General features: G+C 35.1%; 40 protein-coding genes, 5 tRNA genes and 1 other RNA gene (1 of these 46 running past the window's edge). 24 read left to right on the top strand and 22 right to left on the bottom strand.

The annotated features are described in order from the left end of the window. The 3 genes from QZU83_RS03265 to QZU83_RS03255 form a co-directional block, all read left to right on the top strand. Positions 1-1752, top strand: partial view of a hypothetical protein gene (locus QZU83_RS03265; RefSeq protein ID WP_295609625.1) — the 3' portion only. 456 nt of this gene lie to the left of the window's left edge; 1752 of the gene's 2208 nt are visible here — the last part of the coding sequence; its start codon lies beyond the left edge, outside the window; it ends in the stop codon at positions 1750-1752. 10 nt (positions 1753-1762) lie between these two features. After that, complete coding sequence (locus QZU83_RS03260; protein ID WP_295609624.1) at positions 1763-6952, top strand: right-handed parallel beta-helix repeat-containing protein; 5190 nt, start codon at positions 1763-1765, stop codon at positions 6950-6952. Between the two features lie 158 nt (positions 6953-7110). After that, positions 7111-8289 carry an argininosuccinate synthase gene (locus QZU83_RS03255; protein ID WP_295609623.1) on the top strand — a complete coding sequence of 393 codons (1179 nt, stop codon included), beginning with the start codon at positions 7111-7113 and terminating at the stop codon, positions 8287-8289. Between the two features lie 16 nt (positions 8290-8305). Here the strand turns inward: QZU83_RS03255 and QZU83_RS03250 are convergent, their stop codons facing one another. Beyond that, positions 8306-9949, bottom strand: coding sequence for a helicase C-terminal domain-containing protein (locus QZU83_RS03250; RefSeq protein WP_295609622.1), 1644 nt, complete (start codon positions 9947-9949; stop codon positions 8306-8308). A gap of 84 nt (positions 9950-10033) precedes the next feature. Here QZU83_RS03250 and QZU83_RS03245 point away from each other — a divergent pair, with 84 nt between their 5' ends. Continuing rightward, the gene (locus tag QZU83_RS03245) at positions 10034-10762 is read left to right on the top strand and encodes an NAD-dependent protein deacylase (RefSeq protein WP_295609621.1); all 729 of its coding nucleotides are present in this window, start codon (positions 10034-10036) and stop codon (positions 10760-10762) included. Here QZU83_RS03245 and sfsA read toward each other — a convergent pair. The 3 genes from sfsA to QZU83_RS03230 are packed head-to-tail and all read right to left on the bottom strand — an operon-like array spanning position 10709 to position 13209. Then, positions 10709-11452 carry a DNA/RNA nuclease SfsA gene (gene sfsA / locus QZU83_RS03240; protein ID WP_295609620.1) on the bottom strand — a complete coding sequence of 248 codons (744 nt, stop codon included), beginning with the start codon at positions 11450-11452 and terminating at the stop codon, positions 10709-10711. The two genes, QZU83_RS03245 and sfsA, sit on opposite strands and share 54 nt — an antisense overlap. After that, complete coding sequence (locus QZU83_RS03235; protein WP_295609618.1) at positions 11439-12980, bottom strand: NAD(P)H-hydrate dehydratase; 1542 nt, start codon at positions 12978-12980, stop codon at positions 11439-11441. The genes sfsA and QZU83_RS03235 overlap by 14 nt, the downstream gene beginning before the upstream one ends. A 58-nt stretch (positions 12981-13038) precedes the next feature. Further along, a complete protein-coding gene (locus tag QZU83_RS03230; protein WP_295609617.1) occupies positions 13039-13209 on the bottom strand; it encodes a hypothetical protein in 171 nt (56 codons plus the stop codon). A gap of 256 nt (positions 13210-13465) precedes the next feature. Here QZU83_RS03230 and QZU83_RS03225 point away from each other — a divergent pair, with 256 nt between their 5' ends. Further along, complete coding sequence (locus QZU83_RS03225; protein WP_295609616.1) at positions 13466-14182, top strand: DUF4013 domain-containing protein; 717 nt, start codon at positions 13466-13468, stop codon at positions 14180-14182. A 125-nt stretch (positions 14183-14307) separates the two neighbouring features. Beyond that, positions 14308-15441, top strand: a complete 1134-nt coding sequence (locus tag QZU83_RS03220) for an NAD-binding protein (protein WP_295609614.1) — start codon at positions 14308-14310, stop codon at positions 15439-15441. Between the two features lie 33 nt (positions 15442-15474). Here the strand turns inward: QZU83_RS03220 and QZU83_RS03215 are convergent, their stop codons facing one another. The 3 genes from QZU83_RS03215 to QZU83_RS03205 all read right to left on the bottom strand — a co-directional run bounded on the left by QZU83_RS03215 (position 15475) and on the right by QZU83_RS03205 (position 19673). Continuing rightward, positions 15475-17403, bottom strand: a complete 1929-nt coding sequence (locus QZU83_RS03215) for a hypothetical protein (RefSeq protein ID WP_295609613.1) — start codon at positions 17401-17403, stop codon at positions 15475-15477. Positions 17404-17461: 58 nt separating this feature from the next. Beyond that, positions 17462-18349, bottom strand: a complete 888-nt coding sequence (gene fhcD / locus QZU83_RS03210; protein WP_295609611.1) for a formylmethanofuran--tetrahydromethanopterin N-formyltransferase — start codon at positions 18347-18349, stop codon at positions 17462-17464. A gap of 262 nt (positions 18350-18611) precedes the next feature. Beyond that, positions 18612-19673 (bottom strand): UPF0104 family protein, encoded by a 1062-nt coding sequence (locus tag QZU83_RS03205; protein ID WP_295609610.1) that lies wholly within the window; start codon positions 19671-19673, stop codon positions 18612-18614. 81 nt (positions 19674-19754) lie between these two features. On the opposite strand from QZU83_RS03205, the gene QZU83_RS03200 reads away from it, so the two are divergent. Next, the gene (locus tag QZU83_RS03200) at positions 19755-21188 is read left to right on the top strand and encodes a TrkH family potassium uptake protein (protein WP_295609609.1); all 1434 of its coding nucleotides are present in this window, start codon (positions 19755-19757) and stop codon (positions 21186-21188) included. Positions 21189-21243: 55 nt separating this feature from the next. After that, positions 21244-21894, top strand: coding sequence for a TrkA family potassium uptake protein (locus QZU83_RS03195; protein ID WP_295609607.1), 651 nt, complete (start codon positions 21244-21246; stop codon positions 21892-21894). Positions 21895-21896: 2 nt separating this feature from the next. Here the strand turns inward: QZU83_RS03195 and QZU83_RS03190 are convergent, their stop codons facing one another. The 7 genes from QZU83_RS03190 to QZU83_RS03160 form a co-directional block, all read right to left on the bottom strand. Then, the gene (locus QZU83_RS03190; RefSeq protein ID WP_295609606.1) at positions 21897-22502 is read right to left on the bottom strand and encodes an MBL fold metallo-hydrolase; all 606 of its coding nucleotides are present in this window, start codon (positions 22500-22502) and stop codon (positions 21897-21899) included. A gap of 58 nt (positions 22503-22560) precedes the next feature. Further along, positions 22561-22708, bottom strand: a tRNA-Trp gene (locus QZU83_RS03185). 52 nt (positions 22709-22760) lie between these two features. Continuing rightward, positions 22761-23171: a Holliday junction resolvase Hjc gene (gene hjc, locus QZU83_RS03180; RefSeq protein ID WP_295609604.1), complete on the bottom strand. Its 411-nt coding sequence runs from the start codon at positions 23169-23171 to the stop codon at positions 22761-22763. 116 nt (positions 23172-23287) lie between these two features. Then, positions 23288-23363: transfer RNA gene (locus tag QZU83_RS03175), tRNA-His, on the bottom strand. 31 nt (positions 23364-23394) lie between these two features. Then, positions 23395-23477: transfer RNA gene (locus tag QZU83_RS03170), tRNA-Leu, on the bottom strand. A gap of 58 nt (positions 23478-23535) precedes the next feature. Further along, a tRNA-Glu gene (locus QZU83_RS03165) sits at positions 23536-23610 on the bottom strand. Positions 23611-23690: 80 nt separating this feature from the next. Continuing rightward, positions 23691-23763 (bottom strand) — tRNA-Asn (locus tag QZU83_RS03160). Between the two features lie 196 nt (positions 23764-23959). Here QZU83_RS03160 and QZU83_RS03155 point away from each other — a divergent pair. From QZU83_RS03155 to QZU83_RS03120, 8 genes are all read left to right on the top strand, one after another. After that, a complete protein-coding gene (locus tag QZU83_RS03155) occupies positions 23960-24940 on the top strand; it encodes a radical SAM protein (RefSeq protein WP_295609603.1) in 981 nt (326 codons plus the stop codon). A gap of 111 nt (positions 24941-25051) precedes the next feature. After that, the gene (gene gatB, locus QZU83_RS03150; protein WP_295609600.1) at positions 25052-26398 is read left to right on the top strand and encodes an Asp-tRNA(Asn)/Glu-tRNA(Gln) amidotransferase subunit GatB; all 1347 of its coding nucleotides are present in this window, start codon (positions 25052-25054) and stop codon (positions 26396-26398) included. A gap of 8 nt (positions 26399-26406) precedes the next feature. After that, positions 26407-27213: a CBS domain-containing protein gene (locus QZU83_RS03145; protein ID WP_295609599.1), complete on the top strand. Its 807-nt coding sequence runs from the start codon at positions 26407-26409 to the stop codon at positions 27211-27213. Continuing rightward, entirely contained in the window at positions 27213-27503 is a 291-nt protein-coding gene (gene hisE / locus QZU83_RS03140) for a phosphoribosyl-ATP diphosphatase (protein ID WP_295609598.1), read from the top strand. The genes QZU83_RS03145 and hisE overlap by 1 nt, the downstream gene beginning before the upstream one ends. Before the next feature lie 26 nt (positions 27504-27529). Next, a complete protein-coding gene (locus tag QZU83_RS03135) occupies positions 27530-28294 on the top strand; it encodes an ABC transporter permease (RefSeq protein WP_295609596.1) in 765 nt (254 codons plus the stop codon). Positions 28295-28307: 13 nt separating this feature from the next. Then, a complete protein-coding gene (locus QZU83_RS03130; RefSeq protein WP_295609595.1) occupies positions 28308-29315 on the top strand; it encodes an ABC transporter ATP-binding protein in 1008 nt (335 codons plus the stop codon). Positions 29316-29347: 32 nt separating this feature from the next. Then, entirely contained in the window at positions 29348-29866 is a 519-nt protein-coding gene (locus tag QZU83_RS03125) for a hypothetical protein (RefSeq protein WP_295609593.1), read from the top strand. 10 nt (positions 29867-29876) lie between these two features. Beyond that, the gene (locus tag QZU83_RS03120) at positions 29877-31484 is read left to right on the top strand and encodes a CDP-glycerol glycerophosphotransferase family protein (RefSeq protein WP_295609591.1); all 1608 of its coding nucleotides are present in this window, start codon (positions 29877-29879) and stop codon (positions 31482-31484) included. Positions 31485-31499: 15 nt separating this feature from the next. On the opposite strand, the gene larB is transcribed toward QZU83_RS03120, so the two are convergent. Beyond that, on the bottom strand, positions 31500-32261 hold the full coding sequence (larB, locus tag QZU83_RS03115; RefSeq protein ID WP_295609590.1) for a nickel pincer cofactor biosynthesis protein LarB: 762 nt from the start codon (positions 32259-32261) through the stop codon (positions 31500-31502). A gap of 53 nt (positions 32262-32314) precedes the next feature. Here larB and hypF point away from each other — a divergent pair, with 53 nt between their 5' ends. Next, a complete protein-coding gene (gene hypF / locus QZU83_RS03110) occupies positions 32315-34555 on the top strand; it encodes a carbamoyltransferase HypF (RefSeq protein ID WP_295609588.1) in 2241 nt (746 codons plus the stop codon). A gap of 54 nt (positions 34556-34609) precedes the next feature. Here the strand turns inward: hypF and QZU83_RS03105 are convergent, their stop codons facing one another. Further along, positions 34610-35185 (bottom strand): ArsR family transcriptional regulator, encoded by a 576-nt coding sequence (locus QZU83_RS03105; protein WP_295609587.1) that lies wholly within the window; start codon positions 35183-35185, stop codon positions 34610-34612. Between the two features lie 466 nt (positions 35186-35651). Here QZU83_RS03105 and grpE point away from each other — a divergent pair, with 466 nt between their 5' ends. The 3 genes from grpE (at position 35652) to dnaJ (ending at position 39405) form a co-directional block, all read left to right on the top strand. After that, complete coding sequence (grpE, locus tag QZU83_RS03100) at positions 35652-36203, top strand: nucleotide exchange factor GrpE (protein ID WP_295609585.1); 552 nt, start codon at positions 35652-35654, stop codon at positions 36201-36203. A 46-nt stretch (positions 36204-36249) separates the two neighbouring features. Then, positions 36250-38127 (top strand): molecular chaperone DnaK, encoded by a 1878-nt coding sequence (gene dnaK / locus QZU83_RS03095; protein ID WP_295609583.1) that lies wholly within the window; start codon positions 36250-36252, stop codon positions 38125-38127. A gap of 135 nt (positions 38128-38262) precedes the next feature. Beyond that, a complete protein-coding gene (gene dnaJ / locus QZU83_RS03090; RefSeq protein WP_295609581.1) occupies positions 38263-39405 on the top strand; it encodes a molecular chaperone DnaJ in 1143 nt (380 codons plus the stop codon). A gap of 260 nt (positions 39406-39665) precedes the next feature. Here the strand turns inward: dnaJ and QZU83_RS03085 are convergent, their stop codons facing one another. The 3 genes from QZU83_RS03085 to QZU83_RS03075 all read right to left on the bottom strand — a co-directional run bounded on the left by QZU83_RS03085 (position 39666) and on the right by QZU83_RS03075 (position 52779). Next, positions 39666-43016, bottom strand: coding sequence for a hypothetical protein (locus QZU83_RS03085; protein ID WP_295609579.1), 3351 nt, complete (start codon positions 43014-43016; stop codon positions 39666-39668). Between the two features lie 188 nt (positions 43017-43204). After that, on the bottom strand, positions 43205-47749 hold the full coding sequence (locus QZU83_RS03080; protein WP_295609577.1) for a right-handed parallel beta-helix repeat-containing protein: 4545 nt from the start codon (positions 47747-47749) through the stop codon (positions 43205-43207). A gap of 176 nt (positions 47750-47925) precedes the next feature. Next, positions 47926-52779 carry a cobaltochelatase subunit CobN gene (locus tag QZU83_RS03075; protein WP_295609575.1) on the bottom strand — a complete coding sequence of 1618 codons (4854 nt, stop codon included), beginning with the start codon at positions 52777-52779 and terminating at the stop codon, positions 47926-47928. A gap of 228 nt (positions 52780-53007) precedes the next feature. Between QZU83_RS03075 and QZU83_RS03070 the strand changes: the two genes are divergently transcribed. Continuing rightward, a complete protein-coding gene (locus QZU83_RS03070; RefSeq protein WP_295609574.1) occupies positions 53008-53859 on the top strand; it encodes a DUF1002 domain-containing protein in 852 nt (283 codons plus the stop codon). A gap of 73 nt (positions 53860-53932) precedes the next feature. Next, complete coding sequence (gene dusB / locus QZU83_RS03065; protein ID WP_295609572.1) at positions 53933-54928, top strand: tRNA dihydrouridine synthase DusB; 996 nt, start codon at positions 53933-53935, stop codon at positions 54926-54928. Here the strand turns inward: dusB and QZU83_RS03060 are convergent. Beyond that, positions 54925-55254: a hypothetical protein gene (locus tag QZU83_RS03060; RefSeq protein WP_295609570.1), complete on the bottom strand. Its 330-nt coding sequence runs from the start codon at positions 55252-55254 to the stop codon at positions 54925-54927. The genes dusB and QZU83_RS03060 overlap by 4 nt on opposite strands. 172 nt (positions 55255-55426) lie before the next feature. Continuing rightward, on the bottom strand, positions 55427-56068 hold the full coding sequence (locus QZU83_RS03055) for a site-2 protease family protein (RefSeq protein ID WP_295609568.1): 642 nt from the start codon (positions 56066-56068) through the stop codon (positions 55427-55429). A 309-nt stretch (positions 56069-56377) separates the two neighbouring features. Here QZU83_RS03055 and QZU83_RS03050 point away from each other — a divergent pair, with 309 nt between their 5' ends. Both QZU83_RS03050 and QZU83_RS03045 read left to right on the top strand, forming a co-directional pair. Beyond that, positions 56378-56965, top strand: a complete 588-nt coding sequence (locus tag QZU83_RS03050) for a hypothetical protein (RefSeq protein ID WP_295609566.1) — start codon at positions 56378-56380, stop codon at positions 56963-56965. Positions 56966-57211: 246 nt separating this feature from the next. Beyond that, entirely contained in the window at positions 57212-57463 is a 252-nt protein-coding gene (locus QZU83_RS03045) for a hypothetical protein (RefSeq protein WP_295609565.1), read from the top strand. Positions 57464-57490: 27 nt separating this feature from the next. On the opposite strand, the gene rnpB is transcribed toward QZU83_RS03045, so the two are convergent. Next, an RNA gene (gene rnpB, locus QZU83_RS03040) (RNase P RNA component) lies at positions 57491-57671 on the bottom strand; the annotation flags it as partial.

Below are 57671 nucleotides of genomic sequence, written 5' to 3'. Positions count from 1 at the left end.
AACACTGCAGTTTATGGAGGTTCTCTTGACTGGACTGGAGTCAATGGTTTTTTAATCAATTGTACTTTTACCAATAACACTGCTATAAACGGCGGTGCACTGTACTGGTATGGACTTGAAGGCACTATAGCAAATTGTATCTTTATCAACAACACTGCAGAGATAGGCGGTGCGGCATACATTACAGGAAGAAACGTCAAACTGGACTGTTCCAAATTTGAAAATAATGCTGCTGACGACATGGGAGGAGCGATATATGCAGATGGACTTAACTTTATATTGTCAGAAAGCAATTTTATAAATAATGTTGCAGAAAACGGAGGTGCAGTTTACACAATAGCTTACCCAAGTTTAATTAGTTCATGCAATTTTACAGACAATCGTGCCGATGACACTGCAGGTGCAATTTATTCTTCATCAGACAACAATACAATAAAAAAGTCCATATTCACAAACAACTCCGCAAAAGTGGGCGGAGCAGTTTATAGTGATGTGAATGATAATTTGTTTGTATATGACTCAAAATTCAATAATAATTCAGCTAAAGAGCATGGTGGAGCTATAATGATTGATGAATATGCAAACATTGTCAATTCAACATTTGACAATAACAGTGGAGGAATCGGTGGTGCAGTATACTCCGACAGTGAAACTGACTTCAGCAATTCAACATTTGCCAACAATAAGGCAGACAAGGGCGGAGCAATAGCAATGTATGACGGTGAAATCGTCAACTCAACATTTACAAATAACTTTGCTAACGAATCCGGAGGAGCAATATCCGTTGCAGGTGAACTTAATGTAAATAAAACTGATTTTACAAAAAACACTGCAGGTGACGGATCCAATAATATTTACTTAAATGGCGGCGAACTGGCAACAGCAAACGTGACAAGCGACACCAAACTTATTTCAAAAAACCTGGACATCTCAGTAGATATTGCAGACATCACCTATGGTGAAAACCTGAAAGTCAAGATTTTGATGCCGGACAATATTACAAACGGAAATGTTAGAGTTAAGGTAAACGGCAAGACATATAACGTCAACCTGACAAGCAATCAGACAATCGTGACCGTTTCCAATTTGAACAGCGGAAACTATACTGTTTTGGTGAGTTATGAATGCAGTGACTACAATACCCCAATGTCAAAAAATGAGGCAGTCGTGTTGAAAAAGAATGTGACTATCAGTGCGGGTAAAAAAAGCTTTGTAATCAATTATGCTGGAAAGTACAGCATAACTGTTAAAGACAAAAATGGAAAAGCCATTGCCGGCGAAAAAGTGAAAGTTTACATTAGCAATAAAAAAATCAAAACAACAACTACCAATAAAAATGGTGTTGCAACAGTAAAAATCACTGCAAGTAACTTGAAATCACTTAAGGCAGGTAAAAAGACATTGAAAGTTACCATGTCAAATAATTACAATCCAAATTCCAAATCAGTTAAGGTAACCATCAATAAAGAAAAGACAAAAGTTGTTGCTAAAAAGAAAACATTTAAAAAGTCACTCAAAACCAAAAAGTATACAATAACATTGAAGAACAGCAAAAATAAAGTCATTAAAAAGGCTAAGGTTCGCTTAAAAGTAAAAGGAAAAACTTACAGTGCAAAGACCAATTCAAAAGGAAAAGCAACCTTTAAGATTACCAAACTTAATAAAAAAGGTAAATTTACAGGCAAAATTACTTTTAAAGCTACCAAATATTACAAAGGCACAAGTAAAAAGGTTAAAATAACTATTAAATGAGGTCATTAATATGAAAGGAAAATTAGCAGTTATTTGTTTGTTATTATTTATTTTATGCTCAATTTCAACAGTATATGCTGAAAATACTAATGACACTCAAATAATGCAGGAAAATAATGCGCTTGATAATTTGGAAGCAAGCGAAGATGCAATACTGATGGACACCTCAGACGATCTTCAAAAAATTATAAATTCCGCATCCGATGGTTCAACAGTGACTTTAAACAAAAGTTACACCATATCAAATCGCATAAACATTGATAAGTCAGTAACCATTAATGGTGGTGGAAACACAATAGACTGCAGTAAAGCTTCAGTCAGGTCATCAAGCGGACACATCACCCTAAAGAATTTGAAGTTTGCAAATGGAAATGCAGACAATGGTGCAGCAATATACATTACAGGTTCGGCTAAATACACCATTATAAACTGTACTTTCACAAACAACAAGGTAAACAATTTTGGAGGAGCAATATACAATAATGTCGTTGATACATTGACTATCACAAACTGTAAGTTCACAGGTAATGAAGCAAACTCATATGGAGGGGCAATATATTCCAAAGGAAATATGGTCATTGACAAATCTGTTTTTGAAAATAATCATGGAAAAGACAATGGAGGAGCCATTTCATGTGAAAAATCAGCAGAAATTTCAAATTCAGTATTCACATCAAATAAAGTAGTAGACTTTAGGATGGACTCATATGGTGGAGCAGTTTATGCGAAAAAAGATTCATTTTTTGATAATTGTACTTTTAGAGAAAATAGTGCAACCAAAGGAGGTGCAATTTATTCTTCTTCTGATTTCATAATTGAAAATTCACATTTCATTAAAAATACTGCAAATCAAGGAGGAGCAATCAAAGCAGGTAATGATAATCACATCTATATTGAAAACACAACATTCAAACAGAACTCTGCAAAATCAAATGGCGGAGGAGCAATATACTCAAACAAATGGATACATATAGGCAATTCCATTTTTGAACTAAACACTGCAAACAATAAGGGAGGCGCCATTGAAACCGATTACATCCAGTTCAGCGGAACAAACAGATTCATAAACAACTCCGCAAACGATCACGGTGGTGCAGTCTACACTGATAAAATTGGTGACACCAATAATAATCTTATATTTAACGGAAACCATGCAGACAAAGATTTTGGTGGTGCAATCTACATCAACAAGAAATCAGGTAACGTGAAATTCTCATCATCCATATTTACAAACAACCATGCAAATGCAGGTGACGGAGGAGCCATATACTCAGACAGCAGTTCAACAAATCTCGAGTTTTACAACTGTACTTTTGCATCAAACTATGCAGCAGGCGGAAAAGAGAAACGTTACGGAGGAGCTGTACGTTCCTGCGGCAATGTCAAAGTGAATAACTGTACATTCAAGGACAACTGGGCTGAAAACTATGGCGGAGCAATTTATACAAGTACAATAAATGAGATTAAAAATTCAGTATTCCTTTCAAATCAGGTTAAAAATGGTGGAACCCGTTACGGAGGAGCAATATATGTCAACAATGCATGCACCATGACAATTTCCGGAAATTATTTCGAAAAGAACGGTGGAGGATCACGTGGAGGAGTTCTCTATACCGATTCCAAAAATGCCCATTTGAAATTGACAAACAATGCATTCATTGAAAATTCAGCTAGCGACCAAGGTGTTTCAGTATTCCATAGCGGTTACTATGATGACATTTCAAATAACTGGTGGGGCATGAATGGAGCTAAAATCGGAAACCAGCTAAAAGAATACCACACCGTTGGAAGCAACTCAGATAAAAACGACGGAAAACCACTTGTAGTTTCTCTGGTTGCCGATAAAAACATTTACAGCAGCATCAAGACCACAATAAAGGTTTCATTTACTGGTGCTGCCCCATATTATGTTTTAGACACATTAAAATATTCATCAAACAAAAACGGAACATTCATAACCAAAAAAATCAATTCAGACTCATTGGAATTGATTTATGTTCCAAATGAGAACGGAATCCATAAAATCGATTTCACAATCAACTCACAAAAGCTATCATGTGACTTGAATGTTACCTACATCAGCGTTTACGGTTATGACATTCAAAAAATCTATGGTGATAATCAGCTATACTCCGCAGTATTCAAAGACAAAAACGGCAAATATTTACCTAAAGGAACCAAAGTGACTTTTAACGTTAACAATGCCAACCATGTCCGTGAAATTATAGACAATGATGGTGTTGCGATATTGAATGCTAATTTGGAGCCTGGCCAATACACAGTTAAAGCAATAAACAATGTTACTGGCCAATCATACACAAATAAGATTACAGTATCTAAAAGAAATGCAATATACAACATCTATGACCCATACATTATACAGCTCAATGCTTCAGCCAACAAAACTGTAACATTCAAGGTTGGAGGAAAAACATTTACAGGCCTTACCACCAAAGAAGGTTTAGCACACTTCATATTGAATGTGACAGCAGGCAACTACACTGTTGAAACAACATTTGCAGGAAAAACCTTTAAGGATTTCATTACTGTAACCAATAAGTATGCAATCCTAGATTTGGGCCTTAAAGGCACATCCTACGGTGCATTGTTGCCAGTGTATGCAAATGAAACATTTACTAAGGCAAGCGATGCTGCAATGTATTCCGTTCTTGGCAAGGATACCTACAGATATATTATGGGAACTGGTGAAGCATTTATTCTGTATAATGTCACAGTTTCCAATTCACAGGAACTTACTGAAGTTTTAAGAAAAATGGCAAGTTCAGACTACAAGGTGGACGTTACCACCATAAATCTCAAAAAGAACACATATAAGGTAACTGAGAACTTCTGGAGAGACAGCGAATGGTATTACCTTGTTCATTTGACCCACGGTTCATTAATCATTCACGGTAACGGTGCAACAATTGAGGATAACTATAAACACAATTTCATGAGTTTGGATTCAAATACAAGAGTCATGGTAGATAATCTTGAATTCAAAAAATTCTACAGAGTATTTGCAAATGCAGGGGAAGTGTATAGTGAAAAATGTACATACACAGAAAATAATGCTAAATTCTGGGCCACTAAAACTCGGGGTTCAGTAATCCACAACATGAATAAGGCAACATTCAATAATTGCATATTCAATGGAAACGACAACGGTGGAAACCGCGAATACAATGATGGAGGAGTTTTATATGCGGATACAAATTCCTTGACAGACTTCATCAAATGCAGCTTCAAAACAAAAGACGATAATGTTCGTGCAGTTGCAAAGAGTATGGTTGTCATTTATGACGATGACTGGAATGCATTTGAACATGTTGAGAAAAACGGTTACTTTGATTATAATGCTTCCCTATGCAAAATGACACTAAATAGTTTAACCAAAAATATGACTAAAACTTTCCATATCTCCGATATGAATGGATTTAATAATTTCAGGGAATGGCTGGACGGTTCGAACGATGCAACATTGTTCAACGTGACATTAGATAAAGGAGAATACATTATATCTGCTGATGAACTTAAAAAATATAGAGACAAATATGACTGGCGCAGTGCAATATCAGATCCTTCAGTAATAATGATTGTATGGGACCGCAGCTATTTGGACATCAAATCCAAACCTGTAATCATTAACGGTAATGGAGCTACAATAAAACTGACCGGAAACGATGCATCTGATGATTATCATTTCGCATACGTTCCAAACTACGGTTCCCTAACCTTGATAAATATGACCCTGTCCGGATTCAATACTGCCATCCTGAATTACGGTACATTCACAGCTATCAACTGTACCTTTAAAGACAACATAATACATCATAAAATAAAAATTGGAGACTATGGAGGTGCAATAAGAAACTTTGGTAATGTGTACTGCTATGATTCACTATTCAAGGACAATGGGGCCAATAAGGGTGGAGCTTACTACAGTATTGGAAAATCTGCAAAGGGAGTATTCTACAATTGCCAGTTCACAGGAAATGTAATCAAATCAAATTTAGTTTGGAAAAACAATGACAAAAATGATTTTGATATTGAAATGTTATCCGTAGCTAGGCTGGTCAACTGTAAAGGATTGTCTCCATCTACAATAAAGACTGAAGATGAAGGAATATACCTGCTTAGGGAAAGCCTCAACAATACAGTTTACAATGTGGTTGTGGATAATTTGGCGTCCCTGATGAGAGCTTCTAAAGTAGTTAATGGAAATACCAAATATGACATCATGAACATTACCTTGGTTAAAGGAGATTACGGTACCGTACCTAACTCCCAAAGCTTATTCAAGGTAGATTACGGACTACTGATTATTAATGGAGCAGGCGCTAGAGTATTTGTTCAAAATCAAAAAGATGACGACACCACACAATTCCTAACAACAACTACCCGCGCAAATGTCCAAATCAATAATCTGACCGTGGAAGGATTCAACATTGCCATTGAAAATAAGGGCAAACTAACAATTACAAACTCCATATTCAACAATAATAAAGTTGACTATAAATACAAGTCAGATTATGGAGGTGCAATAGTAAATAACGGTTTACTGAGCGTATTTAACTCCACATTCACAAACAATTACGCCAAATATGGTGGAGCAATATATACCACCGGATCCGCTAAAGTCATCATGTCCATATTTAAGGACAATACCGGTTATTCTTCAGTCCCTAATTTGAAAACAAAAATAGACATTTACAATAATGACGGTTCCCTTGAAGACGTCGTCATATTTGGAAATAAACACAACAACTATGAAAACCATCCAATGGCTTCATGGGTAAGGGATGTGACGGAAAGTGGTTTTACCTTACTTATCCTGTCAGCCAGTTTAGGAACCGGATGGTATTTTGCAGCTGCAGAGTATGTGGCAGCCCCAATAATTTCAATGGGCATCAACGCTGTTGTCGGAGGGGTTTTAGGTGGAGCTTATGGTTTAATATATTCAAGTGACCATCAGGATTACAGTACCTTCTGGAGCCATGTATTGAAAGGTATCGGAAGCGGAATACAATTCACACCATTAGGCGGTGCAATGAATGGTATCAGCGGAATTAATGCAGGAAATTACATAAAGATTGCATTAAATCAACTTTATACTAAAACAGCAGCAAAAGGAGTTAATTCCCTTAAATCCGTTGCGGATCATTACCAAAATGAAGACAAACTTGTATACTTTACTTAAATGGACTTCTCGCCTTTGACTGGCGAGACTTTCATTACTTTTTTTATTTAAATAAACATTTTTGCAGTAGCAATGCGCTTTTAAAAATTTTAAATACTATTAACCATATAAATATATCTTGATAATTCATTTTTATTGGAATTAATTATGGTGATTTTATGACTGATAAAGTACTTTTAGCATTCAGTGGAGGACTTGACACCTCCGTTTGTGTTAAATTATTAGAAGAAAAATACAATGTAGAAGTTATTACCGCATGCGTAGATGTTGGACAGGGCGAAGAAGAAATGGAAAAAGCAAAAGAAAGTGCAGCTAAAATTGGAGGATTAAAACACTACAATATAGATGCTAAAGAAGAATTCGCCAACGAATACATCGCACGTGGAATCAAAGCAAATGCCGAATATGAAGGATACCCATTAAGTACTGCTTTTGCAAGACCATTAATTGCTCAAAAACTTGTAGAATTAGCTGAAAAAGAAGGAGCAACTGCAATTGCTCATGGTTGTACTGGAAAAGGAAACGACCAATTCAGATTTGAAGCAATTATCCTTGCAATGTCCGATTTGGATATCATTGCACCAATCAGAGAAATGAACTTAACAAGAACCGAAGAAAAGGCATATGCCGAATCAAAAGGAATCGAGTTAACTTATGATAAAATTTACAGTATCGATGAAAACCTCTGGGGAAGAGCAATTGAAGGGGATGTCTTAGAAGACCCTGCAAATGAACCTCCGGAAGATATCTACGAATGGACCGCCTCTTGGGAAGATGCTAAAGATGAACCGGAAAAAGTATCTATCGAATTTGAAGAAGGTGTTCCTGTAGCCATTAACGGCGAAATGATGCCATTGATAGATATCATCATCAAATCAAATGAAATTGCAGGATCCCACGGAATCGGTAGAGTAGACACAATTGAAAACAGAATGATTGGTATTAAAAGTAGGGAAATATATGAAACCCCTGGTGCAAAATTATTGATTGCAGCTCACCAAGCATTAGAAGAACTGGTTTTAACTACTGATGAGTTAAGATTTGCAGAATACATGTCCGGACTCTACGCAGACCTTGTTTACAGAGCACTCTGGCAAGAACCTTTAAGAGAAGACCTTGACCAAGCAATCGACAATATGCAAGAAAGAGTAAGTGGAGAAGTTGTAATGAAACTGTTCAAAGGTTCAATCCAACCAATATCCAGAAAATCTCCATTCAGCTTACACAGCATAGAACAAATTACATTTGAAGACAAAGAAACTGACCAGAGAGACGTTGAAGGTATGATTAGATACCACGGTCTTCAAGCTGCAAATTATCAAAAATTAAACAGATAGCTTTTATGCTATCCTTTTACTTCTTTTTTTGTATCGCTTCTGCGAAATATTCATTGAAAAATCCTCGATTATAGTCAAACAGCTGTTTGAAACTTGAATCTATAATATACATCACACAGTAATCATCACTGTCACGAATTCCCCTACCATAAGCCTGCATCAGTGCCATTACCGTCTGGTAGTAAAACCATTTGGGGTCCAAATCCCTCCTGTATTTTACCTGCTCATTTAATTGAGGATAAGGAACTTTAAATACTATCTGAAATCTGCACAAATCACCCTTGAAATCAACACCATCTTTAATGGAGGCCCCAATAAGAATTATATTTTCTTTCGATTCTGTAAATTCCTTTAAAGTGCGATTTCTATCCTCACCACCGACAAACATGAGATTATACTCCCTTAACTGGTCAATAATCCAAAATGCCTGCTCATTACTTGAAGTATGTATTACTCCCTTTTCGTTTTTATGCATATTCAATATTTCTTTAATTTTTTCGATGGCTCTTTTATTTTTCCATTTTGGAATTCCTCGCCTAAATCCACTCATTCTACCTACAAAATCAACATATATCGGTCTTTTAGCCACATCAAAGGGACTTTTTTCATAAATGTAATAAGTTTCATCAGGATTTATGTTATTCCACTCACAAAACTTATCCTTGCTTCCAAGAGTTCCGGTTAAAAATATGCAGACATTTCCCAATTTCAATAGATTTTGAGTATCATCCAAAACAGAATATGGTTTAAATTCGGCCGAAATATCCATGGCATTATTTACAATGGTGTTTTTATCTGGCAGGTCAATTATTAGCTCCTTATGCAACAGTCCCAAAGAAATAGATGCAAAAGACTTCATGTCCTGCTCAAGATTTTGCTTTTCAATATAGTCAAAATTAGAATATTTGGAGGGATTGCTTTCAAATTCATCCAAAGTGACCTGAACAGACTTATCGGCATCGCCTTCAATTTTTTTAATTCTTTTTTTACATTCCTTAATCAAATCGTCACACAATTCAATCCAGTAATCAGGATTTCTTTTCAATTCGTTGATTGATTTTGTACCATACATCAACGGTTCAAAAATATCAATACCGAATTTGGTTGAAATATATTCCCTGTTCAATTCAGATGATGACAGCATCAACATTTTACGTTCCAGATTATGTGCCTCATCCAAAATAAGCAATTCACGAGAATCCAAAAGGGGATTTGCTACACCTGCATAGAATAAATAATCATAATTTGTAATTACATTTTTAGCTTCCACCGCTTTTTTAAAAGCCATATTATAGTCGCAGTCACTGCATTTCCTTAAATTATATTCCGCCTTAATGCAGAAGTCACAGTTGCCCTTATAGTTGCATTTGTAGTTTCCACGACCTTTTATTTCAACAAGCATATCTCCAAAATCATCAAGATACTGTTCCTGAAGTTGTTTTGTCATTGTAAGGATATATGAATCATCATACATATTTGCAAGCGTTGTAGCGATTGCAGATTTTCCAATACCGGTTCCTGCTTCAAGAATAATATATTTATATCCCTCACCAATAGCCCAATTGATTTTATTTATAAGCTTGATTTGGCTATTTCTTGGGTAATGTCCTTTAAGCGACCAGTAAACCATCCAATCAAGATTTGAATTAATGTTTTCCAATTAAATCCCCACAATTTTAATAACAACTTTATAATAACTATTATGTTGAAAAAATATTTAAAAGTTTATCACATACAATTAATCATGTCCAAAATTAACGAGTTACAGGAAATCATCGACTCTTCAGACAACATCGTATTTTTCGGAGGAGCCGGAGTATCAACAGAAAGCGGAATTCCCGATTTCAGATCCGAAAGCGGAATCTTTAAGAGTTTGGAAAAATATGGGGATACCCCAGAGAATTTAATTTCACATAGCTACTATTTAGACCATACTGAAGAATTTTTTGAATATTATAAGGACACCCTTGTCTTTAAGGATGCTGAACCCAATCCTGCTCATTTGAAACTTGCGGAACTTGAAAAAGCAGGAAAAATAAGAGCAGTCATTACTCAAAATATCGACGGACTTCACCAGAAAGCAGGAAGCAAAGAAGTGATGGAGCTTCATGGATCAATTCACAGAAATTATTGTCAGATTTGCAATAAAGAGTATGATCTGGATTACATTCTAGAAAGTGACGGCATTCCAAGGTGTGAATGCGGAGGAATTGTGAAACCTGATGTCGTATTATACGAAGAACCCCTGAATAATGCAGTTTTGAGTTTTGCAATTGACTATATTTCAAATGCGGAAACATTAATCATTGGAGGAACTTCACTTGTCGTATATCCTGCCGCTGGCCTGATTAATTACTTTAACGGGAAAAATCTTGTCCTGATTAATAAAAGTGAAACACCTTACGACAATGCTGCAACATTAGTCATTAACGATGCCATTGGCGAAACTCTTTCCCAAATCAAAGTCCAGTGATTCGGGAACCAAGTCAATACCGTCTAAACGATTGTCACATTTATAAACAAGGATTTCCACACCTTCATCGTAAGCTTCATTTAATGTCTGGCTGAATACAGGGTCATTTTCCCAGTTTGGTCTGAAGAAACTGCCAAGAGGATGCTGAATCAGGAAAAACACAACACATCTGTTTCCCTGTTTTTTAAGCTTAATCAGTTCTTTTAAATGTTTTGCTCCCCTTTCTGTCGGAGCATCGGGAAACCTTGCTTCACCATCGACTATTAATGTTACACCTTTGACTTCAACATAACAAGGTTCTGTTAAAAAGCTCATTCCGCAACAATCATCTTCTTCATTAGCCAAGTATATATCAATTCGTGAGTTATCTACAGTTTTTTCTCTTTGATGATGAGAATATCCGGAAAGTTCCTTTATTTTGCCATCTTTGATTGCATCATATACAATACTGTTAGCTTGCTGCGAGTAAAGTGATACCAACTCACCCCTGTTCTCAACAAAATGAAGTGAAAATTTAGTCTTGCGGTTAGGATTATCAGAAGGCATGAGCCAAACTGCAGCCCCATCAACCAAAAGCTCCTTACATCGCCCGGTATTTGGAACGTGAGCTTTCTCTAGACTGCCGTCAACTTCCACTTCCGCAATGAACCTGTTCGGACGGTTTTTAAAAATTCCTTTAACGTAATCCATTTTTAATCACAGTTCCAATGTAGGATACCAAATCTGATGCTGAAAATCCGTTTCCTTTTACTTTATATGCTTCATCGCCTGCAAGTCCATTGATGAAAACGCCTAAACAAGCACTGTCAAAAGTATTTAAACCCTGTGAGAGCAAACTTGTTGTAATTCCGGCAAGTGCATCGCCAGTTCCACCAACAGTCATTCCAGGATTTCCGGATTTATTTATTCTGAATTTGGTTCCGGACAATATCAAATCATACTGGCCCTTAACAATGACGGTTGCCTTAATTTGTCGGGAAATCTGCTGGAAGCAAGTAATATTTTCATCCACTTTTTTAAAGTCATAGGAATCAATATCCAACTTTAAATCATCATCAACATTGAAAAATGATTTGAACTCAAAAATATGTGGTGTAAGCACAATGTCATCACGATTTTTAATCAATGACATTTCAACCTGTTTCAGGCTATCAGCATCCAAAACAATTGGTTTTTTAATCTTGGTTACAAGAACATTGAATAATTTAGAGGTTTCCTCATCAATTCCGGCACCGGGGCCAATCAGTAAAGCATCTACATTTTCAGCCAGTTTTATAATTTCATCGACATGTTCAAGAGATAATTTATCGCCAGGCAGTTCCTTTACAATTAAATCAGGAGATGTTGATTTTATGGCTTGTGCCGCCTTTTCAGGTGAAGCCACATAAACCAAATCTGCACCTGCACCAATTGCAGCCATTCCCGCAATAGCAGGGGCACCGGAATAATCTTTATTTCCACCAACTATCAACAACCGACCATTATTGCCCTTATGAGAATTTACAGGTCTGTTTTTAAGTCTTAAAAAGTCACCATAATTAACAAAGTATTCAGCTTCAAATGGAATTCCGATATCTGCAGTTACAAGACCCCCAACAACTTCCTCTTCAGCATCCCTAACCCCATTTTTGATTTTATGAAAACTTATTGTATAATCCGGAATGACAGCCAAATCATCAACATTGCCTGTTAAGGGATCCATTCCTGAAGGCACATCAACACTTATCTTAATTCCCTTGGAATCATTGATGACTTCAATAGCTCTTCTGACATTTGTTTGAAGTTTGCCCTTAATTCCAGTTCCCAAAAGCCCATCAACAATAACGAATTCATTATGTCCGCTTTTGGCAACTTCACAGTCATTAATGTCAGCCAATGTTTTGAGATTATAGATGTTCAAACGTGACAGACGTGGTTTCATATTTCTCAAGATTTCCAAATTTGTTTTTGCCTCTTCTGAGTGAATGTTGTCCTTCAACATGTAAATGTCAACATCATAACCCCTATTGAGCAAGTATCTTGCAGCAACAAAACCGTCTCCACCATTTCCACCGGAACCTGTAAAAATCACGACTTTAACAGGTTTTGAAAATGTATAAACAGCAATTTTACCTACTTCTTCGGCCAGAGATTTTCCGGCAGATTCCATCAAGCATAATCTAGACAATCCTAAATATTCACAATTATAATCCGTTACCATCATGTCAATGGGTTTCATAATATCCCCCACTTTTACTCCATTCCACAAAATCTTGTATGTAGAACTACCTCAACTTTTAGAAGTTGATGATTCTTACTTCCCAGGCCGCATACTCTAATGAGCATAGGGTTAGTGTGCTATCCCCTCGCCCCAAAGGTTCAGGCAATTTTACAATATAAATGTTTTTCCTTTTTATCATTGAAAAGAAAGTTTTAACCTTCTCATTTCCATTTATTATTTTAGGCATTGTTTCTATTTAAAGTTCATCAGAGACCAATCGGTAAGCAATACACCTTTGTGCAATATCCCTAACTTATAGAAGTTATGACATTATTGCATTTTTAAGATAACCTATGATTAGATTTAAGTTTTTTGAAATTGAATATCCTCTAAAAATATTTTGAAGTTAATGTAAGTTATAGCAATATTTATATTAATATTATTAAAAAAAAATAATAATGACTCATATTGAGTTGAATAATAAACAAAAAAAGGTGAATCAAATGGATATAGGAGAAATAATTGGAGATGCATTAGCATACCCATTTCATAACATTAAAGCTTTAGTTTTATATATAGTTTTAGGAATTATTGCTGCAATTATCGGAGGAACAACAGCCATTAGTCTTGTAAGTGCTGTAGGTACAAAAGGATTATCCAGTTTTGCTCTTGGTGGGATAGGACTTATTGGAACCATCATTTTCATTATAATGCTGTTCCTGATTGAAGGATATGCACTGGACATTGTTAAATTTGGTATTGAAAGAAGAGTTGACGGTCCGGGAATTGATATAGGAAGACAAGTTTCAAATGCTATCAAATTAATTGCTGTTGATATTGTATACTACATTGTCCCAGCGGTTATCATTTTTGTTTTAGGATTTATATTCCAAGAGTGGATTTTAAGCATAATCAGCATAATCTTACTTATCGTATTTGCTTTAGCAAACTTCATGGCCAGATGCAGATTAGCAAAAACCGACAAGTTAGGTGATGCTTTAGCTATAGGAGAAGCTATCGGAGACATATCCAGAGTAGGTATTATTAAACTTATTGTGACTGTCATTCTTGTTTTTATTATAGCAATAGTCATTATGTTTATTGTTAGTTTTATTGCCACTGTAAATGATTTAGTCGGCGACATATTATTCGGTATCGCTTTAGTTTACTTAATATTCTTCTGCCACAGAGCTATTGGTTTATTATACTCTGACGTATAATCAAACCACTCTTTTTTTATTTTTTTATAATCACAAATCATATACTATTTTTTCAAAATTGTCTATACCTTTAAATTAAATCATTTCATATAAATATAAATAATCTTAACTTAAGGAAAAATTACATGAGAAAAATAACATTGAAATTCCTGAAAAAATTAGCAACAAAATACGTGACAAGCGGAGTCCTATTAATTATTGGGCTGTTCATTTATGGAATTGTCGGGTCATATCTAGTAATGGATTTGAATTTGCTCGATTCAATTTATTATTCAGTGAGTACAATGGCAACTGTGGGTTATGGAGACTATATTCCAAAAACTGGCCCCCAAAAGATATTTGCAACAACATTAGCTATTGGAGGCGTTGCACTGCTTGCTTATGTATTTAATATTATCCTGACAAATTTCCAAGAGAGAATGGAACAATTTTCAAAAGGAGCTATAAAAATGAGAACTATAAAAAATATGGACGATTATTTTATTCTTTGCGGTTATGGAAGAGTGGGAAAAGTAGTTCTTAATGAATTAATGCAAAGAAATCAGAACGTTATTGTAATTGACAAGGACAAAGAGGTTTGTGAAAATATTAAGGAGAAGAATAATGTTGTTGTGATTAATAAAGATGCAGTTGAAAATGATTATATTACAAAATTTGTTAATGAACAATGCAATAGCGTTATTTTATGTACCGGAAATGATGTAACCAACTTATTTATTGTATTGACAATACGTGAAACCAATCCCGATGCATGGATTGTTGCACGTGCTAGCAAAGTTGAAAATATTTCAAAACTCAGAAAAGCAGGGGCCGATAAAATAGTATCTCCTGAAATAATTGGAGGACAGGACCTTTATTTTGAATCCACAAGACCCCACCTATTGAAAATAACTGTAAAACACACCTCAGATGAAATTTTTGATGAATTTAAAATAATAGCCAAACACGGATGTACCCTGGAAAACATTGAATATCATCTTCCAGGAATTGAAACTCCCCTTATCCGCCAAATCAAAACAATGAGTCTGACAGACGGTATGAAATATCAAAATTATTTGAAAACACATGATGACCAGAAACAGGCCTTGGACAACTTATACAAAAACACAAACAATATCCATTCCCATTTAATTTCAGGACCCGATAAACACACTTTTGATAAATTAACAAGAGATTTGGAGAAAGTAGAAGAGATTATAGGAATAAATTTATCCAATGAAGAAATAGCTAAAATGACCAGTAAAAACATTGAAAATTAAAAAAAGAATAATAGAGTAGAAAACTACTCTTTACTATATATTTTGGTCAGCTGTGGCATTTTCAAGTTCGCCTTCCTCAGCTTGAGGTTCACTCGGCTGCAGTTCTACGGGTTCCGGCGGCGCATAGATAATAATATTGCTTTTAGCAGAAATCAGATACTTGTTATTGGCCGGATTTATGGCAACCTTATATTCACCAGCTAATAAATTCTTAGTATTAAGCTTTGCAACACCATTCTTATCTGTTTTAATCGTATAAACCTTTAAGAACTTTGATTTGTAAACTTTAACCTTAATTCTAAGATTGGAAATCGCTTTTCCTGTTTTTTTGTTTTTGACACTTACTTTGAAATACATGGTTTTATTAGCCGTGTTGTTTACAGTTGGAGCCTTTATCGTAGTTGGAGTCTTGATTAGCTTATCAATGTTTCCAAAGTAAAAAGATCCTAAACGCATTGAGTTAGGACATTTAGGAAGCTTATATCCCGGTATATGATTATTTACAAACTTGATACTATCCACATACGATGCAGACGATACTCCAACGTACCTTCCATTATCATTTGCAGCATGCACAGTTATTCTGGAAGTTGTTTCAAAGTTTTTAGATGTGGCAGCTTTCCAATGGAAAACTACAATTTGTCTTCTATATATTCCATAGTGGTCAGTTGCACCTACTTTGATTGCAACTTTAGCAGGATTTGTTCCGAACTGCGCATAAGTTCCACGACGATGATAAGATTGGAAATTTGGATTACATAAATATTCACCAGGTTTCAATTTACCTGTTATGATAGATCCCTGCCATATTACTGCAAAGCGTCCATCTGGAGCCTTAATGGAAAAGTGTCCGAAGTTAGCCCAAATTTTATATCTTTGAATCTTTCTTAAGTTTTCCATTTTGATTTTGTTTGACTTTATCATGTCGGCTGCGAGCCTTTCCATATCGCGAATGGAGCTTCCTCCGTCAAGGCCTCCATTACCCATCATCCAGCCGTCAGAAGTAGCTATCAAATGACAGAAATAATCTCCAGAATATTTGAAATGTTTAACTGCAGTTCTACCATACCATTTTTCAGTATTGACCTGAATAAGGGCTGAACCAGTATTATCACGTCTGAAACCGCCAACTGATTCATATTTACTTACCTGAACATAAAAAGAACAGCAATCCTCATCTGTTGAAGAATTAACCTTTAAGGTTGCTTTACTTTTAGAATTCTTGTTTGAAATAAATTTCTTATTTTTTGAATCTTCAATTTGAGTATAAACTTTATACAGTCCTATTTTTAAATGTTTATTCAACGTAGCTGTTCCGTTTTCGTTAGTTACCCTATAATACTGCCTATATTTTTTTGTTTTATAAGAATATACTTTAAATAATACTTTAATACCATTAATTGGAGTGTTAGTTACTTTATTATATACTTTTGCTGTAAAAAATTTATCAGAGCCCAAATATGTTGAATAATCACTAGTTTTAATGACTACAGGTATTTTTTTAATGTCTATATTGGCATTCATGGCCGAATTTGCATAAACATCATCACCTGCAAAATTAATTAACGCATTATAACTACCTGGCTTTAAATTTAGCGGCAATTTCACACTGCCGTCAGAATCAGTAGTTTCATTATATGTTTTTCCATTTAAAAATATGGATAAACTCTTATTTTGAATAGGACCATTACTGTCGTCCTTCAAGTATGAAACCAATACGTTATTCTCCTTATAATATGAACTAATGTTCACGGATTCTATTTTAGTATTGACCTTCTCATCGTTTAGTGATTGATGAGAATCTTCAAGTGAAAAATCATCAGAAACAGAAATCTCATTTTCTAAAATAGCATCTGAATTAAGAGACATATCAGTTACATTATCAGAAGCATATACAGCACCAAAACTTAATATGAAAAACAAGACTGCGGAAATGATAATTAAATTTCTTTTAAGCATCATTTCACCTCCCAATATACCTCCGATTTAAAAAAAATTAAGAGAAGAGAGTGAAAACTCTCTAGAATAAATCGTGTAAGTTCATGATGTAAGAACCTAATTTACCTTCAAAGTTACCTGCGGAAATTTCAAGTACTCCGTCAACAGCACAAGCTGCTTGGATACCAGCTTTCATAGCTGCTTTTACAGATTCTTCATCAATACCATCAATAACAATTTCAAATACACCGTCAGCATCTTCCCTGATATCTGAATCTACTTCATTTTTTAAGGTTACACACATTTTTTCGTTAGTAGATGCAGGTAAGAATGAATATTTGTTGGATCCTACTTTGGAACCGGATGCAACCATACCACCAGGGAATGGAGTGATGACACCTTCAACATTAGCAATTGCTGCAACAGCTAATTGAGCTGCTTTTACACCAGTCATTTGGTCTTTAGCTAAAATGAAGAAGTTTCCTCCAGCTACACCATCTTTGAATCCGAATGTTGATTCTACTAAGAAGTCACCGGACATGATTGGAATGGAATGTACGGTTTTACCAGCGATTTCAAGGTCTTTTTCAAATCCGTCACCGAAGTATTTGAGTTTGAAACCTGTTTTTAAGACGTCTTCTGAATCAAGTAAGTTGAATGCTGCTGCAGTAGGAGCAGTTAAAATACACATACCAATTCTTTCCATTAATTCATGATCAAGTGCTTTTTTGCCAGCGTGACAAATCATGATTGCGTAACCTGGTCTTCCGTCAGGAGTTTCATCAGCTGGTACAAAACAGTCAATACCTGCTTCTGCAGGACATCCGATAACAGAAGTTCCGTAACCGGTTGCTTCGGTTGCTGCGATTTTTGCTAATTCTTGAGTTGCTGCTGTAACTAAAATTCTAGTTACTTTAATTCCAAAACCTTCTGCATAGGTATTTTTAATATCTACATCATTAATTTGCATATTTTCACCATAAATTTTACAAAAAATTAATTTTTTGTGATAATAAAATTTATGATTATAAATTAAAATAAAGTTTTCTATTTGATTCAAAATTGTTTGAAAAATGTGAAATAACATTAACGTTTTGCCATTTGAAAATCAGTTAAAACCAAACAGCACCATATATATCCCCAAGAAAAAACCAAATCATAAATTAAAAGGCTCAATGTTAATGTAGGCAACACACAATCAAAACAAAGGAAAATATAAAAAAGAGATAAATTTAATCGGCATTATCATTTTCAACCATTTCTTCAATCTCGTCTGAAGACTTGGATGAAATCTTATCTAAGGCTGCAGATCCATAGTAAGGCATTATGACCAAACCGATTATTGTAGTCATCCAAAATGAAATCAGCCTTTCAATAACGGTTGCTGCCGCACTGACTGAAGCAGGAATCCCTGCAGCTGAATAAAATACAATCATCAACCCGTCAATAGCACCAAGACCTCCCGGAAGAAGAGGAATCATACCGACAAGACAGGCCACAATAAATACTTCCCCAATGATTATTGGATTTACACTTGCTCCAAAAGCTGAAAATACCAAATAAACCCTGAAAATTTCAAAAATCCAAATTATAAATGACAATGTGAGAGTATAAGCAAGACCTTTCTTATTTGACATTAACATCTTCATTGTCTCTTGGAAACCTTTAATGGAATTATGAATTTGATTTTCAAGCTCTTCTGAATTTTTCTTGTAAAATCTTCTGACAAGCCCTATAATCCATCCATCAACTCTTAGTCCAAAACCTGGATTAATACACATATAAATAAGGATTATCAATACTGCAACAATTGCAATGACTGCCAAAACCATTACGATAATGAGCCATAAATCAAAACTGAAAAAAAGCGCCATTGATGCGATTGTAATCGCAGCCAGAACAACAAAAGGAAATGTGTCCAAAGCCCTATCCGCAACAACAGTCGCAAAGGAATCTTCAAAACGATAGTTTTCATCGGATTGGGATAACAGATATGCCCTTACAGGTTCTCCGCCACCACGTCCGGATGGAGTGATGTTATTGACGGCAAGACTTACCAAAACCATTGGGAGCAATTTTTTAATGCTCGCATCCATACCCGCCAGTTTATTAAGGATTTGCCAACGCAAAGTATATAAAAAATAAGTAAAGACCTGAGTTACAATAGCTAGAGCTATAATCCACATATTGGCCTGTTTTAAAGCATCAATTACCTGATCGATTCCTACAAACCACAGCATTATAAGCAAAATAATGACACTTATTCCCAATAGTAAAATTGTCTTACGGTCCATAATATCAACTATTATATATTTATCTATTAATTCCTAATTACTTATAAATTTATATAGAATTTTATTCAAATTATTACAATAATGAGGTATATAACAAAATCAGATTTAGTAGTAGTTGCATTAAATTCTGGAAATTTAATGATTGGAATCGGTGCAATGTGCTTGATACCGCTGATTTTCGATTTAATTTATTTTGAATTTGATATAATAAGTTTCGTCATACCTGCAGCAATTTCAATATTATTGGGACTATTTTTTAGAGTATACCTCAAAGACCATGAGAATAAAAAAGTACGCCTTAAACATGGTATGATTCTGTCGTCATTTGCCTGGCTATGGGCGAGCATAATCGGAGGAGTTGTTTTCATGCTTGCAACAAATATGGCTCCAATCGATGCCGTTTTTGAAAGCATGTCCGCTTTGACCGGAAATGGAATGACCCTATATCCCGATGTTGAAATATTACCACACAGCGTCCTGTTCTTCAGAGCATTAGAACAATGGGTTGGAGGATTAGGAGTGGTTGTTATGATTATAAGCGTTCTGGCAAAGCCCGGGTCAATATCTTCAAAACTATACCAGTCAGAAGCACGTGACGAACGTATAAAACCGAGTGTTAAAACAACCCTGGAAAAAACATTGATAATCTATGGAATATATACACTCGGAGGAATTATTTTATATCTTCTTGCAGAAATGCCCCTATTTGATTCCATTTGCAGCACCCTTTCGATTGTCTCAACAGGGGGAATGAGCATTAAGAATGCAAATATGGGATACTACCATAACGACCTCATCTATTTCATATCAATTGTCCTGATGATTTTAGGTGCTACAAGCTTTTTGGTACACTACAATATTATCAAAACAAGAGGAAGGTCAATGATTGAAGACCTGCAATTTAAAATCATAATTACCGTTGTTTCAGCCGTTACAGTACTGCTTTATTTTGTCTCCAACATCGTTCCGATGGACCTGCTGTTTACAGTGGTTTCCGCAATCACAACAACAGGCGCAAGTGTTGCAAGCCCGACAGCAATGGGAAACTGGCCTTCATTTGTTAACATATGCCTAATGTGTCTGATGTTGACCGGAGGATCAACAGGGTCTACAGTAGGTGCAATCAAGCTTGTGAGAATGATTACCTTCTTTAAGGGAATATACAGGCATGTCCGTGAAATAATGTCTCCTGAAGGAAGGGTTGTTCCCGTCCAATTGCAGGGACGTAAAATACCTGAAAAAGCAATATCACAAGCAGGAAACTACATAACACTTTACATGATGTTTATAATGTTTACATGGGCATTATTCTGTCTATACGGCTACGATCCGTTTAAAAGCTTATTTGCGGCAATGTCACTTCAGGGAAATAACGGTCTGGAGCTCGGAATAATCACCCCTTCACTTGACCCGGTACTTAAAATTGTCAGCATGTTCGACATGTGGACAGGAAGACTGGAAATATATCCTGTATTGATCACCCTTCGTGCATTTTTCGAAATTTTTAAAAGATAGATTTATAATATTTAAAAATAAATATTGATTATTAAATGTTAAATGAGGCGATTTGATGTATGCAATTATTATGGGAGGAGGTCGTGTAGGACTTGCTCTTGCAAATTTATTAATTGATAATGGATTTGACATAACTTTAATCGAAAGTGATGAGGCATTATGCAGTGAAGTAGCAGGAGAACTTGATGCACTTGTTATCCACGGTAACGGTACCAGTTCAAAATTACTTGAAGAATCAAATATTGAAGACGCAGACTATTTTATAGCAACAACAGGTAACGACGAGGCAAACTTACTTTCATGTATCCTTGTGAGGAAATACAATGTAGAAACCATCATTGCTCGTGTAAGTAATCCAGACCACGAAGAAGCATTTAAAGAAGTGGGCATTGACCGTGTAATCAGCCCTGAAATAAGTGCCGCCAGAGATCTGGCTCAATTCGTTACAAACCCTAGAGTATCAAAATTAACAACTCTGGGCGAGGGAGATGCTGAAATCATAGAACTGACAATAACAAATGACAAGGTTGTTGGAAAACGATTTAAAGAGATATCTCCTACTAAAGATTTCATCATCATTGCCACTTATCAAAATGGAAAATTGGTGATTCCTCAACCGGACAATACCATTGCAAGGGGAGAAAAGGTATCCATCCTTGTTAAAAGAGGAACCCTGAAAAAAGTATCTAAAAAGTTAGAAAAATAAAGCTATAACATGGAATAAGACAATCTAATATGGTCTTTTCCATTTTTTTCCACTATAGGACCGTGTCCGGGATAGATATTTTTAACATCCAGTTCCATTAACCTTTCAACACTATTTTTCATGTCCTGATAGTCACCGCCGATATCCATTCTGCCAACTCCGCCACCGGCAAATATTGTATCGCCGCTAATCAGGTTTTCACCATCCCAAAGACATATTCCGCCTTTAGTGTGGCCCGGAGTATGAATAACTTTGAAATCCGCTATTTCGTCACCATCTTCAAGTTCAATATCAACTCTTGAGTTATCAGCACCATCAAAAGCAGACATGGAAGTGCCCAAGGTATCTTCATTTTTCATGGAAATTGCATCAAGCCTGTGAACGGCAATTTTAGCGTCAGGGAAAAAGTGATTTCCTCCAATATGGTCAAAATGGCAATGGGTATTGACCACCAGTTCTATGTCTTCCGGTTCAACATCATTTTCACGAAGTTTGGAAAACAGATAATCCTTATTGTGTCCTGCACCGGTATCCACTAAAATATTCTTATTGATTAAAAAGCAATTTGAATCGTAATTAAATCCTATAATAAAAACAATGTCTGACATGAAAAATAATATAATTTAAAAGTAATTAAAAGTTTTGAAAAAAAGTTTAATATGAAAATGGGGTCATAGGGATTTGAACCCCAATCCGGGGATTTCTCTTGTCTCAGTACTCCAATTGATCATCACAACGGATACTGTTCAGTTACGCGTATATTTCTTCAAAGACAACTGGAGTCCCCGATGCTGCCAGGTTACACCATAACCCCACATATAACATACAGTAATAAATATATTTTAATAATATATAAAGATTACCATTTATTCAAATTTCATTTGCCTGTCAATACCAGCTATTTCATCAATTTCCAAACCCTTTTCAAGTGCATAATCCTTTTCAACTTTATAATTGCCGTTTCTTGTTCTAGGAGTATTTTCAGGTTCTAAAAAAAGCCATTTAGTGTATTTAAACCTAACTCCAATATAAGGCTTGGCTCCAAATATTTTAGAAAATTCACACAATGCTGAAATTTGAGGCTCCTCGATATAAACCTTATCTTTAGTGGTTGTTTTAACTTCAATAGCCAAATATAACTTGCCGTTTCCAGCCACAACATCAGGAAGTGGATTTTTAGTAGCGCCACCTGAAGCTGGAGCCCTCATTGCCGCAAAATTCCTTTCCCAAAGTTTATGTACCAAATCCCTTTCTTCAGCAGATCCTTTCTTAGCCATAATAACACTCGATATCTAAAAAAATTTTTTTACAATTAATAATTTTTATTTAATAGTATATAAAAAACAAGCAAGAGCATTTGATGAGTAATATTTTAAAAAAACAGTTTTATAAATGGGGCCGGGGCCGAGATTCGAACCCGAGTCCCAGGATCCACAGTCCTGGAGGATGACCACCTACCCTACCCCGGCAGAAATACAAATAACTAAAAATATGTTAAAATGCGGGAGCAGGGATTCGAACCCTGGAAGACCTGCGTCAACAGGTCCTAAGCCTGTCCCCTTTGGCCTCTCGGGCACCCCCGCTTATGAAAAAAACAAAGGATACATAGAAACCATGAAAAATCTTAACAAATTTTTAAAATGCTCCGGCCGGGATTCGAACCCGAGTCTTCGGCTCGAAAGGCCGAAATGATTGGCCGGACTACACCACCGGAGCATACATATACAAATAAATTAATTAACATGGGCCCAATGGGCTTCGAACCCATGACCTTCCGGTTATGAGCCGGACGCTCTACCTCATCGACAGGGCTCGAACCTGTGACCAATCGGTTAACAGCCGAACGCTCTACCTACTGAGCTACGATGGCATGAGACACCCATCTAACTTAACCAAATAAAACCCATGTTTAAAAATCAAAAGACTTTAAACAGTAATAATAATTATTATTTTGATAGTATATAAAGCTTTTGGTTTTTAGTAAATTTATCCAAAAAAATGAATAAATGCTATAAATTAAATTAGACGAACTAATATATAAACTTTAAGAAACTTATATACAACCATGGATTCCAACATATTTGACCTTATTAAAAAAGCTAATGACGTTACTCTAAAAAACCATGGAAATTTAATTACCCTTGAAAGGGCCATGTTTCTATCATGGTGGTGCGATAAGGGAGACTGTGCATTTTGTTATATGTCCACTCAAAAAGATAAAATCAAAGATCCTAAAAAGGCTAGACGAAACATCAGCAACATTTATGCAGAAGCTGAAATGTGCAAACGTCTTGACTGGAATATCGAATTCCTATCCGGAGGATACGAGTCATTCACAACACAGGAAATTAAGACAATAGCCACAACAATAAAGGACATTACCGGTGATGGAGTTTGGTTAAATACTGGAATTACCGATGAATTAGGAGAATACGGTTCTGAAATAAAAGGAATCACCGGTGCCGTTGAAGTTGCAAATCCTGAAATCCACAATAGGGTTTGTCCATCCAAAAAATTAAGTGACATAAGCAACATGCTGGATGTTGCAGGAGATCTTGGATACAAAAAAGCGATAACAATAATTTTAGGTCTTGGAGAAACCTTGGAAGATACCGACTATATCATAGATTACATCAAAGACCATGAAATTGACAGAGTCATTTTCTATTCATTAAATCCCCACAAAGAAACAATTTATGCAAACTCTTCACAGCCGGCTTCACTTTATTATGCTCAAGTCGTAGCCAGAGTAAGATTGACTTTTCCGGAAATTGAAATTATCTGCGGAACTTGGATTGATAATCTTGCAAATATAGGAATATTGATTTTAAGCGGAGCCAACGGAATTACAAAATTCCCTCTTTTTAAAATGTTTGGAACCAAATATGGAAAAAGAGTTGAAGAAGAAGTCAAATGGGCAGGACGTGAACTAAAAGGAACATTCACTGACAAAAACATGTTAGGGCCGCAGGAAAGTGAAATTTCACCTGAACTGAACAAGTTTATTAAAAGATATGTAAAGGAATCATTAAAAAATAAATACTAATTTTTTTGCAAAAAACCCCCAATTTCAAAAATCTTTATAAATCCCATTAAACAAATACTATTATAATATAAAAATTAGCGATTTGGAGGAATTATTATTAGCGATGTCGATATGATGTGTGGACTTGAAATCCACGTACAACTAGAAACAAAATCAAAATTATTCTGTGATTGTCCTACAAACTATCAGGATGCACCTGCAAACTCAAATATCTGTCCGGTTTGCTTAAACCAACCAGGTGCAAAACCACACCCAACCAACGAGCAAGCATTGGAAAATGCTTTAATGATTGCTTTAATGCTCAACTGTGATATAGATCAAGACGTTACTTACTTTATGAGAAAACATTACGATTATCCTGATTTGCCATCAGGTTATCAAAGAACTTCAGTACCTATTGGAATAAATGGAGAATTAAACGGAATTAGAATAAGAGAAATACACGTTGAAGAAGACCCTGGCCAATACAAACCAAACCAAGGTATTGTAAACTTCAACCGTTCCGGAATTCCTTTAGTGGAAATTGTTACAGAACCTGATATAAAATCCCCAAAAGAAGCAAGAACTTTCTTAAAAGAATTGATTCGTGTTTTACAGTACAGTGGTGCAGCACGTGGTGAAGGTACAATGAGAGCAGACGTAAACATTTCCATCAATGGTGGAAACAGAGTGGAAATGAAAAACATCAACTCCATTACCAATGCATATAAAGCTTTAAAATATGAACTCTTCAGACAATCCAAACTTGTGGAAAGGGGAGGAACTGTTGTACAAGAAACTCGTGCATTTAAAGGCGGTTCAACCAAACCTATGAGATTGAAAGAAGATGCTGACGATTACAGATTCATAACCGACCCTGATTTGCCACCTATGCAAATCGCTGATGAAACTATTGAAAAGGTTTTAAATGTAATGCCTGAAGCGCCACACAATAAAGTAAAAAGATTTATAGAAGATTATGGACTTGACGATGAAACCGCTAAAGTATTAACTTCAGAAATTGATTTGGCTGTCGCTTATGAAGAAGTTGTAAAAGAAGTTGACCCAAAATACGCTGCACAATGGATGAGAGACGAACTCAAAAGAGTCTTAACATACAATAAATTAGATTATGCAGATAGCGGAATTTCACCAAAAAGCATTGTTGAATTATTAAACATGCTCCAATCCAAAGAAATTACTGTTAAAGCAGGTCAAAGAATCGTTGAACAAATGCCAAACAATGAAAAATCACCTAAAGCTATCGCTGAAGAATTAGGATTGCTTGGTGTTGTAAAAGATGATGAAGTTAAAGCTGCAGTAAAACAAGCAATTGAAGAAAATCCTAAAGCTGTTGACGATTATTTAGCTGGACAAAAAGCTTCCCTTAATTTCTTAGTAGGACAAGTAATGAGAATAACCCGTGGAAAAGCAGACCCTGGTGAAACTGTTAAACTCTTAAAAGAAAGCATTGAATAGGTGAAACCATGGGAAGAAATAAATCCTTTGTTAAAGATTACATGACAAAAAATGTTATTAGTGTTTCACCAGAGACCAAAACAGAGGAAGTCATCAATTTAATGAGAAAAAGCCACCACAACAGTTATCCTGTAGTTAAAGATAACAAGCTAGTTGGAATGGTAACCGCTTTTGACCTTGTCGCTAAGAAACATTGCGAATTTGTTGAAGGAATAATGACAAAAAAATTGGTTGTAGCCAATCAAGACTTATCAATTAACGATGCATCCAGAGTGATGTTTAGACGTGGAATATCCAGAATGCCTGTTGTTGATGAAAACGGAGCGCTTGTTGGAATTATCACAAACACTGATATGGTGAGGTCCCATATTGAAAGATCAACTCCGAATAAAGTAGAATACTTCAAAAAAACAATGGAACAGTTATACGGAATTCACACTACCTTAAGACATATGCGTGTTGAAACCAACAAATTGAGACCTACACAGGACAGAGTCTATGCTGACGAACTTGAAGGCAGAGCATACGAGCTTGAGAAAGGATTGGCCGAACCTGCCATCGTGGTGAAAACCGGAGACAGATGGATTCTGGTTGACGGACATCACAGAGCAGTAGCTTCAGCACAAAGAGGATATGAAACTGTTGACTCATATGTTATTGATTTAGGTCAGGACATCAAATTAGGAATGGAAAAAACCGCTGATAAGGCTGGAATTAGAACTTTTGATGATATTGAAATCATTGATGACGATAAACATCCATTAATTGCAATTACTGAAAGCATGCAGGATCAGGAATCTAAAGGTGATGACTAATGGCAGATGACAAGATTATCAGAGAGGTTTATGAGGTCCTGGAATCCAGACGCGATAATCCTATTGATTCCTATACATCAAACATCATGAAAGACAGCGATAAAAAAGCTGAAGACAAAATTCTTGAAAAAATTGCTGAAGAAGCTGGAGAAGTTCTAATAGCCTCCAAAAATGACGAAAATTTAGTATATGAATCTGTTGACTTGATTTTTCATACATTATTACTATTGGCCTACAAAGGTGTAGAGCTTGATGAAGTTTTTGATGAGTTCGAAAGAAGAAGGAAATAAATAAAATAAAGATTTAGTGGTTCATTATGTTCGACACTTTTGCGGAGAAAAAATTTTTACTAAAACAACTGGTTAAAAAGAATTTAACCTCAAAATACAAGGATTCTGTACTTGGTATTTTGTGGAGTTTCTTCAATCCTCTTTTAATCATGATTGTTTTTACTGCGATATTTTCAATGCTGTTCGGAAGAAACATTGACAATTATCCGGTATACTTCCTATCCGGAAGATTATTATATGATTTCTTTAGTTCCGGATCAAAAGGAGCTATGAATTCCATTAAGAAGAATTCAGGAATCCTGAAAAAGATTTATGTGCCGAAATATATGTTTGCAGTTAGTGCAGTATGTTATGAATTTGTCAACTTTTTAATTTCATTTGCAATCCTATTTGGAGTTATGATAGTTACTGGTGCCGAATTCCACCCAACACTGATCTTATCATTAATACCTATTGGATTGTTGTTTATGCTGGTATTTGGTCTGGGATTAATATTGGCAGTGTGCAACACATACTTTTCAGATATCGGATATCTCTACAACGTGTTTACACTCATACTGATGTATGCTTCAGCATTGTTCTATCCGATTGAAGTTGTGCCTGTAAGAGTGCAGATATTATTTACATTAAATCCTGTTTATACTGCAATTTCAACATTCAGGGAATGCGTTTACGGAGTCGTTCCTGATTTCCTTTCACTTGCATATCTGGGAGTGTTTGCAGTTACAGTGCTGATTATCGGAATTATTCTATTTAGAATGTACGAGAAGAAATTATCATTAGAATTATAGTTAAGGTTTTATCATGAACTTATTTAAAAATAAAAACAATTCAAAAAACAGAAATTATATGGAAGATGAAGATGGTAGAGAAATTGCTATCAGTGTAGAACATCTGACCATGGAATTTAAGGTTTCAAAGGATAAAATCGATACTTTAAAAGAATACATTATCAGAACTCTTAAAAGAAATAAGGTTCCTCCTAAAAAAGTCAGAATATTGGATGACATATCATTTAAAGTGTATAAAGGCGAAAGGTTAGGCGTTTTAGGATTTAACGGTGCAGGAAAAAGTACCTTATTGAAAATTATTTCAGGCATTTACGAACCGACAGAAGGAGAAATAAAAATAAACGGCAAAATCGCACCATTGCTTGCATTATCTGCCGGTTTTGATAAAAATTATAGTGGAAAAAATAACATTTATCTTAATGGAGCTTTTCTAAGCATGACCGAAGATTACATTGACGAACACTTTGATGAAATCGTCGAATTTTCTGAGCTTGGAGAATCCATTAATTACCCTGTTAAAAACTACTCCTCAGGTATGAAATCAAAATTGGGCTTTTCAATAGCTACCACAATCAAACCTGACATACTCATCATTGATGAAATTCTTGGTGTTGGAGACATTAAATTCAAGAAAAAGAGTAATGAAAAAATTAAATCAATGATGGAAGAGGGAGTGAGCGTACTGTTAGTTACCCATTCATTAAAGCAAATCAAAGAAATCTGTGATAGATGCATTTGGATTGAAGACGGAAAATTATTAATGGAAGGCGAAACTAAAAAAGTAGTCAAAGCATATAAGAAAAATGCTAATAATGATAAGAAGAAATCTAAGAAGAAAAAGTCTAAGGATAAAAAATCAGATGATGACAAAAAGTCTGATGATAAAAAATCAAAAGACAAATCTGACGACAACAAAAAATCAGAAGAAAAAACTGATAAAAAATCAGAAGATAAACAATCTGAGGACAACAAAAAATCAGAAGAAAAAACCAAAGGCAAAACTGATGAAGAAAAGAATTAATCTTAAGATAAATACTAATTGCAGGTTATAAAATGGATAAAAGATGGATAATAATTATCATAATATTGATTGTAGGAGTTAGTTCATTATATTTCATCGTTAATGACTCCATGAGATTGGGAAAGGCAATTGATACAATTGATAATGTAATTATAACTTTACCAACCGACTTTAAAATAGGGGAAAAAACCCAAACATCTGTTGAACTGATGAACAGAAATACTGACGAAAGAATTAAAATAGAATTGATCAAACAGAAAAACAGAGCAAATATGCTAATGAAGAGTAAGTTGAAAGAACTAGACTCAGATGACTGTGTGAAAGATGTAAAAAATCATACACAAAAAATATCCAATATTACCACATATACAATTAGTTATCAGAATGTGACTTCAGACACTCCTGTAAATTATACAATGAATTTCATCAATAAATTAAATAAAACGTTTATTATTACCACGTACAATTACAATAATGATACTTCCCAATCAGAAGATTTGGCATACGTAATTGATACAATAAGACTCGATTATAAAATAAAAGAAAAATAATGGTGGTTTAATGGATGATTCTTCTGAAAAAATCAATATAAAAGAATTATCTAATAAGTTTTTCATTGACATTTTTGAAATCATTAATGATGAGCTTTACGTTTTAGGAAGCATAAAGACCAGAAATGGCGATGAAGACATTGAGGTTAAAATAAACCATGCTAAAATTAACGTAAACAAATTATATTTTCATGAAAAAGATTATTTGAAAGAAAACAATATTACCAGCCACTATTTTGAATTCAAATTTCCAATATCTGAAAATGAAACATATGATATCGAATTTGAAAGCGAAAATTCAGAAAAATTGGATATTGCCTTTTCAAAACATTGCAATTTTTCAAGAGTTGTTGGATATTCAATGACCAAAAAATATATAAGCATTTTACAGGGCAATACCATAACCATCCAAAAGAAAACAACCTTGAAGTGGCTCAAACAGGAAGCCAAAGCTATTTTTAATATGCTAAAAGGAAAAAACAGACAAACAATTATAGTAATCCCTTTTAGAATTGCTTACCTTTTAGGATATCCCTTCCTAAAAAACAAAAAAATCTGGTTTTATATGGACCGGCCAAACATAGCCGATGACAATGGAATGCATTTATTCAAATATGCAGTCAACAAGGACCCCGAAATCAAAAAATATTTTATCATAAACCAGGACAGTCCAGACTATCCTGAAATGAAAAAAATCGGAAATGTAATAGCATTCCAATCATTAAAGCACAGGTATTTGACATTGTTTGCAGAAAATATCATCTCATCCCATCCGGAAAATTCAGTCATCTACCCATTTTGGAACAGTTTTCCATATTATGCAGGCATTTTAAAATCAAGCACCACATTCCTGCAGCATGGGATTATCAAGGATGACATTTCACCTTGGTTAAATAAGTCAGAGATGAATTTATCCATGTTTGTAACAAGTGCAAAGAAAGAATATGAATCGGTTTTTCAACATAAATACAATTACGATGAAAATGTCATTAAATTAACAGGGATGCCTAGATTCGACAGTCTGAAAAATGAAAAAAATAAAAAGCAGATATTAATAATGCCTTCCTGGAGAAACTATCTGAAAGACAAACCATCTGAAGAGATTGTTCAAAGTGAATTATTCAAAAGATTTAATTCTCTTCTAAATAACGAAAAACTGGTTAAGATAGCTAAGGAAAATGATTATGAAATAATATTCAGGCCACATTATCACATCTATAAATTTATTGACCTGTTTGAAATAAATGATTATATCCGAATCGAACCGCAGGAAACAAAGTACCAGCAGCTATTCAATAACGGATCATTATTAATCACCGACTTCTCATCAGTTGTTTTTGATTTTGCATATCTTAAAAAACCGGTTATATATTACCAATACAGCAACGATTATCACTTTGATGTTGAAAACGCATATTTCAATTATGAAACCATGGGTTTTGGAGAAGTCTCTAGAAGTGAAGATGAACTTATTGATTTAATAGAGGATTATATGAAAAATGACTGTAAAATGAAAGATGAATACATCAAACGTGTCAATGAATTCTATCTCTACACCGATAAAAACAATTGTAAAAGAGTGCACGAAACCATCAAAAAGCTCCCGTCCAGAGCCTAAACACCATATTGTACCTTAATCACTGTTTACAATAGTTAATGCAAAAACTCCCGCTCCAAATCCATTGTCAATGTTAACGACAGCTATTCCTGGTGCACAGGACTGAAGCATTGCATCAAGAGCCACTCTTCCACCTTCACCGACACCATATCCTACTGAAGTCGGAACTCCGATGACCGGAACATCCACAAGACCAGCAACAACTGAAGGAAGAGCGCCTTCCATGCCTGCACATACTATAAATGCCCTAACGCCTTCCTTAACCATATGAGCAATTTGCGGAAACAGCCTGTGGATTCCTGCAACGCCAATATCATAGGAGGCGATTGCTTCACAGCCACCTTCCTCAACAATGACACGAGCTTCCTCTGCAATATTGATATCTGATGTTCCTGCAGTGATAATTCCTATTTTTGCAATTTTTTTCTGCTCTTTGATTTCTTTTCTAATGACCAATATTTGAGCTCGCCTGTTATAATCAAAAATAAATGAATCCTTACCCAAATCATCTAAAATTTTTTCATAACGCTCCAAAGACAATTTAGTAATGATTAAATCATCATCATTGTTTTTAAGGTATTTTTTAATTATCAGCAATAAATCCTCATAATCCTTGCTGGGTGAAAAAATAGCTTCCGGAAAACCTGCCCTCTCGCTGCGTTTGATGTCAAGCTTAGCAATTTCATCGAATTCCAAAATGCTTTCAGACTTCAAAACGTTTTCCGCCTCATCAATACTGAGTTCACCTTTGACTAATCTTTCAAGAGTATCTTTCATAATATAATATTAAGATAAAATTTTATATAAAATTTAACTTAAATAATATATTTATGAAAGCCCGAAAGATTTTGACACAAGGAATAGTCCAAGGCGTAGGATTCAGACCGTACATATACAGACTTGCAACTGATTTGAATCTTAATGGTTATGTCAGAAACCTTGGAAATGTTGTTGAAATCATAATCGAAGGTAAAAATGCTGATTTGTTTATTGAAAGATTGCCAAGGGAATTGCCTCCGATAGCAAAGATAGATTCAGTTATTGTGGAAGAAATCAGCGAAAACAATTATTCTGATTTTAAAATTATTGAAAGCGGCGATTCATATTCAGGCGTTAGTGTTATACCACCGGATATTGCTATTTGCGATAAGTGTTTGGAGGAAATAAGAAATCCTAAAGACAGACGCTTTAAATATCCCTTTAATGCATGTACTGATTGCGGACCAAGATTTACAGTGATTGAAAGTGTCCCCTATGACAGAATCCGAACATCAATGGATGAATTCCCGCTATGTGATGACTGCCTGATAGAATATAAGGAACCGTTAAACAGGAGGTATCACGGAGAGGCCATATGCTGCGGTGATTGCGGACCCCAAATGGCAATATATGAAGGTCAAAATAAAATTGACACCGACAATCCTATAGGATTAGGTGCTGAAAAGCTGAAAGAGGGAAAAATACTGGCCATCAAGGGAATCGGCGGAACCCACTTGGTTGTTGATGCGTATAACGATGAAGCAATTAAAGAGTTAAGGAACCGTTTGAATCGTCCGAATCAGGCATTTGCAGTTATGGCCAAGGATTTGAAGTCCGTTCAAAATTATGCTGAGATATCCGAAAAGGAAATAGAAACAATCACATCAAATAAAAGACCAATCGTTATTCTGAAGAAAAACGACTATTATCCTTTCCCTGACAGCTTGTCTCCAGGATTGCACAACATTGGAGTGATGCTTCCATACTCCCCAATGCATTATTTGCTTTTTGATGAAGGAGATATTGATACATATGTAATGACATCAGCAAATATTCCCGGAGAGCCAATGATGATTAAAAATGAAGAAATCATTGGTGGCGTTAATGATTATTCATTAGTTCACAACCGTAAGATTCTAAACAGGTGCGATGACTCAGTGATTAGATTTAGAAATAATGAACTGTCATTCATCAGGAGATCACGGGGCTACACTCCCGAACCGTACACAATAAATTATGACGTTAATGACTCCAATGTCATTGCGTTGGGTCCGGAACTTGACGTGACATTTTCCATTGCAAAGGACAACATAGTATACCCTTCACAGCATATCGGAAATACAAACAAACCAAAAACATTGACTTTTTTAAAGCAGGCTATCGAAAATATGCAAAGAATCACAAAGATTGACGAATTTGACGTTATTGCCTGTGATATGCATCCGCATTTCTTTACAACAAGACTGGCTCACGAAATGGCTGAAAAATATGATGCAAAAGTTCTGCCTGTTCAACACCATCATGCCCATTCCATTGCCCTTGCCAACGACCACGGGCTTGAGGAAATGATTGTTATTGCCGCAGATGGAGTTGGATACGGAAGTGACGGTACCAGCTGGGGCGGAGAGATACTCTACACCAATGTCAACAGTTTTGAGAGATTGGCTCATCTTCAAACTCAGTTAATGCCAGGCGGAGATATGGCAACAAAATATCCTGCAAGAATGCTTGCAAGCATTTTAAATGACGAGAATCTAATCCGAAATTATTCAAAATACTTCAAATATGGGGAAACTGAAATTAAAAATATCTTTAAACAGCTGGCCTCAGGAATCAATGTGGGCAAGACCACCAGTACCGGAAGGGTTCTTGATTCAATGGCCGTTGCACTTGAAGTTGCACATGTGAGAACCTATGAGGGAGAATGCTCCATGAAACTCGAATCATGTGCCTATTATGCAACCAATGATCTGGAAATCCCTTTCACCATCGAAGACAACACATTAAACACCACTGAAATATTAAAGGAAGTTGTTAAATTATACCAGAATGGTGAAAAAAAGGCGGATATTGCTTGTGCCGGTCAAAATGCAGTTGCAAAAGGTCTTGCAGAACTTGCAATCAGAGCGGCTGACAAAAAAGGCATTGGACAAATCGGCGCCACAGGAGGAGTGTTCTACAATGAGGCCATTACCGACACAGTCAAAAATCATATAATGGACAATGGTTATGAATTCATACAACACACAAATACCTGTGCGGGGGATGGTTCTGTTTCTCTTGGACAGGCAATAATTGCTAAAAAAATATAAAAAAAGGTTTAAAGACTAATTAAGCCTTTAAATTAATGACCACGAAATGCTTAGTTATCTGTTTCTTAATGTTCTCTCAAGGATATATTCAGCCCTTTCCTTAAGATTGCCGTATAGCCTTATCTGATTTTTCAACTCATCAATAGCTTCAAGCTGACCTGCATCTATTCTTTTTTCAATGTCTAAAAGTTTTGACCATTCGTCACCTGAAGGAAGCTGAAGAGTGTTGAACATGTCTTCTGAAAGGTTAACATCAAATGTATTTTTATTGATTGTGATGTGAATATTGACCTCATGCTGCAAATCATAATATTTACGCGGACGACCTCTTAAGATTTTTTTATATGAAGAGTTCAAAATACCTATTTCTTCCATAGCGCGCAAGTGCTCTATGATAGCCTTCTGACCAATGTCGAGCTCGTTTGAGATTTCACTGACAAACATCGGCTCCTCTCTCAAAAGGTTTATGATATCTCTTCTAGTCTTACAACCCATTACATCAAGTATATCTTCTTTATCAATATCTCCTAATTGGTCGTTGTAATTTCCTCTAATTTCTATGTGGCCATTAGAAGAATTGACATTTCTATGATATTTATCATTTTTTCTAATGTCTTCTGAATTAGTCATGATTATAGATTATATTAACACTATTATATAAAACATTATGTTTTTGTTACAACATGTAAGAAAAATTTTATTTTTGATTATATCTTATAAAATTAAAAAATAAGATTAATAAATCAGAATCAAAAAATATGAATTATTTAAAATAACATATTTGACAAATTAATGATTATCAACAAAATTTTAACTTATTGGGCCCTTCTCCATTACAATAACATTCGGTAATGAAAACTCAAATTATCGAAAGATTTATATAACTTTTTGTTACTATAATAATGTAGGAGAAAGATAACTTTTTGTTACTTTAATATTTGGTTTAGAAAAACTTGATGTAATAACTCAGTATGATGAACCATTTTCCTATATGTCCATAAATTCCCAAAAACCAATATTAAAGAACTTAAAGGATTAATTCTCTACAGAGAGTTATTACTAAGTTTTTCAAAAAAAACCTAAAAAAGGTGTACCCATGACTGACGAAAAGAAAAGTGAAACTGAAGCTACACAAAAAGATCTTCAACAGGAATATGATGAGCTTCTTGAGGAAGTCAATCAGAAAAACGAAGAGATAGAAAAGCTCAAAGAAGATCTCGAAAAGCAAGAAGCTGAAACCCAGGAATACATTTCACTATCACAAAGACTTCAGGCGGATTTTGAAAACTTCAAAAAAATAACAGATAAACAAAACAAAGAAATCATAAAATTCGCTAATGAAAACATTATTAAAGAATTTTTAGACTGTTATGAAGACTTCGGTAGAGCTTTGGAAGTTGAAAACGATGAAAATTTAAGAGAAGGAATAGAACTTACATATAATAAATTCAAAGACATCCTGACAAAAGAGGGAGTTGAAGAAATACACGCAAAAGGCGAAAAATTTGACTTGAACAAACATGAAGCACTGATGGTTCAGGAATCCGATGATGTTGAAAACGGATATGTTATTGAAGAGCTAATGAAAGGCTACATGTATAAGGATAAAGTTCTCAAATACTCAAAAGTCATTGTTTGCAAAAAATAAGATTACGTTTATTTAATTATATAATAAAAAAAAATTGGTGATAATTATGTCTGATACTAAAAAAGAAAAAATTATTGGAATTGATTTAGGTACAAGTAACTCAGCAGCATCTGTACTTGTAGGAGGAAAACCAACCACAATCCCTTCCGCTGAAGGTGCAAGTCAATATGGTAAATCTTTCCCAAGTTATGTTGCATTTACTGAAGATGGTCAAATGTTAGTTGGAGAACCTGCAAGAAGACAAGCAGTTACCAACCCTGAAAACACTATTAGTGCAATCAAAAGAAGTATGGGTACTGATCACAAAGTAACTGTAAACGGAAAACAATATTCTCCACAGGAAATCTCTGCATTCATCTTACAAAAAATTAAAAAAGATGCAGAAACATTTTTAGGCGAACCGATCGAAAAAGCTGTAATTACCGTACCTGCTTACTTTGACGATAACCAAAGAACTGCAACCAAAGATGCAGGAACCATCGCAGGTCTTGACGTAGTAAGACTTGTAAACGAACCAACCGCAGCAAGTTTAGCTTACGGACTTGACAAAGCTGAAGAAGATGACATGAACATCATGGTTTACGATTTAGGTGGAGGTACCTTGGATGTAACCATTATGGAATTCGGTGGAGGAGTATTTGAAGTAAGATCCACCAGCGGAGACACCCAACTTGGTGGTACCGACATGGACAATGTATTAATCAAATACCTTGCCGATGAGTTCAAAGCACAGGAAGGCATTGACCTTATGGATAATGACCAAGCAGTACAAAGATTAAGAGAAGCTGCTGAAAAAGCAAAAATAGAATTATCCACTACCACAACTACCGAAGTAAACTTGCCATTTATCGCAATGGGAACCGATGGAACTCCTAAAAACTTAATTATCTCACTTACAAGAGCAAAATTAGAAGAATTGGTTGACCACATTGTAGAAAAATCCGGACAACCAATGCAACAAGCATTAGATGATGCTAAAATGAGCAAATCTGAAATTGATAAAATTATCTTAGTTGGTGGACCTACCAGAATGCCTATCGTACAAAAATACGTGGAAAAATTCATAGGAAAACCAGTAGAACGTGGTATTGACCCAATGGAATGTGTATCCATGGGTGCTGCTATTCAAGGAGGAGTATTAGCTGGTGAAATTAAAGACATCGTTCTTTTAGACGTAACTCCATTATCATTAGGTATTGAAACCTTAGGTGGAGTATCAACCACTTTAATTGAAAGAAACACAACTATTCCTACCAAAAAGAGCCAAGTATTCTCCACTGCTGCAGACAACCAACCTTCTGTAGACATTAACGTATTGCAAGGAGAAAGAAAAATGGCTGCAGACAACACCTCACTTGGACGTTTCCAACTTGTAGGAATCCCACCTGCACCAAGAGGAGTGCCACAAATTGAAGTAACCTTCGATATTGACGCTAACGGTATTATAAATGTAACTGCAAAAGACAAAGGAACCGGTAAAGAACAAGCTATTACCATTACTTCCTCAACCAAATTGTCTGATGAAGAAATCGAACAAAAAGTCAAAGAAGCAGAAATGAATGCTGAAGCAGATGCTAAAAGACAAGAAGAAATCGAAATCAGAAACAACGCAGACTCATTAATTTACACTTCAGAAAAAACTTTAGATGAACTCAAAGATCAAGTATCTGACGATGAAAAATCTAAAGTCGAAGGACTTGTAGCTGAATTAAGAGAACTTATAGCTGGCGATGATATTGCTGCCATTAAAGAAAAGTCTGATGAATTATCCAATGTAATTCAGGAAATTGGTGCAAAAATCTACCAACAGGCACAAGCAGAAGCACAAGCTCAACAACAAGCTGGAGCTGACCCTAATGCAGGTGCTCAAGACAACAACGATGATGACACAATTGATGCAGACTATGAAGTAAAAGACGATTAGATTAAATAATAAAGTTTTATTATATTGTTAGGTAAATATTAAAATCAGAAATCAGAATCAATCAAATAAACTAACAATAGATAAAACTATTATTTTTTCTATCTATTTTTTAAATTATTTTTTTAAGGTGAATAAATGGCAGACAAGCGAGATTATTATGAAGTTCTTGGAGTAGATAAAACTGCGGATGAAAAGACAATCAAAAAAGCTTATCGTAAATTAGCCAGAAAATACCATCCAGACGTTTGTGATGAACCCGATGCTGAAGATAAGTTTAAAGAAGTAAGTGAAGCTTACGCTGTCTTGTCTGATGAAGATAAACGTCACAGATATGATCAATTCGGTCATGCAGGAATGGATGGATTTACTGCAGAAGATTTCTATCAAAACGTGAACTTTGAAGATATTTTCCAGGGATTCGATATAGGAAACATATTCGAAATGTTCGGTTTTGGTGGTGGAAGTCGCAGCCGTGGAAGAACAGGACCACAAAGAGGTTCTGACATTTATACAGAAGTTCCAATTACATTAGAAGAGGCTTATGAAGGTTGTGACAAAGAAATCAAGATTACAAGAAGTGAATTGTGCCCAACATGTAACGGTTCCAAATCCAAACCGGGTTCTGATCCTAAAACATGTCCAACATGTGGAGGAACAGGACAAATCAAGGAAGTTAGTAACACAATCTTAGGTCAAATGGTTAATGTAAGACCATGTAGACAATGTGGCGGAACCGGTAAAATCATTACTGACCCATGTGAAGACTGTCATGGTAAAGGAAGCAAAAGAAAAAGCAAAACAATCAAAATTGAAATTCCAGAAGGTGTCAATGAGGGCAACCACTTGAGAGTTTCAGGTGAAGGAAACTGTGGCGAAGCTCCCGGCCTTGAAGGGGACTTGATTGTTACAGTACATATCAAAAAACATAAAAAGTTCGTGCGTGAAGGCGATCACTTATACCTTGAACAGCAAATCAGTTTCCCGCAAGCTGCATTGGGTGATTTGATAAGCATCCCGACCATTGAAGGAAATGAAGTTGAGTTTAAAGTACCTGCAGGAACACAAAGCGGAACTGTCTTTAAATTAAGAGGACAAGGTATGAACTCTGTCAGACATAACAGCAGAGGAAACATGTATGTTACAGTAACTGTTGTAGTTCCTAAAAAATTAAACTCAAAACAAAAAGACCTGCTTAACAAATTCGCTGAAGTAAGCGGGGACGAAATTAAACATGTTGAAAAAGGACTCTTTGACAGAGTCAAAGATGCAATGAAATAAATTAGCTTCATGCTAATTTATCCCACTTTTTTTAAAAATTCAATTTTTACCAAAAATCACCATGAAAATTAACCATGATTTAATTGAATTAATGATTAATTAAATTATAGTTAAGATAAAATTTATTAAAATAAATTAAGCTATTTCTTATTAAAACAAGTGTTGAACTATAAAATTAGTTATAAAAATAAAGACATCTACATGTAACAAATGATGTATGTTAAAAAAATAAAAAAAATATAGTGAGAATTGAAATCCCACTATTTAGCAGTTATAGTTACGGTTTTAGTAGCGGATTCGTAAGTTTTATCTCCTTCATAACTAATTTTAGCTTTGTATTTAGCTTTTTTAGTTAAATTAGTGATTTTAAATGTTACTTTTCCGTTACTGTTGGATTTAGCAGTGTAAGTCTTACCATTAATGGTTAAAGATACTTTCTTAGGACTTAAATACATTTTACCGTCTAATCCTTTGATTGTGGATAAGGTAACTGTGTATTTTTTGGTCTTAGTGGAAACTTTGTATGACTTATCACTTGCTTTGATTTTCATAGGTTTTTTATCCAAGTCAACACATACACATGCAAATGCATTGGTATAGTTTTCATCACCAGCAAAGTTGAATGCCATTGTGTATCTTCCAGCTCTTACCATGTTGAGTTTGTATGGAGTAAATGAACCGTTTTCATCGGTTGTTCTGTTGTAGATTTTGTTGTTTACAGCAAATTCGATGAATACGTTTTGAATAGGGTTTCCATTTTCATCCAACAATTCGGTTGCATAGTAGATTCCTTGTTCACCAGCAGGACCGTCAACGGCATAACCTTTAATGGTTATTGCACGGTTAGTGATATTGAATGCTGAAGTGACTTTTACAGGAGCTACAGGACCGACATCTTTTAAAGTAATGGAAGTTTTATATGGGGCCAGGTGGAAATTACCGTCAAATGATATGTCAATCTTACCATTGGATAAGTTTTCTAATTTAAAAGTACCATCATCCTCAGTTACTGCAAATACAGTTGTGTTATTGAATGAATAACTGACAAATGCCCAAGGAACAGCATGTCCTTCAGTATCTGTTAAACTTGCAATGATTGTACCGTCACCATCCACTTCAATGATATTGATTATACCTGTGGATACTATTGGAGTGTTGTTGTAAACCTCTGCATCAGCAGACATGTTGTTTACACTTGCATCACCGAATAATGTATCAGCTTTCAAGTAATTGTCATGTACGGATGATTTTGTATCTTTTACATCAACAGTGTAATTACCTGTACCTACAACGTGGTTATTAGTAATTTGAGCATTTCCTTTAACAACTTTGATACCGATTGTTTCTACACCAAATCCTTCCCAAATAGATTCATTACCTTTGTTTGAAGCTACAAGCAGAATTACGACATCTGATACAGTAAGATTGGAACCCCTATATGCAATACCAGTAGTGTAATTACCAATAAGATCCATGCGACCGCCAGCCACATTTGCTACAGTATCCCCAATAGACATACCAAAGAAGTTGTAAGCTTCACCCATAATGTGATTGTTTGTGTAATTAGCGGAAACGTCTTGACCATTCATACCGGAATAGATAGCATAAGCGGAAGTTTCAGCACTCACAGAAATAAAATTGTCTTCAACTACAGCAGTAGCAGGGCCTTCAATGTCGATACCATTAGCATAATAATTACCTTCTGAGAATATGGAATTATCGGTAATATGGAGGTTGTTACCTGATGCAATAATGCCATAGATGTAAGTGTTACCTTTAGCCTTTATATCATTAGATATAATATGAGCATTGTCAGATCCTTTAATGTCAACGACATAAATAGTATCATAAAAGCCTACAACATCACCGAAAGTGGCATTGACAACATTTTCACCAAAAATCGCACCATTTGAATCTTCAATAACAATACCTTCAGAAACAGGTGAGGAAACCCAGTTACCTGAACCGGCAGGAACCTCTTCCCAAGGAACAGCAGCTGAAACTAAATCTAAATCAAAAGTGTTTTCAGTTAATACGGCGCCAGTTAAATTTTTTAGATAAACAGCTTTGTTTTTACCAACACCTTTAGTTGCACCCTGATAATCAATAGTGTTATTGACAGCAATTACAGAAGAAGCATCTACAGCATAAATAGCATAAGCATCCTTATCATCATTAGCAACGACATTTATAAAGTTGCCTTCTAAATAAGCAGAAGTTTCATTAGTGGTTAAGGAAACACCTTTACCTTGAGTAGCAATAGTGTTGTTAGTTAAATAACCAGTACCTTTAATGACTTTAACACCGACAGCTTCAACGCCAAATCCTTCCCAAATAGTTTCATTACCTACTTCAGAAGAAGTTAAAACAATGTTATTGTTGTTTAAAAATAGAAGAGTACCTCTGTATGCTAAACCAGTAGTGTAATTTCCAGTAAGATCAATAAAGTTGTCAGAAACATTAGCATTAACATCACCAACAGACATACCGAAGACGTTGTAGGCACTACCTGAAATATTATTGCCAGAATAACTTGCGGAAACGTCTTGACCGTTCATACCTGAATAGATACCATAAACGGAAGATTCAGATTCCACATCAATATTATTGTCTTCAACTACACCGGTAGCAGGACCTTCAATGTCAATACCGTTAGCATAGTATACACCAAAGGAAGTAATATCATTAGCTCTGATTATGAAATCATCACCTGTCAAAATAATACCGTAAATGTAAGTGTTACCGTTAGCTGTAATATTGTTGTTAGTAACTGTAGCGCCTGATCCTGAGACATCCACAGCATAAATTGTGTCATAACTACCTGATGCATTTGTACATAAAACGGTTACAATATTGTTATCAAAAGTAGCATTTTCACAATTTTTAATTACAACTGCTTCACTCATAGGACTGCTTACCCATTGTCCACTTCCTGCAGGCTCTTCAGACCAGCCAACAGGAACAGAAATAAGTTCAGCAGATATCCTATTGTTATATATTTCAGCATTTCTTGAATTGACTACACGGATAGCATTGTTTAGATAATATCCGAGGGTTTTACCAGTGTAAGCAATATAAGAATCTTTTAAAACAAAATTGTCAGAGTTAACTACTTGAATAGGAATTGCACCTGCACCGCTTTGGTCATCAGTAAATGTAATAGCCACATTTGAAATGGATACATCAGAAGTGCGGTTTTCATCAACTCCTCCAACAAAGATAGAATTCACACCTTTTTCTTGATTAATAATAAAATTTTGTAAGGTAACATTACTTGCATAAATTTCAATATTTGGATTTATGAAAGAGGAAACATTTCCCCCAGTTAATGTCATAGGACGTTCAACAACTATATTTAAACTGTCAAAATCACCGTCGAATACTAATTCATCAGCAGTGACATTTTCTTTAATTTTACCAGAATCCTCAATATAATCTCCGACATTTTCAGGAGTTATAACAATTTGAGAACCTGAACTATCACTTACTGCCTGAACATCCTGCTCAACAGCAAGTGAATCATCAACAGCTATTTCATCAGCTGCCACAGTATCAGCGATATCGTCTGCAGCAAATGCAACACCCACAGACAACATTACTAAACTAAGCATGATTAATGAAATAAGTAAAGTTTTTGTCTTAATAATTTCACCTCTATTTAACATATATGATAAATAAACAATAGTCTTGAAAAAATGTAAAGTAAGTCGACTATATGATAATTAGTTATATTTTAAATATATTTAAACTTAATTAAATAAAACTTGAAAAAAGAGTAAAATAAAGGTTAGTTAAACCCTTATTTTTTAATTTTAATAGTATTTTTAATGGTACAACCACCATAACTTGAAGTTATTGTATATTTACCCACTTTTAAGTTCTTAAGGGATAAAGTTGCAATACCCTTCTTGTTGGTTTTGGCAGTGTACTTTTTGTTTTTCATTTTAAAGGTAATTTTCTTGTATTTCAAGATTTTACCTTTTTTATCAACCAGCTTAACAGTGAATTTAGTGGTTTTGGCTTTTTTCTTGGAAATGTTTTTAGCTATCAGTGTAGGTTTAATCACAATTTTATTTGATTTTGTGTAACCGTCGAATGTAGCCTTAACGGTATATGTACCTACTTTTTTAACGGAATATGTTGCATATCCGTTAGAATTGGTTGTTACATTCTTGGAATTTCCATTACTAAGCTTAAAGTATACATATTGTCCTGAAACTGGTTTTCCATCAACATCCAAGGCACGAACCTTATATTTTACAGTGTTTCCATAGTACACTGAATAATCTTTACCTCCGGTCAGCAATGGCTTTTGGATTACCTCAAGAATTGAAGAGGCGTTAGCATCATTATAGTTTTCCACACCGCTGACTACTGCTGTTATGATATGATTTCCACCTTCCAATGTAACAGGAACTGCGTAATTAAGTGTTGCCACACCATTAACAGCAATCGCTGTACCCATTGGTGTTGCTCTTCCAGCAGAATTAAGTCTGTTAAATTGAACGACAGCACCGTTGATCTTGTTTCCAAGTTCATCCACAACAGTTGCAGTTATATTTCCATTATCTCCTTGCTGAATAGAAACATTAGGCACATCAATTACAATATTTCCATTGGATACTGTGACCGGTACATTAATTGTTTCGGACTTATAATCTTCCTTGGACAATTTTGCAGTAAACGGATATTGGGAAGGAGCGTAAGACTCATCAAGTTTGTATTCAATAGTAGCAGCACCATCAGATACTGTTGACTGGCCAAAGAATACACCGTCAACATCGTAAAAGTCCACAGTTGCACCATTTAAGTCATTGCCGAGAGTTATGACAATATTTGCTGTGCCTCTGTAAGGAACATTAATCTCGTTAACTTTTGGATTTGCAACATATTTGTAATTGTCTGAAACGTTATTGTTTGCAGAATTGGAAACTGCCTTGTTTCCGATGCCTTTTTCACTGTCCAAATAATTGTCAGATATTACATTTTCAATTGCATCATCATCCAGCTGTACTGCATAGCCTTTAGTGGAAGTTACCTCATTTTCTTCAATGTAATTTCCGGTTGAATTGGACATCAGATAAATTCCCGCATTGCCTGTTCCGATGGAATCTAAAATTCTAACAGTAAGTTCTTCTCCACTGCCTTTGGCATTAATTTTATTGTTTTTAATGCTGTTTTTGTTACCATTTAAGAAAATTACTCCGTATACATCTTTACCATTTGCATTTATGATGTTGTTCCATACGACATTATCATTTGAACCGTACCCTTCAATTCCGTAAATGGCCTGGGAGTTCAAAGTAAGGTTATTGTTTTTGACAGTTGACTTTTGAGACATTTCGAAGTAGATACCATATGCAGCCGCATCTGAATCTATATTTATAACATTGCCTTCAACTGTAGTGTCTTCTGATTCATCGCCGATGATAATTCCTTCAACACAGTAAATTCCATCAAGAGTAATCTGATTTCCAATGAATGCATTGTTGGTTGCACCCTGACCTTGAGGAGCGCTGTGACCTGTGAAATATCCCAATACTCCCATTCCATAAATGTAGTTGTCTTTGGATTTTACAAATACATTATTGTTTGAAATAGTGTTGTTGTGGCAGTTGAAGTATAAGTCAATACCGACAAGTGAATTTTGAGATGATTTGTTTCCGGTAGTGGATTGCTGGTCGGTTAATTTTGAAGTAACGTTTACATCGTTTCCAGAAACCATATTGTTAGATGAGTATAATAATAAGATTCCATAGGTCTGATAAATTTCTGAAACTACGTGTGCGCCATCCATACAGTATTCATTACCGTCAACACAATATCTATTTCCATCAATAACAAGCTCATTACCATCCAAACAGTAAGATTTACCATCAATAACAAGCTCATTACCATCCAAACAGTAGGCATTTCCATCAATGGTCAATTCATTTCCATCTAAACAATAGGATCTGCCATCAATAACAACTTCATTACCATCCAAACAGTAAGATTTACCATCAATAACAACTTCATTACCATCCAAACAATAGGATTTACCGTCGATGGTCAATTCATTGCCGTCCAAACAGTAGCGTGTTCCACCAATGACAAATTCATTGCCGTCAATGCAATAGCTAGTTCCGTCAATTACAAACTCATTACCATCCAAACAATAGGATCTGCCGTCAATAACAAGCTCATTACCATCCAAACAGTAAGATTCGCCATCAATAACAAGCTCATTACCATCCAAACAGTAAGATTTACCATCAATAACAAGCTCATTACCATCCAGACAATAGGATCTGCCATTGATTACCAGTTCATTGCCGTCAATACATTTTTCAGGGGAGAATTTATAAGATTCGCCAGTTCCTGTTGTGTGAATTATATTATTTGCAAAATTACAGTCTTCACAGGAGTATGCAAGCAATGTGAAAGTCAGATAATCTCCTTCAGAAGCCAATACATTATTTATAACATCAATATCGCTGGATTGTAAAACATAAATTGCATAAGCCGCTTTAGGGTCGCTGACAGTAATATTGTTATTGGTAATCCTAACACCGGGAGCCTGATTTACAAAGATACCCCAGGCATTTACCCTTTCAGCCTTTTTATTTATTATGGTTAAATTTTCAATCAATACATTACCTGAAGTGACTTTGAAAGTGGAATTATAAAATATCGGATTTTGACCAGTTATTTTAACCGCTTTTGTGATGTATATCACTTCATTGGAAAAGGTTCCTTTAAAGTTTAAAATATCATTATCTTTAATTTCAGAAGTCAAACCACCATTGTCATTAATATAATCACGAATATTTTCCGGAGTGATTGTATGGACTGTTCCTTTATAGATATAGGTCGGTTTTGATGAATCAATTACACCTGCAGGTGAATTGATAAGGCCTCCACCTATAATTATATTGGAAGCGACATCGATTTCAGATGTGTCCTGTTGAACTCCAGCAGCATCTATTGCATATTTGTTATTTGTAGTGATGACATTGTTTACAACAGTTACATTTTTTGGCATTCTTTTTGAACTTAGTTTTTCAATCAAAACACCTACTCCTGAAACTGAAGTAATGTTGTTACCGTCAACCAGCAAGCCTGAACCTTCATCTTTTTCATAAACCCCTGATCCGGATTCTGTGAAAACAACATTATCTCTTATGATAACATTGGAACCACCAGCTACAATTCCTCTTCCTTTTTCGGTTACATTAACCCAGTTGTTTTCCACAACAGAATCATCAATGGCAGTGATTCCTGCTCCGGTGGATATTACTTTAGCTCCAATGACACGATTGTTTGAAACTATTGAATTGTATGAAGCTACAATACCGTATTCCCCTCCGGATTCGACACCAGGATTATTATAATCGGCTCCGGTAAGATTAATAATCATATTATCAATTATTGTATTTCCAACACCTGCAGTGGAAACACCTCTATAACCTCCAATAACTGTATTGGATTTGATTACGTTTTTTCCGCCCATTACCTGAATACCGTATGCCCATGAAGTTGGCAATACATTATAATGAACAGTGTTATTGAAAATAGTATTATAATTTGATTCACCGCCTTTCAAAGGCCCACCAGAATAGCTGGATAAATAAATTCCGTTTGCATCATCGGCTTCAACATGGTTATTTGCCACATAATTATAATGGGAACCGCTGAGAATTAGCGGAGGTGTAGACCTTGTAAAACTACCATGCCCATAAGTAATACCATATGCCTTTAAGTTATTGTCTGTTACATTATTGTAATTAGCACCATTTGCCAAACAAATACAATATGATGACCTTCCGGTGTTATCTATATTACAATTGCTGATTGTGCAGTTACTTGCTGAGTTTAAGAATATACCATATGTTTCGCCTTTTGTATTTGCAATATTCAAATTAGTTATAGAACTTCCAGAAGCTCCGCCCAATAAAGAAACCATTGAATTTTTCAAGGAGTTGGTGGATGTTCCGGCAATATTTACTGACTTGTCAAAAACAAATGTTTTACCTGAAAAGCTTCCATCAAGTAAAACTGTGTCTCCAGAGTTTATTTTTGAAGATATCGCCTTTCCATCAACTGTACTGAAATATTGGCCGTAATTATCTTCTGTGATAGTATGTGATGATGCCCTAATGTCGGAAACATTCTCCACAGATACGGCATCATCCAAACTATTTGAACCATAACTAATATCCTTATCAATGGATACGCTAACAGTATCCTGAATAGCTTCATTACTGCTTAATTCTGCCATGCTTCCATCATCTGCAGCGCTAACCACACCAATAGAAACGACCAGCAGCAATAACACTAAAAAAATATTAATTTTTTTAATCATTATTATACCTCATCAAAATCATATTATAATATATTTAAAAAGCCTAACTAAATTAAACTTTAAAATTTATCTATTATGACATTATTTATAAAAAGATATAATATTTAAAAATTACTGAAAAATTAAAAATTCTGAATTAAAATTAAATTTAAAAAATAAAAAAAGATGATGATTAATTAATAATCATCGTATTCGTCATTATTATTACGCCAGTATCCTGCTAAGAATATTGCAATCAGTATAATTACTGCAATAACAACAAATATCGGCATGCTTGATTCAGTTGCACTAGCTGATTTGGATGTTGATTTTTGAGAAAGCTCATAAGATTTAGCACCGCTAGCACCGGACTCTCCTGAAGATGAATCTTGAGAAGATTGTGAATCTGCTGCAGTTTTAGCATCTCCAGCTGCAGATGGTTCAGCACCAAAAGCGGTTTGACCGCCGTTGTTGGATCCATCGGATTTTTGTTGAGATGTATTGTTAGCCAATGTATCTGCATTTTTATTGCCATTGTCAGACTGTCCATTGTCATTGCCTGATTGACCCTGATTACCTCCTGAATTATCTTCAGCCTGATATAACGGATCAGTGTTAGTTGCCTGAGCAAGAATTTCTGCGAATTTTTGCTTTTGAGCAGGAGTCAGAGAACTTAACTGGATAATTTCTGAGTTCCAAGCAAGGTTTTTACATGTGTGGTGACAACATGCAACACCATAATCAATAACACTTTGCATGTAAGTGTCGACCAATTTCTGCACTGTGCTTGAATCTCCGTCCCATATGCCTTGCTGAGCCATGTAAATCATCCAAGCAGTGGAAGATTGTGCTCCCGCAGCAAGCTGGGAGTTGGTTACGCCTGAATCAATTTTCATTATGGTGTCAGCTAATTGATTACCTAATTGCTTATTTAAGTTTCCTCCACCTATTACAGTACTTGCATAGAAGTTCTGGAATCTTGAAGCATATGAGTTCATTCCTCCAGGAGTATTGACCAATGCATTGTAATATTGTGGATTCAATAGCATGCTTCTGACTTCAAATTCTATTTCTTCCTCGTAAGTTCTTGAGATGTAATTGTTTTTGTTCCTGATATCGAAAAATGATGTATCAGGCCTTTCTTTACCGGATTGATTTTTCAAAACATTTGCTGCATTATACAAACCACCAAACCAGTCATAGTAATCATCTGAATCGAACAGTCTCCATGAACTGTCGAAGTTTTGTGTAATAACATCAACATTTTCAAGCAGATATTTATAGTTTTCCTTTTGATTGTTAACTACAATATTGCCCTTTTCATCGAGAGTCCATGAATATGATACTTTACTTAAATAAATATCCATAGCATATTCATTAACAGATGATATACTCCAATCTGCAGTGTTTGGAATAAGGTTTGACATTCCAGTTCCTTCTAATACATTACCTGGAAGACCAAATAATCTATCTAAAGTAGGATTTTCTGCATAATGTTTTTTAACGTAATTGTTAGTTGCATCTTCACCGGTAGCATTTAAAGCCAAATTGACTGAAGTCAACATCCAAGTAATCCAATCCTTATTGTTTGTAACCATACTTGCGAATACATCGATTCTAGGTCTGTTCATAACAGTTCCATTTTCAAATGTTACTGTCAGATTCTCAAGAGGCAATTGCTCTACACCCAGAACTTTACCGTTGTCCGCCCATACAGGTTTGCAACCTAAAAGATACATGAATTCCGCAACGCCTATACCTTCTGTCCTTGATATTTCAGTACCCCAGAGGATTAATGATGTAAGTTCCGGCCATTTGCCATGCTGCTCATAGTAACTTGTTAAAAGCATGTTAACAATAGTGACTGCAGACTCATATGCTGCATGAGACGGCATTCTTGTTGGGTCGGATGCATAACCGTCATATCCTGTAGGTATTGAATCACCATAGGAAGGGTCGGCAAATAATCCTGATTTCACATATTGCCCATTTAATGAACGCATTATCGCATTCCATTCATTATTCCTCTGAATGTTGGCAATGATGTCTTCACAGTAAGTTGTGGAATTATATAAGGCAGTGCCTTTTTTAATGCCCAATTGCTTATTCAAATCAATGGCTGAAGTGCCGTTGACCAACTTGGAAACATAGTCTTTTAAGAAGGAAGTAATCTTTTCAACTTCATTAGTATACCTGAAATCCTTTTGCATGTCCTTATAGAAACTCAAACCAGCCAATTTAGGATACAGGAATTCTATCAACTGATCATAGATTTTTGTTTGGGAAGTGACAATTGTGACAACCTCTTCGGTCAATTCATATCCTGCCAATATCTTACCAAGAGTATGAAGACCGAATGTATTGAAATCGTCTTCCATATCATCCAGATAATGGTGCAATTCATCAATCCAATCCTGGAAGGTCTCATTGCTTGAGAGATTTCTGAAACCTAATTCAGGAGCCAATTCCAAAATCATGTTCTTATATGCTTCCGCATTGGAAGTTACATTTAAGCTCAATTGCTCCTTATAGTAATTGATATAGTTTTTCAATGTGGTATAGTTACCATATAACTCAGATGATACCATTGCAGGAGTCATGTGAGTAATCAGTAAAGCGGAACTTCTATCTCTAGCAACCATAGCTTCACCAGGGTTTGATACAATGTATGGATATACTGTTGGAATCAGGGACAATTCAAAAGTCCAGTCCCCAGGAAATGCACCAAGGTTAATACCCGGCAACCATTCCAAAGTTCCGTGAGTTCCCATACTCACAATAGCATTAATTTTTGCAGTTTTTTCCATCCATTTATAAAATGACACATATTGCTGGTGAGGAGGAATTACCAAACTGTGATAGTCCTGAACTTCCTCCCAACCTCTACTTGGTTGGAAAGTAATGAACACATTACCGAACCAGACCCCTGGAATTACAATGTATTTGTTCTTATATACCATTGCAGGACCCAAATTGTCTCCCCAATAACTCATAAGATCATTGTACAACTTATCCCTAATGTCTGAAGTCAGATATTCGAAATCTTCAAGGGATATCAGTTGATGATGCTTCATTAATGTATCCCAGTTTTCTTCTACATATTTTTCAAGCAGACCGCTTGCCCATGAACCCTTGTTGTTCATGTCAAATATGATTTGAGTCAAATTATATAATGAAATGAAATTTGCAATAGTTCCATTGATTTTGTAGCCGGTAGTTGAATTGATAAGTATTTCATAGGTATTATTGTAGTAATTCAAATACTCTACAGACCCGCCAATATCATAGCCCTGAATATATAACTGGACAAGCAACTCATAAGCACTGTAAAATACATCCAAATAAGATGCACCTATCTCAGCTTTACCTGGAGGGTAATTATAAAGCATTACGGCTACCTTTTTATCAGAATTATTCAAATCATGCAAATCGGCCCATTTACAGTTTAACTGAACCATCTTATCCACACCGTCCTGAATAACATGGGATTTTCCCAAACTGTCAACCCAAGACAATGCGACCTGACCGAATACACCCTCGAAACTTGGATAGGTAACCATATATGTCCATTCAACTTGAGGTCCCAATTCGCTGTTGTAACTGTATTCTGAAATCTCAACGATTCCTTTTAAAACATGCAAATCAATATCTGTCAAATCAGGTTCTGCAGTACCGTTGGCATAATCCAATGACCAGCTGCATAATGAATTTATGGCAGATATTCCAACAGTTGAAAGATTAGCTATCTTATTTAAAATTGAAGACATTGGAGGCTGGGTACCAGTTTTAAATACATTGAATGCAGGTCTGCCGTTTGCCTCATAACCTCTAATCAATGCATCGGATACCTCTTCACCACCGTAATAAGAAGCGATTGCTATGAAAGATTTATCAGGATGAAACTTAGCGATATAATCACTTTCAAACTTTTTGAACAATGCTGTCGGATCCAATACCCTAGTCAACCATTCCACATAGTTTTCGGTCATCCAGTTTAAACTACCATCGGAACTGTGAGTGTAACCAGGATTTTCACGAATCCATGAATTAATCAGAACTCCTTCGGGAACAAGTGTATACATTCCCAAATCAGGATGATAAAAACCACATTCCGGTGACATTAGCGGAGCATTATTCTCATCAAGAGTTGGATTAGAATATTTTGAAGGATTAATCAAATAACGAACATAATCAAAATAATTTTTCATATTGCTCTGCAGAATATCTGACTCTTCAATATCTCTAGCCTGGAAATAAGAACCTATGTAGGTATTTTCAATTGTATCGTAGGTATTGTTCTTTGGAGAAGCACCTACTATATGCAAACCAGTGTTGTTCAATATTTGCTGTGAAAAGACACTGAACGTATACGCTACATTATAATTCGCATTAGCTGGAGATTTTGCCAAAAGTTCTTTTAAGTATTGTCCTGTAAGAACGCTGTATGCGGATTCTGAAAACATGTCAATATGCATGAACTTGGCATATTCAACTAACCATGCTCTGGACTTGTCAAAATCTGTAGTGCTTATGTAAGCTACCCTTTTTGACATGTTCATCAATATGTCGACCTTCTCGTTGTGAGAATTGTAATCCACAAGCAGCAATATGTCGGGAACGAAAATCACATCATTAATCTTCAAGGTTCCGCTCTTTTTAGTGAAGTCCAAATCAGTCAATTTTATAGGTTCATAAGTTGAATAGGAAACTTCAAGTGAGTAAACCTTTGAACCCAGATTTTTAATCACTGCATTACCGTTTGAATCGGTAATTTGTGTTGAAACCAATTTATTATTGGAATCAAAGACCTTGACGGTAGCCCCAGCTAGGTTAATACCATCTTCATCCCAAGTGCTACTGTTCTTGATGTATGAATCCTTTACGTTAATATTAATGACATTGTCGTTGGCTGCCAATATCTGATTATCAGCACTTGACGTCAAAACCACATCGTGCGTCACAGCAGTAGTATTTTTAGCAACTCCAGATATTGTCTCGTTGGTTTCTGCAAATACACAACCTACAGATACCAGAAGCAATATAGAAATCATCAATGCAAATATTATTTGATTATTAAGCTTTGCCGTATTTTCACCTCCTTTTAACTGATTAGTTATAAAGTAATAGTAATAATTATTTACTATAAGTTTAAATTTAATTTGAAAACATATAAAAGTTGCTGAATTTATGTAAATTTAAGAAAAACTACAACTTCAAATAATATACATTTAAATACTTAAATGTACAAATAAAATTTGCTATTATATTGAGGTGATAATATGCAAAAGAGTATGATAGGTATGATTATATTATCTATAATCTTAGTCGGAATGGTTATCCCAGCAGGCTTTTCAACCAATGATAACCAAGTAGTGATAACTTATGGTGAAACAACTCACCACAATGCAGATTATAAGAATATTGTAGATGACTTTTTTGTACAGCAAGCACACGTTGACATGCACAACATAAAATCAAAAATAATTACTGCTGATCAAGTAAATAAGATTTCAACTTCAATAACTGGTAAAACTTACGGTTCAGACCAAATATTTTCATCAGCACTCGTTGATTTAAATGAAAATGACAATCTTGAAGTTAGTGTGGACAAATCCAAAATTACCACAATAACCGGAGACATGTACATTTCAGCATTGAAATCCGCAGGAATCACCGCAGGACATGTTTATGTAACAAGTCCAATAACTGCAACCGGCGAATCAGCCCTTGCAGGAATAATGAATTCCTATGAAGAGATTACAAATGTTGAAATTCCAGAACCTGTAAAAGAAGCAGCAAACAACGAAATCTACACACAAGCGGAAATTGTTGAAAATTCAAATGTCAGTGCTGACGAATTATCAGATTTAGTTGATGACGTGAAAGAAACAGTAAAAGAAGAAAATGTTACAGATCACCAAACTATTGTAAATATTATCAATAATTACACAGTTGTTAACAATATTAACATTACAAACAGTGATGTGGAAAACCTTGCAACAAGTATTGAGCAAATACAAAATGTGCAAGGAGACATAAACAACTACACTTCAGAAGTGTCAGGCATGTTTAACAACACCACTGTTGATACAAATTCCGTTAAAGGATTGTTTGATGGACTATTTAAATGATAGTCCATACATTTTTTTATTTTATTCGAAAAATAACCAACCTATTTTTAATTTAATCTATTGAAGTGTATTTATGAAATGGAAAATCGGCAATGTAAAAATCGATAACCAGGTTGTTTTGGCCCCAATGGCTGGAATATGTGATTCTGCATTCAGAAGGATAGTTAAATCCATGGGCTGCGGGCTGATTGAAACAGAGATGGTTTCAGACAAAGCCATAATGTATGACAATTACAAGACAAAAGAAATGCTTTACATGACCGAAGAAGAACGGCCGATTTCCCAGCAGATTTTTGGAGCGGAAGCAGAATCCTTTAAAATAGCTTCAAAATTCATTCATGAAAACATGAAGCCGGACATTATTGACATTAACATGGGATGTCCTGTAAAAAAAGTTGCTGTTAAAAGCAAGGCAGGAAGTGCCCTTTTAAAAAATCCTACAAAGGCAGAAGAAATAGTTAGGGCAGTTGTAGATACCGTGCCAATTCCAGTTACTGTGAAAATCAGAAGTGGATGGAGTAAAAACAGTATTAATGCACTTGAAATGGCAAAAATAGTTGAGGATGCAGGTGCATCAGCAATAACCGTACACCCGCGTACCCGAGAAGACAGATACGACACGCCGGCAGATTGGTCACTGATAAAACAAGTAAAAGAAGAAGTTTCAATACCAGTTATAGGCAATGGCGATATCTGGACATGTTACGATGCGAAAAGAATGCTTGATGAAACAGGATGCGATGCAATAATGATTGGTAGGGCAATCAGGGGAAATCCTTGGCTTGTTAAACAGTGCATCGAATATCTGGAAGATGGAAAAGAGCCTGAAAGAGTGGGCGCCGAAGAAAAAATAAGTATGGCAAAAAAACATGCCGAGTTACTGATTGACCTTAAAGGTGAAGAAGTAGCAATTCCCGAAATGAGAAGTCATGCCGCCTATTATCTGAAAAATCTTCCGGGAAGCTTTGAAATCAAACCGAGAATTTTTAAAGCAAACACTAAAGAAGAATTGTTCAGCCTATTAGATGAGTATCTTACATCATATAGGCAACATAGAAAAAACGATTAAAAGTTAACTAATTTTTTTAATTCTTCAATATTGATATTGATAAATTCTTTATTTTTCGAATCCGCCAATATCTTAAATTGCTTATTATTTGTTTTTCTGTAAGCCTCATCCATTAAAGTCTGCAAATCATCAATATTGCTGTTCAACAGAATATGTAGTTTTTCCTGATGACGACTATCCATGTTTTCAATATAGTCTTTAACTTGTGATTCAAACTTTTTTACTAAATTGGATCTTTTTCTGGCCATCCTTTTCAATATGAATAGCGGTGCCAATTTTAAAAGATCCTGATATTCCAAAACATCATCACATGTAAGTTCACTCATTGGCAAACCTCCTTTTAATTACAAAACAACTATCAAGTCGAAATATTTAATACTAATAATTATATTATTGGAGTCCTTATTAAATCTTTTGAAATTTGGACAATAACACAACGAACTGAAATAATAATAATATTTAGGGCATCATTTGGACAATATGACAAAAATCTGTGATTTACAATCCCATGAGTATTTGGATCATGTGTTCAGCGCCTATAAAAATAGACCCCAGCATCATGATTCCTGCAATTGCAATAGCAATAAACCAAATTTTGGCGCTCCACTTTAAAACTTTGGTTCCGTCTAAGCTGTAAAGAGGAAACAGGTTGAATGTCGCTAAAAAGCTATTGACAGAATATCCGACAACACAAATTAAATATATTAAATTAATAATATTTGAGTAAAATCTTAAAGGATATATTAAAGCCGCAATAGCTATAAATACTAACGCAAGTGCCATATTAGTCATTGGTCCGGCAATTAAAATTCTGCCGTTTATTTCATCACTGCGATTTTCCGGATGAATCTGAATTGTACCAGGGGATGCAAATACAAAACCGAAAAATGATGTAACAAATGCTATTGCTAATCCAAGAGGCCACAATTTAAACTCAGCATCACAACTATATTTAGTTGCAATATATTTGTGTCCGAGCTCATGTGATACAGATCCCATTACCACACCAATAATAATAATAGGCAAAAGTGAAAGGATTCTATGGGTGTTAAATCCAGCGGTTGCTATTGAAAAACAGATTGTAAGCACAATAAATGCAATTATTAAATCCCGTAGTTCTTTCTTTGTGTATATCAACATGAATATTAATATCTAGTTTCACATTTAAATTTTTTTCTTTAAAACCTTGCATCAAGCAAAAAAATTTTGAATAGTTTACATAATATTTCAAAATCATTTATTGAAAAATCAGCATTTATGTAAATTATACCTCAATTGGTTCCAGTTTAGTAAATTATATATACAAATATTCATAAAGACTTGATTATAGGGCATTTTAGTTTGCTAATGACATATTTTTTTAACATGACTGTTAAAATTGTCTTCATAGCTTACTGCCCAAAATAAAAGAAAAAAAAACATTTATTAAAAAAATAAAGGGAGATTAAAATGGATATCAAAAAAATAATTGCATTGGCTATAGTAGTTTTGGCAGTATTTAGCTGTTTAAATGCTGTGAGTGCAGGATTGTTTGATTTTTTATCAGGCGACCAATATCTGGAAGGGGACGGTGCACAGGTTAAAATACCAGGTACATATTCCCTTGACGACAAAAAGATAGTTGCAACCGGAAAAGACATAAATATATCATTTACCGCACAAAGACACTCAGATGAGAAATTTGAACAGGAATTCTTTGGCGCTGTTAAAGAATATGGTAAAGATGCGGGATATGAAAACGTAACAAACAAAACAATAAACGGATATAAAGTATATGATTTTGCAGCACATTGTGACAAACTCAAAAATTTAACTGCACCAACAGTAGTTGAAGGAAGTGATTCCGCAACAATAACATTCCCACCAGAGATTGCAGCACCTTTCGATGACCCTGTTGACCATTTCAGAGCAGTTACATTCATCAAAGATGGAAAAGAAAATAAATTACTTATTTTCACAAATAATAAGACTGCTAGTTTATACACTCCGGAAATAGACGGCATTATTAACAGTATTGGCCCTATCGAAAACAAGTAAATATATGATTTTTAGATTAAATATCTAAAAATCTTTTTTAATTTTTTTTTAAGTATGAACTAAATTTCAAAAAACAAACTAAAATAATTAATATTTATGGCCTGTTAAGAGTAACCCACCAAAAATCTGGTGGGTTACCTATCAAAAATAAGCAAATCCAACCTCAATTTTTGACATTTAAAATTTAAAAAAGAAAAATATTAAAGGATTAATGCAAAATAAAATTAATTAGAAAAAGTGGTTAAAATGTATGAAATTGATGGAATTAATATTTCAGAATTGAACCCAGATAGAGTTTGTCTTAATTGTGTGCATTGGCAAGCTAATATACAATTAAAAGGTGCTGCAGATGGCGTTATTTGTCATTTAGGTAATGGACACACTAATCCAACGGATAGTTGCAGTCAATTTGAACCTGCAAGAACTTCTGATTGCCTACAAAATCCAAATAGTTACCACGATAAATCACAAAAATTACAAGTTTTTAAAAGATTGTGAAAAAATAAGAAATAATTAATATTCATGGCCTGTTAAGAGTAACCCACCTTCTGTTTAACAGCATTCATCTTAGCGTGCTACCTTGCCTCTTACAGGTTGTCATCGGCAACTTTGCTCTTGCATCCTACGGAATGGCCGTTTCACCGCTTCTTTTAATGTCCTCAATTAAATATCATCGTCTACCATTAAAAGCCGTGTCGTTTCTGCT

The organism is uncultured Methanobrevibacter sp. (assembly GCF_902771435.1).
In the GTDB taxonomy this organism is placed as follows: domain Archaea; phylum Methanobacteriota; class Methanobacteria; order Methanobacteriales; family Methanobacteriaceae; genus Methanocatella.
The sequence above is the reverse complement of the archived record's forward strand: the minus strand, read 5'-3'. Positions and strand labels throughout refer to the sequence as shown.

Excerpts from the sequence above, each read along its gene's own strand:
- QZU83_RS03260 (WP_295609624.1), top strand. The coding sequence starts at position 1,763 with ATGAAAGGAAAATTAGCAGTTATTTGTTTGTTATTATTTATTTTATGC.
- QZU83_RS03255 (WP_295609623.1), top strand. The coding sequence starts at position 7,111 with ATGACTGATAAAGTACTTTTAGCATTCAGTGGAGGACTTGACACCTCC.
- QZU83_RS03245 (WP_295609621.1), top strand. The coding sequence starts at position 10,034 with ATGTCCAAAATTAACGAGTTACAGGAAATCATCGACTCTTCAGACAAC.
- sfsA (WP_295609620.1), bottom strand. The coding sequence starts at position 11,452 with ATGGATTACGTTAAAGGAATTTTTAAAAACCGTCCGAACAGGTTCATT.
- QZU83_RS03235 (WP_295609618.1), bottom strand. The coding sequence starts at position 12,980 with ATGAAACCCATTGACATGATGGTAACGGATTATAATTGTGAATATTTA.
- QZU83_RS03230 (WP_295609617.1), bottom strand. The coding sequence starts at position 13,209 with ATGCCTAAAATAATAAATGGAAATGAGAAGGTTAAAACTTTCTTTTCA.
- QZU83_RS03225 (WP_295609616.1), top strand. The coding sequence starts at position 13,466 with ATGGATATAGGAGAAATAATTGGAGATGCATTAGCATACCCATTTCAT.
- QZU83_RS03220 (WP_295609614.1), top strand. The coding sequence starts at position 14,308 with ATGAGAAAAATAACATTGAAATTCCTGAAAAAATTAGCAACAAAATAC.
- QZU83_RS03215 (WP_295609613.1), bottom strand. The coding sequence starts at position 17,403 with ATGATGCTTAAAAGAAATTTAATTATCATTTCCGCAGTCTTGTTTTTC.
- fhcD (WP_295609611.1), bottom strand. The coding sequence starts at position 18,349 with ATGCAAATTAATGATGTAGATATTAAAAATACCTATGCAGAAGGTTTT.
- QZU83_RS03205 (WP_295609610.1), bottom strand. The coding sequence starts at position 19,673 with ATGGACCGTAAGACAATTTTACTATTGGGAATAAGTGTCATTATTTTG.
- QZU83_RS03200 (WP_295609609.1), top strand. The coding sequence starts at position 19,755 with ATGAGGTATATAACAAAATCAGATTTAGTAGTAGTTGCATTAAATTCT.
- QZU83_RS03195 (WP_295609607.1), top strand. The coding sequence starts at position 21,244 with ATGTATGCAATTATTATGGGAGGAGGTCGTGTAGGACTTGCTCTTGCA.
- QZU83_RS03190 (WP_295609606.1), bottom strand. The coding sequence starts at position 22,502 with ATGTCAGACATTGTTTTTATTATAGGATTTAATTACGATTCAAATTGC.
- hjc (WP_295609604.1), bottom strand. The coding sequence starts at position 23,171 with ATGGCTAAGAAAGGATCTGCTGAAGAAAGGGATTTGGTACATAAACTT.
- QZU83_RS03155 (WP_295609603.1), top strand. The coding sequence starts at position 23,960 with ATGGATTCCAACATATTTGACCTTATTAAAAAAGCTAATGACGTTACT.
- gatB (WP_295609600.1), top strand. The coding sequence starts at position 25,052 with ATGATGTGTGGACTTGAAATCCACGTACAACTAGAAACAAAATCAAAA.
- QZU83_RS03145 (WP_295609599.1), top strand. The coding sequence starts at position 26,407 with ATGGGAAGAAATAAATCCTTTGTTAAAGATTACATGACAAAAAATGTT.
- hisE (WP_295609598.1), top strand. The coding sequence starts at position 27,213 with ATGGCAGATGACAAGATTATCAGAGAGGTTTATGAGGTCCTGGAATCC.
- QZU83_RS03135 (WP_295609596.1), top strand. The coding sequence starts at position 27,530 with ATGTTCGACACTTTTGCGGAGAAAAAATTTTTACTAAAACAACTGGTT.
- QZU83_RS03130 (WP_295609595.1), top strand. The coding sequence starts at position 28,308 with ATGAACTTATTTAAAAATAAAAACAATTCAAAAAACAGAAATTATATG.
- QZU83_RS03125 (WP_295609593.1), top strand. The coding sequence starts at position 29,348 with ATGGATAAAAGATGGATAATAATTATCATAATATTGATTGTAGGAGTT.
- QZU83_RS03120 (WP_295609591.1), top strand. The coding sequence starts at position 29,877 with ATGGATGATTCTTCTGAAAAAATCAATATAAAAGAATTATCTAATAAG.
- larB (WP_295609590.1), bottom strand. The coding sequence starts at position 32,261 with ATGAAAGATACTCTTGAAAGATTAGTCAAAGGTGAACTCAGTATTGAT.
- hypF (WP_295609588.1), top strand. The coding sequence starts at position 32,315 with ATGAAAGCCCGAAAGATTTTGACACAAGGAATAGTCCAAGGCGTAGGA.
- QZU83_RS03105 (WP_295609587.1), bottom strand. The coding sequence starts at position 35,185 with ATGACTAATTCAGAAGACATTAGAAAAAATGATAAATATCATAGAAAT.
- grpE (WP_295609585.1), top strand. The coding sequence starts at position 35,652 with ATGACTGACGAAAAGAAAAGTGAAACTGAAGCTACACAAAAAGATCTT.
- dnaK (WP_295609583.1), top strand. The coding sequence starts at position 36,250 with ATGTCTGATACTAAAAAAGAAAAAATTATTGGAATTGATTTAGGTACA.
- dnaJ (WP_295609581.1), top strand. The coding sequence starts at position 38,263 with ATGGCAGACAAGCGAGATTATTATGAAGTTCTTGGAGTAGATAAAACT.
- QZU83_RS03085 (WP_295609579.1), bottom strand. The coding sequence starts at position 43,016 with ATGCTTAGTTTAGTAATGTTGTCTGTGGGTGTTGCATTTGCTGCAGAC.
- QZU83_RS03080 (WP_295609577.1), bottom strand. The coding sequence starts at position 47,749 with ATGATTAAAAAAATTAATATTTTTTTAGTGTTATTGCTGCTGGTCGTT.
- QZU83_RS03075 (WP_295609575.1), bottom strand. The coding sequence starts at position 52,779 with ATGATTTCTATATTGCTTCTGGTATCTGTAGGTTGTGTATTTGCAGAA.
- QZU83_RS03070 (WP_295609574.1), top strand. The coding sequence starts at position 53,008 with ATGCAAAAGAGTATGATAGGTATGATTATATTATCTATAATCTTAGTC.
- dusB (WP_295609572.1), top strand. The coding sequence starts at position 53,933 with ATGAAATGGAAAATCGGCAATGTAAAAATCGATAACCAGGTTGTTTTG.
- QZU83_RS03060 (WP_295609570.1), bottom strand. The coding sequence starts at position 55,254 with ATGAGTGAACTTACATGTGATGATGTTTTGGAATATCAGGATCTTTTA.
- QZU83_RS03055 (WP_295609568.1), bottom strand. The coding sequence starts at position 56,068 with ATGTTGATATACACAAAGAAAGAACTACGGGATTTAATAATTGCATTT.
- QZU83_RS03050 (WP_295609566.1), top strand. The coding sequence starts at position 56,378 with ATGGATATCAAAAAAATAATTGCATTGGCTATAGTAGTTTTGGCAGTA.
- QZU83_RS03045 (WP_295609565.1), top strand. The coding sequence starts at position 57,212 with ATGTATGAAATTGATGGAATTAATATTTCAGAATTGAACCCAGATAGA.